Genomic DNA, 55,656 nt, shown 5'->3' on the forward strand with positions numbered 1-55,656 from the left:
TGCATCTGCAGCAGCCAGTACGACAGCGCCTTGCCGTGGCTGTCGAGGTTGAGCGCATCGTTGACGCCGCCGTCCAGCACCGCGTCCAGCACCCAGTTCATGGCCTGCAGGCGCTGCAGCACGAAGCGCTGCACGCGCGCAGGGCGCCGGGCGGCGAAGTGCGCGGCCACGCGCTCTTCGGTGATCTGCTCCACCAGCACGGGCCAGCAGGCGGCATTCCAGGCGATGAGGCTGATGTTGGAGCGGTTGCCCTTGTCCCCCGTGCGCCCGTGCGCCAGGCGGTACAACGGCACGGTGACGGGCATCGTGGTTGGCAGTGTGTTCATGCGGCGTGCTCCCCGGCTTCTTTCTCGACCCCTTTGTCGACCCCTTTGTCGATCTCTTCCTCGGCCCACTTCCACCCGGTGGCGATGCTCTGCTGCGCCAGCAGGCAGGACACCGTGCCCAGCCGCGCGCGCAGCGCCGTGCGCACGCCGCCGCCGCCGGCCGGCCCGCAGGTGTACAGCGCATTGACCTCGCGCGGCAGGCGCCGCGCCTGGGCCTGCGTGGGGCGCAGCCAGGCGGCGCGCAGGCGCACGTCCTGGGGGGCGGCTGCGCCGGCCGGCTGCGCGTCGCGCCAGCGGCCGGCGTCGTCGCCCAGCACGCTGGCCACGCCGATCCAGTCCAGGCGCAGGTCGCCGGCGGCCTCGCCGCCCAGGCGCTCGCGCAGCACCTCGCCAGCCAGCCGGGCGCGCTCCAGGGCGCGCGGGCCGGCATAGGAGATCTCGCCCTCGGCCAGCCAGCCCGAGGCATGGCAGACATTGACCTTGTAGTGGCCGTTGTGCGCATGGCCGCGCACGCCGCTCAGGCGCACGGCGTCAGGCCCCACCTGGTGCACCTCGGCCTCGGACAGGTCGGCCACCACGTCGGGCGTCAGGTAGGCGGCCGGGTCGTGCACCTCGTACAGCAGCTGTTCCTTGACCGTGCGTTCGCTGACCAGGCCGCCCGTGCCTTCGGGCTTGGTGATGGTGCAGTCGCCCGAGGGCTCGATGATGGCGATGGGATAGCCCAGCCGCGCCAGGCCCTGCACGTCCTTGAAGCCCGGGTCGGCAAAGTAGCCGCCCGTGACCTGGGCGCCGCATTCCAGCAGGTGGCCGGCCATGGTGGCGCGCGCCAGGCGGTCCCAGTCGTCCCAGGCCCAGCCGAAATGCGCCATGGCCGGCCCCAGGGTCAGCGAGGGGTCGGACACGCGGCCGGCCACCACGATCTCGGCGCCGGCCTGCAAGGCCTCGGCAATCGCGCGCGCGCCGATGTAGGCGTTGGCACTGACCAGCGAATCCTCGGGAAACTCCGCGCCCAGCGCGGCCCGCAGCGCCCCGCGGTACGCCGGGCCGCTGACATCGTCGCCATGCACGACGGCGATGCGCGGCACGCGCAGGCCCAGGCGCTGCGCCAGCCGCTGGATGCAGCGCGCCGCGCCTTCGGGGTTGGCGGCACCGAAGTTGCTGACGATGCGTATGCCATGCGCCAGGCAGTCGGCCAGCACGGGCTCCAGCAGGTCCTCCAGCAGGGGTTCGTAGCCCGCGTCGGGCTGCTCGCGCCGCGCGAGCTGGGCCAGCGCCAGCGTGCGCTCGGCCAGGGTCTCGAAGATCAGGCAGGCGCTCTGGCCGCTGGCCGCCAGGGCGCGCACCACGGGCGCGGCGGCATCGGTGCGGTCGCCCGAGAAGCCGGCTGCGCAGCCCACCCACAGCGGGGGCCTGTCCGGGGCAAGAGAGGGTTCCAGGTTGTCCATGAGAGCCAATGTAGGCAGCCGCTGCTAATCTGTGAAATCGATTGTTCGGATCGACTTATCCAAAAACCCGATGAATATCTCCTCCCGCCAGCTCGATGCCTTCATCGCCCTGGCCCAGCTCAGCAGCTTCACCCTGGCCGCGCAGCGCTGCCATCTGTCGCAGCCGGCCTTCAGTGCCCTGATCAAGGGGCTTGAAGACGGCGTGGGCGTGCGCCTGTTCGACCGCAGCACGCGCCACGTGGCGCTGACGCAGGAGGGGGCGCAGTTCCTCGATGCCGCGCAGCGCATACGCGCCGACCTGGGCGATGCCGTGCACGGCCTGCGCGAGGCGGCGGCGCTGCAGCGTGGGCGCGTGTCCATCGCCCTGCTGCCTTCGCTGGCGGCGGCCTGGCTGCCGCCCGTGCTGGCGCTGTTCCATGCGCGCCATCCGGGCATACAGCTGCAGGTGTCGGACCTGCTGTCCGAATCCTGCATCGCCCAGGTGGCCTCGGGCCAGGCCGACCTGGCGCTGGCCGCCATCCGCGCCGACACCGAGGAGCTGCAGGCCGAATGGTTCTGCGCCGACCGGCTGCACCTGGTCTGCCGCGCCGACCATGCGCTGGCGGCCCTGCCCGCGCCGGCCATGGCCGACCTGCGTGACCAGCCCTTCATCCAGCTCGCGCGCCACAGCAGCGTGCGCCAGTACCTGGAATCGCAGGAGCAGGCCCCGCCCCTCAACACCTTGCTGGAGGTGGAGCACCTGGCCACCGTGATGGGAATGGTGCGCGCGGGCCTGGGCATCAGCGTGGTGCCGGCCCTGGCGCTGTTCCACTTCGTGCAGCCTGGCCTGGTGACGCGCCCGCTGGCCGATGCCGACCGCCGGCGCGACCTGTACCTGGTGCGCAGGCGCCAGCGCAGCCTGTCGCCGGCCGCCCAGGCCTTCCACGCGCTGGCGCTGGAGCATCGGCCCGGTGCGGGCGAGACCACCTGATACGGGGCAGCACGAACCTCGCAGCACAATAGCCCGATCGCCAAACGCATCCGAAAGCCGCCACCGTGGGTGAATTCGACCTGATCCGCCGCTTCTTCCAGCGCCCCGTGCGCCGCGCCGCCCTGGGCGTGGGCGATGACTGCGCCCTGCTCGCCCCGGCGCCGGGCATGCAGCTGGCCGTCTCCAGCGACATGCTGGTCGAGGGCCGGCATTTCTTCGCCGACGTGGACCCGCGCCTGCTGGGCCACAAATCCCTGGCCGTGAACCTGTCCGACCTGGCGGCCTGCGGCGCACGCCCGCTGGCCTTCACCCTGGCCCTGTCCCTGCCGCGTGCCGATGCGGCCTGGACCGAGGCGTTTGCGGCCGGCCTGCTGGCCCTGGCCGACGCCCACGGCTGCGAGCTGGTCGGCGGCGACACCACCCAGGGGCCCTTGAACATCTGCATCACCGTCTTCGGCGAAGTGCCGCCCGGCCAGGCCCTGCTGCGCAGCGGCGCGCGCGCAGGCGACGACATCTGGGTCAGCGGCAGCCTGGGCGATGCCCGCCTGGCGCTGGAAGCCCTGCTGGGCCACACCACCCTGCCACCCGGCACGCTGGCCGCCGTGCGCCAGCGCCTGGAAGCGCCCACGCCGCGCGTGGCCCTGGGCCAGGCGCTGCGCGGCATTGCCAGCAGCGCGCTGGATGTGAGCGACGGCCTGCTGGGCGACCTGGGCCACATCCTGGAGCAATCCCGCGTGGGCGCCAGCCTGGATACGCGCCTGATCACGCCCCTGCTCGATGCCGGCAGGCACACGTCCCTGGCCATCGACCTGCTGCACCAGTGCACCCTGTCCGGCGGCGACGACTACGAGCTGTGCTTCACGGCCCCGGCCGACCGGCGCGATGCCGTGCAGGCCGCAGGCCGCGACAGCGCCACGCGCGTCACGCGCATCGGCTGCATCGAGGAGCAGCCCGGCCTGCGGCTGATCGGCCCGGACGGAGCGGCCATGGCACCCCGGTGGACCTCATTCGACCACTTCGCTGCGGCCTGAGGCCGCGCCCGACCACTTTCATCCGAGAAGGACTCCCCATGGTTCAACGCTCCGCCCTGCCCGCCCTGCCCGCCCTCTCGGCCCTGGCCGCCGCCTGCTTCCTGCTGGCAGGCACCCCGGTCCAGGCCCAGGCACAAGCCCAGGAAGCCACCATCGCCCGCGCCCCCATCGCGCGCGTCACCCTGTATGCGGGCGTGGCCTCGGTGGAGCGCACGGCGCGCATCACGGCCGCCACGCGCCAGCTGGTGTTCGAATGCCTGCCCGGCTCCATCGACCCGCAGAGCCTGCAGGTCAGCGCCGATGCCGGCGTGCGCCTGGGCGACTACAAGCTGCAGTCGCAGCCGCGCGAACTGGCCTCCAAGGCCTGCGCCAGCCCGCTGGAGCAGCAGATCCGCACGCTGGAAGACCAGCTGGCCGCGCTGGAGGCCGACGAGTCCGCCGCCAAGCTCGTGGGCGACTACCTGCAGGGCCTGGCCAAGCCCGGCGATGACGCCAAAGCCCCCGCCCTGCCCGCCGCCAGCCAGCTGGGTGCCGCCACCGAGGCGCTGCGCAGCACCAGCCGTGGCAACACGCTGCGCGCCCACCAGATCCTGCGGCAAAAGCAGGCGCTGCAGGAGCAGCTCAGGCCGCTGCAGCTCGAACGCGACCGCACGGGCGCAGGCAACGCCCAGGTGATGAAGGTCACCGTGCAACTGGCCAGCCCGGCCGATGCCAATGTGCAGCTCACCTACCAGGTGCGCGGCCCGAGCTGGCAGCCCACCTACCGCGCCCAGCTGGACCCGGCCAAGGGCACGGTGGCCATCGAACGCCTGGCCCTGGTGGCCCAGAACAGCGGCGAGGACTGGAGCCAGGTGCAGCTGCTGCTGTCCACCGGCCAGCCTTCGCGCAGCACGCAGGCGCGCCTGCCCAATCCCTGGACGCTGGATGTGGAACGGCCCCGCCCCGTGGCCGCCATGGCCCCTGCGCCAGCTCCGGCCCCGGCGGCCCCTGCGATGATGCTGGAGCGCGCCCGCAAGCCCGGGGCGGCCGGCGAGGCCGCCGAACTGCCGGTGCTCGATGTCGCCAGCCTCAACACCGCCTACGCCACGCAGTTCTCCGTGCCCTACCGCATCAGCGTGCCCTCCAGCAGCGAGCGCGTGACCCTGGCCCTGGGCTCGCACAACCTGCCGGCCACCCTGCTCACGCGCACGGCGCCCGCCGTGGAAGAGGCCGCCTACCTGGTGGCCCAGCTGGCCGTGCCGGCCGGTGTCTGGCCCGCAGGCCCCGTGGCCCTGTTCCGCGAAGGCGCCTTCGCCGGCCAGGGCCGGCTGGACTTCGGCAACGCCGCCGCGCTGGCCCAGGGCCTGTCCTTCGGCCGTGACGACAAGGTGGTGGTGCGCAACCTGCCCGTGGACTCGGCCACGGGCAGCGGCGGCCTGCTCAGCAGCAGCACCGAACGCCAGGTCACGCGGCGCTTCCAGGTGGACAACCGCCACGACCGCGCCATCGAGCTGCAGGTGGTGGACGCCGCACCCGTCTCGCGCAACGAGCAGATCCGCGTGCAGTCCCAATACAACCCGCAGCCGTCCACCACGCGCTGGAACGACCGCAACGGCATGATCGCCTGGCAGCAGCCGCTGGCCGCTGGCGCCAGCGCCAGCTTCGAGGCCCGCCACCAGATCCGACATCCGCAGGATCTGGCGGTCGAAGAGCGTCAGTGAAGCACCAGGGCCGCGCTTATGATCTCGCCCCATGAGTGACGCGCCGCTGCGGCCGGAGGTTTCCGGCGATCCTGCTACCCCCACCTTTGCCTCTGCGGCGCGCCCACCGGAAGGCCCGCCGCAGGGCGGCATGGCACGCCCCACGCTGGAATTCATGATGTCCCACCCGGCCCACTTCATCGCCATGGGGCTGGGCTCGGGGCTGGGGCGCATCGCGCCCGGCACCGTGGGCACGCTGTGGGCCTGGCTGTCCTTCCTGCTGCTGCAGCACTGGTTCACGCCCCAGCAGATCGGCCTGCTGATCGCGGGCAGCATTCCGCTGGGCTGGTGGGCCTGCACGGTCACGGCGCGCCACATGCGCGTGGCCGACCCGGGCAACCTGGTCTGGGACGAGATCGTGGCCTTCTGGCTGGTGCTGTGGCTGGTCATGCCCACGGGCTTCTGGGGCCAGCTCATCGCCTTTGCGCTGTTTCGCTTCTTCGACGCCGCCAAGCCCCAGCCCGTCAAATGGGCCGACCGGTGCTTCAAGGGCTTCGGCTGGCGCGGCGGCTGGGGGATCATGTTCGATGACTTGGTGGCCGCCTTCTGCACGCTGCTGGTCATCGCGCTATGGCGCCATTTCATCGGCTGAAGGAGCTGGCATGAACGCATCCAACGAACTCGTCGAAACCCTGGCAGGCCTGCTGCTGCAGCGCGGCTGGATGCTGGCCACGGCCGAGAGCTGCACGGGCGGCATGATCGCTGCGGCCTGCACGGACCGCGCCGGCTCCAGCGAATGGTTCGAGCGCGGCCTTGTCAGCTACTCCAACGCGGCCAAGCACGACCTGCTGGGCGTGCCCGAGCCGCTGATCGCCGAACACGGCGCCGTGAGCGAGCCCGTGGCGCGCGCCATGGCCGAAGGCGCCATCGCCCACTCACGCGCGCAGTGCAGCGTGGCCGTGACAGGCGTGGCCGGGCCGGGCGGCGGCAGCGCCGCCAAGCCCGTGGGCACGGTCTGGTTCGGCTGGAACGTGTACGGCACCACGCACAGCGAATGCCTGCGCTTTGACGGCGACCGCGCCGCCGTGCGCCAGGCCACCGTGGTCCATGCCCTGCAGCGCCTCAATGCGCTGATCAGCGCAAGGCTTTTATGAGCCGGTGCGCGATCTCCTGCAGCGGTGCAGGCAGGGCGCGGTAGCTTTCCAGCAGGCGCTGCTCGTCCACGGGCAGCGGCGCGTTGTCGTCTTCCAGGCCAGCCGTCAGCTCCAGCGCCGTGGTCTGCAACGCCAGGGCCACGCGGGCCAGGGTGTCGTTCTTGAGGGTGCGGATGGCCCCCGATTCGATCTGCGACACGGCCGAGGCCGTGATGCCTGCGGCCTCGGCCAGCCGGCCCTGGGTCATGCCCAGTTCGGCGCGGCGGGCGCGTATGCGTTCACCGATATGTCTCATGGCCCGTGCATCCAAAGCCTGTGGCGCGGGCGCTCAGGCGCCGTGGCACTTCTTGAACTTCTTGCCGCTGCCGCAGGGGCAGGGGTCGTTGCGGCCCGGCTGCTCGCCCTTGACGATGGTTTCCTGGCGCGGGCCCATGCTCTTCCAGATCTGGCGCAGGTCGTACAGCGCCCAGATGGCCTCGCCGAACTGCTCCACGCGCTCCTGGCTGGTGCTGGCGGGGCCGTCCTCGTCGTACATGCAGACTTCGGGCTTGCCGGTGTCATCCTCGGTCAGGGCCACGACGGCGTTGAGCGCCTCGTTGAGCCAGCCGGCGGCTTCCTTGTCGCGCGGCGCGGCCCATTCCTCGGCCCAGTTCTCGACCACGAACATGAAGCCCAGCGCCCAGATCTGGCCGAACGAGGGAATCTCGCCGTCATCGGGACGCTCTTCCTCAGGCAGCGACAGGATGGCGCCGCGCATGTCCATGGCCTCGGGCTGGAAGGTGCGGTCGTCTTCCAGCGTCTTCACGTCGGCGTCCAGCTGGGTGCGGATCTCGTCCATGCGCAGGCCCACCAGCTCCAGAAAGCGCGCCTGCTGCGCCGCGTCCTTGAACACTTCCATCAGCGGCAGCGGCTGGCCCTCGGCCGCCTCCAGCGTGCCGCCGTCGCCCAGCAGCATGGGCAGCCACTCGGCGGCCGGCACCTCGCGGCGCGTGCAGATCAGCGCCGTCAGGAAACCGTCGCAGAACTCCCACTGCGGAATCTCCTCGCCGCGCGTGCGCAGCTCGTCGAGCAGATCGTCAAGCTCCTCCAGCGCCTCGGGCGTCAGGGCAGGCTCGTCGGGCAGGGCGGTGGCTTCGTGGGCGTCGTTGGACATGGCGGAAATCTCTAGGGAAAACAGGGAGAAGGAACCGGCCACGGCCAGCCCCTCGAATGAATGGCCCGCAGTGTAGCCGCGCCGCCATGTCCGTGGCGCCCGGTCGGAACTGGCGCCCACGGGGCCCTATCGCCCCACATGGCCCACGTGGCCCACCCGCTACCCGGCTCCCTGCCAGGCCGGGAGCATGGAAAGCCCCACCCATTCCCCGACCCGGCTCATCGTCAAATTCTGCAAAGCACCGCTGGCGCCGCCAAAGACTGCCACCAGTGCCCATGTCTGCTCGTCGAAACCGCGGGTCGTGCAGCAGGCCATCTGGGGCAGGCACAGCGCCTCGGACTGGTCCTGGGCCAGCAGGCTGACGAATTCCTGCGCGGTCACGGTCTCCGGATCCAGGCCCATGGGCCAAGTCCCCTTCCAGCGCTGCGCATCCAGGGTCACGCTGTGCACGCCCCATGTCGGAGCGCCTGGCATGTCGCCCCAGGCCAGGCGTTGAAGGACCAGGCCCAGCCCCGTCTCCGCCCATGTCACCGGGTAAGGCGGGGCGTGATCAATCTTCAGCAGCTGCGTATCGCTCAATCCCGCCTGGCGCAGGGCCAGGCGCAGGTAGTCCTGCCGGCTGTGCCGTCCCAGCGTGCGCAACACGGCATCCATCAACGGGGCGATGGGCTGTGGCTTCATGGTGCTTTCCATTCAGAATTCATCAAAGCGACGCATATAGGCGTCGCATGCCAGCAGCCATGCATGCTCATCATTGGAGCCAGAAGGCGGCGGTCCGATGAAGCTGTTGAGGCGGGATCTGGCACGGACAGGCTTGAGCAGGCGCGCTGCCTCGCCAAAGGCGGGCAACGTCAGCCCCTGGTCCATGTCCCCCAGCCCCGGAGTGTCTCCTGCGCGAATTCCCAGGCAGTTGCCCACATCCCCGGCAGATAGATACTGGCTGGCCTGCACCTGCTTGCGCACCGCCTCCCGCCCGCCCAGTTTTTCCAGCAAGGCATCGCTGACAAAACTGAGCCAGTTAATGCTGTACATGGCGTTGTTGAAGTCATGGCTCTGCAAGGCGTGGCTACCCAATGCATTCAAGCCTGGAAACCGCTGAAGATAGGGATATAGCACTTGCTGGCCCTTGCCAACAGGTCCGATATTTCGTTCTTCCACTGCAGGCATGATGCCCCAGCCTGCAATGGCCCAGAAGGGCTGCATCAACTCCACTAGCTTGGTGGTAATTTTTCCCACATTGCGCTCGGGCGGTTGATCAAGAATCCACCAGATAGAAAATGCCATGCGAATGAAAGACATTGCAGGGCCTATGCCAGGTGATTGATAGCGATCCTTCATCCAAAGCCCTTCGTCGTTGTTGATACGGCAGTAAAGACGAAAGTCTTGTGCATTCTCCACCCAATCGTCTGGAGGTTTTGGATTGCCTGTTGCTAGATCAAACATCATTGCAAACCCCTTCGGATTATTGAGCGTACTGGGCTTACGCTTTTCCATTCTCGCCCTCCCTTTCTCGCTGGCCATGGCAACAGGAGCCATTCCCCACCATATTGCAAGCTTCTCAGCACCAACGGTTTCAATGAATAGATCTATCACCTTCCAAGCGCGCTCGCGTACAGCCAATGAATCCCCTTCATGGAATACCATCTCGATGGTCCAGCCAGCTCTTGCGCAAATATTGCCAAAATTATTCCGCAATACCAGTGCCTTGAGAATATTCAATGTCGCCGCCATGGCAGCATCCGCTTCCCGATTGCTTGAGAGCCAATTGAAATCATGTTCCGCAGCCATCGTCATCTCCCTATACCTTCAGAATCCCATAAATCAGAACAGATCAAACCGACTCATATAGGCATCGCATGCCAGCAGCCACGCATGTTCATCATTGGAGCCCGAAGGCGGTGGGCCGATGAAGTTGTTGAGCCGGGATCTGGCGCGAACAGGCTTGAGCAGGCGCGCCGCCTCGCCAAAGGCGGGCAGCGTCAGTCCTTGATCCATATCCCCCAGACCAGGAAAGTCTCCCGCACGGATTCCCAGGCAGTTGCCCACATCCCCGGCCGAAAGATACTGACTGGCCTCCACCTGCTTTCGCACGGCCTCTCGCCCGCCCAGTTTTTCCAGCAAGGCATCGCTGACAAAACTCAGCCAGTTGATGCTGTACATGGCGTTGTTGAAGTCATGGCTCATCAACGCAAGACTGCCCAGGGCATTCAAGCCCGGGAACCGCTGAAGATAGGGATACAACACTTGTTGTCCTTTGCCGTCGGGATCGATATTTCGCTCTTCCACTGCAGGCATGACACCCCATCCGGCAATAGCCCAGAAGGGTTGCATCAACTCCACCATCTGGGTGGTGAGGCGACCCACATTGTGCTCAGGCGGCTGGTCAAGAATCCACCATGCTGGAAATGCCATGCGAATGAAAGACATGGAAGGCCCTATGCCAGGTGTTGTATGGCGATCATGCAGCCAGATGCCTTCATTGTTTTTTATCCGGCAATAAAGTCGAAATTCTTGTGCATTTTCCACCCAATCATCTGGAGGTTTTGGACTTCCCGAGGCCAGATCAAACATCATTGCAAATCCCTTCGGATTATTGAGCGTACTCGGCTTGTGCTTTTCTATTCTCGCTTTCCCTTTCTCGCTGGCCATAGCAACAGGAGCCATCCCCCACCATATTGCAAGCTTCTCAGCACCAACGGCTTCAACGAATAGATCTATCACCTTCCAAGCTCGCTCACGCACAGCCAATGAATCCCCTTCATGGAATACCATCTCGATGGTCCAGCCAGCTCTTACGCAAATATTGCCAAATTGATTACGCAATACCAGCGCCTTGAGAATATCCATCGTCGCCACGGTGGCTTTTTGCAGCTCTCTGGTGCTCAAAGGTTTGTTGAAGTCTTTTGCCATATCCATCCTCCATATCTCACCGTACCGAAGCCGTCGCCTCAAAAGGACAACCCGAGGACTCTCGCCAGTGCGGTTCCTACCGCCCCAACACCTCGCAGCGCCCTCCCCAGTGCGGATGCACCGGCCGCAGCCCCGACCGCTGATGCCGTATCCGCATTCACCCGCTCCGCCAAAGAGATGGCCTTTTCCCTGTTGGCCTGCCATAGCGTTGCTTGGTTCAACACACTTTCGTTCACGTTTCTTCCATCGCTGTCGCAAGCACAGCTTCCGGTGTCTAAAGCCTTCTTAAGAAATTTCTCTCCAAATATTTCTTGATATGCCTGGAACTGATTCATGCCATCGGGCCCAAATTCTGAAGAAAATTTATCCCCCGGAAACTTCATCTCATAGACCCGCTGCACGTTGTTCAGCACAGGCGGAAGGCGCGGGTTCTTCACCACGACCACATCCGGAATGCGCGAGCCCGCAGGCCGGCTGCGCGTGGGGCGCACGGGCTCGTTGCGCGACATGACGGGGGCCTTGTTCAGGTACGGCACTTCCTGCTTGTAGTAGCCCCGGTAGCCTTCAAACCCGTCGGCCTGCATGACCACGCCGGCCACGCAGCGCTGGCCCAGGCCGCCGGTCATGCAGCAGCAAAACAGCTCGCACAGCGCCCTGCGGTCCAGTTCATTGTCGAAGTCCCGGGTGCCGCATACCTTGTTGAAGCCCACAAGCACGACGGCCTTGCACAGGTCCCTGGACCGCTTCAGGCGATTGAGGGCGATGAAGGCGGGGACCAGTTGTTCGCAGCTCATGCGCCAGGCCCGCCGAGGGGCGAGGAGGACTCGCCCACAGGCGTGCGCCGCCGCACCACGTCCCAGATGCCCATCGGCAGTTCAAGCATCATCAACTGGATGCGGCCGTCAGGCGGCAGGTCGGTGCGCGAGAGAAACTTGCGCACGGCGGGAAACTCGTCGAAGCGTTCGCCAAACTGGTGGCGCAAGGCCAGGAAGCCGATGACATCGTCCGGCGTCGACAGGCCCCAGCCCACCGCGCGGTCAAGGCCTCGCCGGGTATGGGCCAGCAGCCTGTCATGCGGCCAATCCTGCTCGCTGAGATGGCAGGTCTGCCGCACGATGGCGGCAATCCCTTCTTCGCTGGGCACGAGGTTGCGGCGCAGCGTGCGCTGCATTTCCAGGGTTGAAATTTCCATCATGGCGAAGACACCTCCCATTGCCTGCTGTCCAGGCGCGCCAGGCCTGTGACGTGGTCCAGAAACTTGCGTTGCGCCATGCCGACCCAGATCCCCTCGGGATGCGGTGCCAGGCAGGCGAGGATGCTGTGGCCGCGGAACCAGTCCCCCAGATGCGCCGGGTCGAACTGCGCCAGCAGGCGAGGCAGCACGCGCGGGTCGTAAAAGCGCAGCCACAGCCGCTGGCCGCCGTCTCCCCTGGCCTGCAGAAACCGCTTGAGATGGCGCTTGAGCGCAGGGGCCGGCAGCCGGCTGATCAGGAAAATGCCCCAGTGCGCCTGCCAGCCTTCATGCGGCCAGCGCTGGAACAGCGGACTGCCTGCATGCACCCGCATGAGATAGGGCGCGTAGCGCGCATAGCGGGCGGCGGGCATGCCGTCATACAGGCAGGTGATGCCGGACTGCGGCGGCTCGGCCAGGATGGCGTCATGCAGGTGCTCATCCGCCGCCGCGTCCACGATGGCGTAGAGCAGGCCGTCATAGGTCGCCGCCACCTTTTCGAGCACGGCCTGGCGTGCCATCTGGAGGTCGTCCGGCGTGCCGGGGCCTGGGGGGATCAAGGTGGACATGGCGATTCAGTCCTCCATGGCCGACACGAAGGCGGCCCCCGATTGCGCGGCTTCGGCCAGGCACCGGCCCGCATTCGCACCGATCCAGACGGTGGTGCAGCCCGAGACGACCACGCCGCCGTGCACGGTCCTGTCCCCCATGCGGGCTGCGGGCCTGCCGCCGATCAGTACCGTGGCTTCGCCTTCGGCAATGGCGTCGGGCGGCGAACGGGGGCACAGCGCCTGGTCCGTGACCCTGGCCGCCGGCATGCCGCCGATGAGCACATCGGCCTGGCCGGAGAGAATGGCCCCGCCCCCGTGGGCGGGACAGGCATGCATGTCGCCCACTCTTGCTGCAGGTTGTCCCATGCGAGTGTCCCGGGTTCAGCAGTTGATCTTCACCAGCGGCGACTTGATCTCGACCATGGCCGGAGAGATCTCGATGGAGCTCGCCCCCGATTGCAGCCGGATGCTTCGGGTGCCGGTGACGATGACCTGTTGCCCATCGACCGTCAGCGTGGTGCCCGCCGCCAGGGCCAGCTGTCCGCCCGCATCGACCAGGCTGTTGGCGCCCACCCGCAGCGCGTGGTCGTTGCCGACGTTGACCGCCTGGTCCTGCCCTACCTCGGTGCTGTCGTTGTTCTGGATGGTGCTGCTGCGGTTGTTGCCCACGATGAGGCCTTCATCGCTTCCAACCTGCGCGCTGCGGTTGCGCCCCACGGTCCGGCTCCAGTCCATCCCCACGCTGTCGCTTCGCAGGACACCCACGTTGCTCATCAGCACCGCGCCTACGTTGAGGTTGTAGGCACACCCCACGGTGACCATCTTGAACAGGCCCGTGCCCTGGGTGTAGCCGATGCCCACGGTTTCGGATTTCATGCGCCCCGTGGCCAGGGTCCAGTTGCGGCCGATGCTGTCGCGTCCATTGGCATCCACGGTTTTCGTGCGGTTCTTGCAGATGCGGATGCTTTCATCCAGGTCCACCGTGCGCGTGCGGTTCTGGTGGACGGTGAGGGTCTCGTCCAGGTCCACCACCTCCGTGCGCCAGCCGTGCACGTCGATCTTCTCGTTGCGGTCCACGGTCTCGGTGCGGTCGCGGTGGATGACGCTGGTCTCGTCCCGGTCGATGGTCTTGCGCCGGTCGTTGCCCACCCATTTGTCCTCGTCGTTCTCGACTTCGGTGAGCTGGTCCTTTTGCGCGTGCAGCCACAGCTGTTCGGCGCCCGCCTTGTCCTCGAAGCGGATGGCGTTGGCGTCGCCCTGGCCGTTCTTCATGCCTGACCCCGGGTTGCCATCCTTGCTCGATCGGGTCTTGATGCCCGATTGCGTGGCATTGGCCGGCAGCGCCCAGGGCGGCATGTTGGCCGCGTTGTAGACGCAGCCCGTGACCAGCGGATAGTCGGGGTCGCCATTGAGGAAGTCCACCACCACCTCATGCCCTATGCGGGGGATCGAGATGGCGCCAAAGCCCGGGCCTGCCCAGTTGGTGGCCACGCGGATCCAGCAGCTGGAGTTCTGGTCCTTCTTGCCCAGCCGGTCCCAGTGGAACTGCACCTTGATGCGGCCGTATTCGTCGGTCCAGATTTCCTGCCCGGCCGGGCCCACGACAATGGCCGTCTGCGGCCCCGTGGTGCGCGGCTTGGGCGTGGTGCGCGGTGGCTTGAAGGCAAGATCCGTGGGCTGGGCCTGCAGCTCGTAGCGCTGGAAGGAGCCTTCTTCCTTGGCGCCGTCCCGGGTACTCGGTGCGGATGGGACGCCACGTACGCTGGAGATCGCGCTGACGCGAGGGTTTTCTTTCAGGTGGTAGCTCAGGCCCGTGATCAGGTACTGCCGGTTCTGGTCCCCGCGCGGGTAGTTGTAGAGGCTGAAGGTGTAGCCCGTGGCCAGCGCCCGGTGGCAGGACTGGCCCCGCACCCGGCTGTGGCCCGTGAGGCCTTGCTTCAGGCGCACGCGGATGTAGGCATCTCCGTCGCCGTACTCCGTGTAGCCGCCCGGCCATTCGTAGGTTTCATGGCCGTCGTGCGCATGGCCCGGTGGATCGCGGCGCATGTGGGACAGTTCGGCCCGGGGCTTTTTGAAGTCGTAGTCGTCGATGTAATGGCGGCCCGGCTTGATTTCCTGCTCCAGCTGCCAGGCGTGGATGTTTTCCTGGTCGCCTGCGGCGGCTTTTTCCGGGGGATAGAAGGGAATGGATTCGCCGCCGGGCAATGCGCCGTGCGAGGCAATGATGTCGTCGCACAGCACCAGGGTGTGTTCTCCCATGGCATGCGCGAAGTGGTAGTAGATGCCTTCGTGCTCCATCAATCGCGAGACGAAGTCGCAATCGCTTTCGTTGTATTGCACGCAGTAATCCCAACTGCGATAGGCGCGGGTGAGTTTCCTTTGCATTGGATGGCCATAGACGCCCAATACCTGCTCGACGATGTCGGGCACGTTGAGGTTCTGGAAGATGCGAAAGTCGCTCTTGCGCGTGGCCAGCCACAGCCAGGGGCTCAGGCGGGCCTTGTAGGCGTAGTGGCGATGGTCCTGGCCCTGCATGCCGAAGCGGGTGACGATGCCGTCGATGAAGCGCCTGCCGCCGCCCTGGGTTTCTATTTCTATGGTGGCGTTTTTGCCCAATAGGGCCTTGGGATCGATGCTTTCGCTTTCGCTGAGCATTTCCACATCGAGGCTGAAGAGCTGGCTGATGTTTTCCTGGCCGCGCAATTCACGGAAATGCAGTTCATCGCCCAATGGCGTATGGATGGTGACTCGGCGTGTCATTGGTGCTCTCGCCCTGTGGGGGCGCCCTCCCGATCTTTCGATACGGAAAGATCATGGAAGAATGAGCCGCTCTATGGAAATTCCAATTTCTGCCAAAAAATAGGATTGCCAAAAGGAAAATTGCCGCTTCTCCCACTCGGATCGGGCTTGGGAAAAGCCTAGGACAAGCGGCCGGAGCAAGGGCCTTCATGATGTGCAGCCGCTACACATCGCCCCGCTTGGCCGTCCCCCGGATCAGGGCGCCGCACGCCCGCGCAGCCGCTCAGGGGTTCAAAGAGTCCTTCCGATGATCTCCTTCATGATCTCGTCGCTGCCCCCGTAGATCCGCCCTATGCGCGCATCGGTCCAGGCGCGGCCGATCTGGTATTCGGTCATGTAGCCGTAGCCGCCGTGCAGTTGCAGGAATTCGTCGAGCAGGCGGTTTTGCAGCGCCGTGGCATTGAGCTTGACCATGGCCGCCCGGTCGGGCGCGAGCGCGCGGCGCAGGTGCAGGGCGATGCAGTCGTCCACGAAGACGCGCAGCATGGTGGCCTGGGCCTTGGCCTCGGCCAGCTTGAAGCGCGTGTTCTGGAAGTCGAACACCGGCTGGCCGAAGGCCTTGCGCTCGCGCGTGTAGGCAATGGTCTTGTGCAAAAAGGCCTCGATGGAGGCGGCGGCGCGCACGGCCACCACCAGGCGCTCCTGGGCCAGTTCGTGCATCAGATACCTGAAGCCCGCGTTCTCCTCGCCCAGCAGGTGGTCGGCCGGCACGCGCACGTTGTCGAAGAACAGCTCCGAGGTGTCCTGCGCCATGAGGCCGATCTTCTCGAGCTTGCGGCCCTTGGAGAAGCCGGGCATGCCGTCCTCGACCACGATCAGGGACACGCCCTTGGCACCCATCTCGGACGCGGTCTTGGCGACGACGATGACCAGCTCCGAGTTGATGCCGTTGGTGATGAAAGTCTTCTGGCCGTTGAGCACGTAGTGGTCGCCCTCGCGCCGCGCCGTGGTGCGCACGGACTTGAGGTCGCTGCCCACGCCGGGCTCGGTCATGGCAATGGCGCCGATCAGCTCGCCTGCGGCCATGCGCGGCAGCCAGCGGTCCTTCTGCACCTTGCTGCCATAGGCATGGATGTAGGGCGCGACGATGTCCGAATGCAGCGGAAAGCCCAGCCCGCTGGCGCCCGTGCGCGCGATCTCCTCCAGCAGCACGGCCGCATGGCCGAAGTCGCCACCGCCGCCATAGGGCTCGGGCAGCATGGGGTTGAGCAGGCCTTCGCGCCCGGCCTTGCGCCAGACCTCCTTGGGCACGATGCCCTGGCGCTCCCATTCGGCATGGTGGGGGACGATCTCGCGCTCGAAGAAGCGGCGGGCCTGCTCGCGGAACTGTTCATGGTCTTCGCGGTAGACGGAGCGCTCGGTCAGGTCTTGCATGGGTCGGTATCCGGTGGTTGTCGGTGAGGAAAGACGGGGAAGGGCCGTTCAGGCGCTGCGCAGGTTGAAGCCCGCGTGGGGCTGCTCGCGCAGCCTGTCCTTGAGCACGCGGCGCAGCAGCTTGCCCGTGGGCAGGCGCGGCAGCTCGTCCACGAACTGCAGGCGCTGCGGGCGCTTGAGGCGCGACAGCGTGGCGCCGGCCTCGGCGACGATGGCGTGCGCCATCTCTGCACTGGCCGCATGGCCCTGGCGCAGCACGACCACGGCCATGGGCTGCTCGCCGAAGTCGGGCTCGGGCACGCCGACCACGGCCACCTCCTGCACGGCCGGGTGCGTGGCCAGCGCGTTCTCTATTTCCTGCGGATAGAGGTTGACGCCGCCCGACAGGATGAGGTCGGCCCGCCGGTCGCTGAGAAAGAGGTAGCCCTCCTCGTCCACATGGCCCAGGTCGCCATAGGTGGCCCAGCCACGCTCGTCGATGGCCTCGCGGGTCTTGGCGGGGTCGTTGAGGTAGGCGAAGGGCGCCACGTCCGAGAAGAACACGCGGCCGATCTGGCCCGCAGGCAGCTCCTGCCCGTCGTCGCCCACGATGCGCAGCCGACCGTAGCTGGCGCGGCCCACGGAGCCTGGGCGCCGGCGCCATTCGGCGGAGTTGATCAGGGTGATGCCGCAGCCTTCGGAGCCTGCGTAGTACTCCAGCAGGATGTCGCCCCACCAGTCCAGCAGCGCCTGCTTGACGGCCACCGGGCAGGGCGCGGCCGCATGGATGGCGCAGCGGTGGCTGGACAGGTCATAGCCGTGCCGCACCTCCTCGGGCAGCTGCAGCAGGCGGCCCAGCATGGTCGGCACCCACTGGCTGTGGGTGATGCGGTAGCGCTCGATCATCGCCAGCGCCTGCTGGGCGTCGAAGCGCGCCGTGATCACCACCGCGCCGCCGCCGTCCAGCGTGCGCAGGCAGTAGCGCAGCGGTGCTGCGTGGTACAACGGCGCGGGCGAGAGGTAGACCGCGTCGGCATCAAAGCCCATGTTGCGCTGCCAGGCCAGGAATTCGGGATCGGCCTGCGTGCGGTAGAGCGCCGCCGGCAGCGCCTTCTTGATGCCCTTGGGCCGGCCCGTGGTGCCCGAGGAGTACAGCAGGTCGCGCCCCAGCGGACGGCTGGACAGGTCGATGGGCGCGGGCGCCTGCGCACGCCAGGCGGCCAGGGCATCGGCCAGCGACGGCAGGCCCGTGGATGCGCAGTCTCCGTCCACCGAATGCACGGTGGCCGCCAGCGTAGCCGGCAGCTGCGCCGCCGTGGCGGCCGAGGCAAAGACATGGCGCGCCCCGCTGTCGCCCAGGATGTAGGCCACCTCGGGCGCCGTCAGGTGGGTGCTGATGACCACCGCGTACAGGCCCGCCAGGCGAGCGGCCAGCACCAGCTCCAGGATCTCCACGCGGTTTTCCATCAGCACGGCCACCGTATCGCCGGCCGCCAGGCCTTGCCCGGCCATCCACTGCGCCACCTCGCGCGAGCGCTGCGCCAGCGCGCCCGCCGTGTGCTGCTGGCCGCTGTCGCCCATGGTCAGCGCAACGCGGTCGGGCCGGGCATCGGCCCAGCTGTGAAAGTCATGCACGCCTGTCTCCTTTGCTTTTTTGAATCCACCGTCTCGAATTCATCGGGTTTCAGCAAGTATTTTTGTTTGCGCGCGGTTTTTCATCCGGGAAAACGCTTTGTTCAATGCAAATTTCGAGACTTATCATTCATTTCATGAACCTCCAGTCTCATTAAATCCGCATGAACACACCCGTCATCGTCGATGCCATCCGCAGTCCCATGGCCCGGGCCAAGCCCGATGGCGCCCTGGCCCAGCTCCACCCCGTCGATCTGCTCAGCCAGGTGCTGGAGCAGCTCGTGCAGCGCAACCGCATCGACCCCGGCGCGGTGGACGATGTGATCACCGGCTGCGTGAGCCAGGCCGGCGAGCAGGCCGGCACGCCGGGCCGTCTGGCCTGGTTGGCCGCAGGCCTGCCGGCCCATGTGCCGTCCACCACCATCGACCGCAAGTGCGGCTCCAGCCAGCAGGCGGTGCACTTTGCCGTGCAGGCCATCATGTCGGGCACGCAGGACATGGTGATCGCCTGCGGCGTGGAGTCCATGAGCCGCGTGCCCATGGGCAGCTCGCGCATGGGGCAGAACACCACGGGCGCACGCTTCGATGCGCGCTTTGCACCGGGGCTGGTGGGCCAGGGCGTGTCGGCCGACCTCGTGGCCGCGCGCTGGGGCCTGGGCCGCGAGGAACTGGATGCCTATGCCGCGCGGTCGCACCAGCGCGCCCATGCGGCCCAGTCGGCCGGGCACTTCGAGCGCGAGATCGTGGGCATCACCACGCCTGCCGGCCTCGTCACGGCCGACGAGACCATCCGCCCGGGCACCACGGCGCAGAAGCTAGGCGCGCTCAAGGCCGTGTTCCAGAACGACGAGCTGTCGGCGCGCTTTCCGCAGATCCGCTGGCACACCACGGCGGGCAATGCCTCGCAGATGACCGACGGCGCCAGCGCCATGCTGCTGATGAGCGAGAAGCGCGCCCAGCAGCTGGGCCTGCGCCCGCGTGCGCGCTTCGTGGCGCTGGACGTGGTGGGCGACGATCCGCTGTACATGCTCACGGCCCCCATTCCCGCCACGCGGCGCGTGCTGGCCAAGGCCGGCATGCGGCTGGAGCAGATGGACCACTGCGAGATCAACGAGGCCTTCGCCTCCGTGCCCCTGGCCTGGCTGAAAGAGCTGAGGGAACTGGGCGCCGACCCCGAGCGGCTGAACCCGCGCGGCGGCGCCATCGCCCTGGGCCATCCGCTGGGGGCCTCGGGCATCCGCCTGATGACCACCATGCTGCACGCGCTGGAGGACAGCGGCGCGCGCTACGGCCTGCAATCCATGTGCGAGGCCGGCGGCATGGCCAACGCCACCATCATCGAACGCCTGTGAGCCAGGCACGGGAGACACATCCATGCAACTGCAAGAGAACATGACGGCCCTGGTGACGGGCGGCGTATCGGGTCTGGGCGAGGCATCGGCCCAGGCGCTGCTGGAACGCGGCCTGAACGTGGTGGTGGTGGACCTGAACGAGGACCGCGGCGCGGCCATGGTGGACGCCGCCCGCCAGCGCCACGGCAGCCGCCTGCGCTTCGTGAAGGCCGACGTGGCCGACGCCGACCAGATGGCCGCCGCCATTGCGGCCGCCGAGGACTTCGGCGAGTTCCGCGCCCTGGTGCACTGCGCGGGCGTGGGCGGGCCGCTGCGGCTGGTGGAAAAGGACGGCAGCCCGGGCTCGCTGGACAAGTACACGGGCATCGTGCGCGTGAACCTGATCGGCACCTTCAACACGCTGCGCCTGGCCGCCGCCAGCATGGCGCGCAACGAGCCCGTGCAAGGCGAGCGCGGCGCCTGCGTGCTCACGGCCTCGGTGGCGGGCTACGAGGGGCAGATCGGCCAGATTCCCTATGCCTCGGCCAAGGCCGGCATCATCGGCATGACCATCGTCGCCGCGCGCGACCTGGCCACGCGCATGATCCGCGTGTGCACCATTGCGCCGGGCCTGTTCGACACGCCCATCCTGGCCAAGCTGCCCGACAACATCCGCCAGTCGCTGGCCGCCTCCGTGCCCAACCCCGCACGCCTGGGCCACCCGTCCGAGTACGCGCTGACCGCGCTGCACATTCTTGAAAATCCCATGCTCAATGGCGAGACGATTCGCCTGGACGGTGCCATTCGGATGAGTCCTCGCTGAGAAGCGCCCCGGCCCAGCACACGCGCGGAGAAGAAACACCATGTTCAAACGTCTCACGCTGGCGGCGGCTGCCTTGCTGTGCGCCACGGCAGCCATTGCAGCCGACGCCTGGCCCACGCGGCCCATCACCCTGGTCGTGCCGGGCGCGGCCGGGGGCTCCACCGACATTCCCGCGCGGCTGCTGGCGCTCAAGCTGGGCGAGCGGCTGGGCCAGCCCGTCATCGTGGACAACAAGCCGGGCGCGGGCGGCTCCATCGGTGCCAGCCAGGTGGCACGCGCGCAGCCGGACGGCTATACGGTGCTGGTGGGCAACACGGGCTCCAACGCCATCAACTACACGGCCTACAAGAAGCTGCCCTACAGGCCCGAGGACTTCGTGGCGCTGACGGACATGATCTCGTTCTCCAACGTGCTGGTCGTGCCCCAGGCATCGCCGGTGCGCTCGCTGGACGACCTGCTCAAGGCCGCGCGGCAGGCGCCGGGCAAGCTGTCGTTCTCCTCGGCCGGCGTGGGCCAGACCACGCACCTCATGGGCGAGCTGCTGCGCGAGCGCACGGGCGTGGACGTGGTGCATGTGCCCTACCGCGGCTCGGCACCGGCCACGGCGGCCATCGTCTCGGGAGAGACGCAGTTCATGTTCGACAACCTCACGGCCTCGCTGGTGCACATCAAGGCGGGCAAGCTGCATCCCATCGCCGTGACGGGCGCGCAGCGCGAGCCCGAGCTGCCCAACGTGCCCACCACCACCGAGCTGGGCCTGCAGGACTTCGACAAGGTCGGCTGGATGGGTTTCTTCCTGCCCGCGCAGACGCCGCCCGCCGTGGTGCGCAAGCTCACCGACGGCCTGGTCGCCGTGCTCCGGGACCCCGAGGTGGCGCGCCGCTACCGCGAGCTCGGCGGCCGCCCGGGCGGCATGCCGCAGGCGCAGTTCACCCAGCTGGTGGACAACGACCGCAAGAGCTGGGGCGCGCTGATCACCAGCCGCCAACTGCAACTCGACTGAACCGATTTCGACGGAGACGCCATGAAGGTGCTGGACAGCGTGCGCGTGCTGGAGATTGGCGGCATCGGCCCGGGGCCGTTCTGCGCCATGCATCTGGCGGACCTGGGAGCCGATGTGGTGTCCATCGTGCGGCCCGAGGCGGAACCCGCCGCCACCTCAGCCGCCTCAGCCACCTCGGCGCTGTCGCGCGGCAAGCGCTCGGTGTTCGCCGATCTCAAGTCACCCGAAGGGCGTGACCTGGTGCTGGCCCTGGTGCGCGATGCCGATGCGCTGATCGAGGGCATGCGGCCCGGCGCCATGGAGCGCCTGGGCCTGGGACCCGAGGCCTGCCAGGCCCTCAACCCGCGCCTGGTCTATGGCCGCATGACGGGCTGGGGCCAGGACGGCCCGCTGGCCCATGCAGCCGGCCACGACAACAACTATGCGGCCGTCTCAGGCGCGCTGTGGGGATGCGCGCCGGCCGATGCCCGGCCGGTCTCGCCGTTTGCCACGCTGGGCGACATCGGCGGCGGCGCCATGTACCTGATGACGGGGCTGCTGGCCGGCATCGTGCAGGCGCGCGCCACGGGGCGCGGCACGGTGGTGGACGCGGCCATCGTCGATGGTGCGGCGCACATGCTCAACCTCATGCTGCACGCGCGCCAGCGCGGTCTGGTGGCCGACGAGCGCGGCCACAGCATCCACGACAGTGCACCGTTCTACGAAACCTATGCCTGTGCCGATGGCGGCTTCATCACCGTGGGAGCCATCGAGCCGCAGTTCCATGCCCTGCTGCTGGACAGGCTGGGCCTGGCCGGTGCCGCAGCGTTCCAGGGCCCCCAGTGGGACCGCGCCGCCTGGCCGGCGCGGCGCGCGCAGCTGCAGACGCTGTTCGCCTCCCGGCCCCGCGCGCACTGGCAGCAATTGCTGGAGGGCAGCGATGCCTGCTTCGGCGCGGTGCTCAGTCCCGTGGAAGCCGCCAGCCATCCGCACCTGCAGGCGCGTGGCGTCTATCTGCAGCCCGAAGGCGGCGCCCTGCAGGCCAGCCCCGCGCCACGCTTTGACGGCCAGGCCTATGCGCCGGGTCCTGCAAATGCCGCAGGCTCCGACACCGCCAGCGTGCGGGAGAAGGTGAGAGCAGGCCGCGCGCAGGAAGTCTGGCGCAGCGCCCGCTGATTCACGAGAGGCTGGAGGCGCCCAGCATGCCTTCGACCAGGCGCACCAGCGTGATCAGGCGCGGCCCGGCATCGCTTTCCAGCGCGCGGCTTTGCGGGCTGTAGATGGGCAGGGAGACCGAGAACACCCAGTACTCGCCGTCCTGGGCCGTGGACATGGGCACGGCAATGGACTGGATCTCGCGGTGCAGGTCGCCGTGGCTGCGGCAAAAGCCGTGCTCGGCCAGGTCGCGCCGCGCATCGTCGAGCCGCTCGCGCAGTTGTTGGGCGCGTGCGGGATCGTCGGCCTGCAGTTCCGCGATGAAGGCCTCGCGCTCGGCCTCGGGCAGGCTCAGCAGGTAGGCGCGGCCCGTGGCGGTGCGCGACAGCGAGATGTGCACCCCGATCTCGGGCAGGAAGACCTTGTTGGTCAGGCCGTTGGCCAGCTCCACCAGGCACAGCTGGCGGCCGTGGCCCACGGCCAGCTGGATCTGGCCCTCCAGGTGATTGGCCAGCTCCTGCATGTGCGGCCGCGCGAACTGGCGCATGTGCATGCGCGCCAGCACGGGCGAGGACAGGTTCAGCAGCCCCACGCCCGGCACGTACTTGGACAGGCGCTCGGAGTAGCGCATCAGGTTCAGTTCGCACAGGGTGTCGATCAGGCGGAACAGCGTGGGCTTGGGCAGGCCCGTCATGTCCATCAGTTCACGGGCGCTGAGTTCCTGGTGCTTGTTGGAAAAGCACTGCAGTACGGAGATGCCGCGCACCAGGGCGGCCACCAGCTTGCCACTGTCTTCGGAATTCATGGATTGATGAGGGCTGAAAAGATGAAACGATTGTCTCAATTTTCAGGGTGCCGCCGCACAGATTTCCAGGGCCATGCGCAGTGCAAACCCGTAAACAGGCCTTGCCCCGCGCAACGGACATGACACGGCACAATCGGTCCATGCTTGGCGCCCTGCGCCTCCCACCAGAAAAGCCTGCCGTGTCCGAACCGTTTGCCGCCGTCCCGCCTTCCGAATCGCCAGACTACGACGCCTTCCTGCGCGCCCATGTGCTGAGCCAGCCTTTGAGCATCCAGCGCTATGACCGCGGCGACGAAACCATCTGGGTCAAGCGCGCGGGCGCCAGCAACCCGGCATGGCGCTATCGCGCGCTGGCCCTGCTCGCCTTGTGCCTGCGCCTGCCCGTGCTGCGGCCCGTGCCCAATCCCGGCGGACACGAAGCCATCCGCACCGAGGTACGCCGCCTGCGCCAGCTCGCGCAGCGCGGCCTGCGCGTGCCTGCCGTGCTGGCCGAGTGCGAGGACGGCTTTGCCATGCGCCACCTGGGCAGCCCCGGCGTGGAGGCGCCCTCGCTGGGCAATGCCATGGAAGCCGCCCTGCCCCGGGGGGATGGCAGCACGCTGGCGCTGTGGCTGCAGGGCCTGCAGACCCTGCAGCAGGTGCATGGCAGCGGCGACTGCCTGAGCCAGGCCTTTGCGCGCAACATGGTCTGCTGTGCCGATGGCGTGATCGGCTTCATCGACTTCGAGGACGACCCCGCCGCCCACCTGCCCCTGGCGCTGTGCCGCGTGCGCGATGCCCTGTGCTACGCCCACTCCACGGCCTGGATACTGGAGCAGGCCGGCGCCATGCCGGCCGCACGCGCGGCCTGGCGGGACTTCGTGCAGTCCATGGAACCCGAGACCCGCGCCCTGATGGCGCGCACCGTGAAACAGCTGGCCTGGGTGCGCCGCCTGCCTGAGAGCCGCCGCCTGGGCCGCGACATGCAGCGCGTGCGCATGGCCTACACGCTGGTGACGCCGTAGCGGCAGCGGGCTGCACGCCTCAACCGGGCCTCAGCCGGGCTTCAGCCGGGCCTCACCGGGCAGATGGCCCAGCGAGGCGCTGACGCGCGCCGCTTCGGCGCGCAGGGCCCGGGCCACAGCGCCCTGCGGGTCCGGGTCGAAGCCGCCGCTGGCGCCCAGCGCGCACAGCACGCCCACCACATGGCCCGTGTAGTCGTGCAGCGGCGCCGCCACGGCGCTGATGCCCGGCAGGTTGACGTCGCGCACCGAGGCGCAGCCCGCAGCGCGGATCTCGCGGCGCAGCGTGCCCAGCGGGTCCGCGCCATCGAGCAGCGCGCGCCGCGCGGCCGGCGCCTCGGCCAGCTCCCGGGCCAGCAGCGCATCCACGCGGGCATCGTCGTCCATGAAGGCGAAGAAGGCGCGCCCCGTGGCCGACCACAGCAGCGACATCACCGAGCCCACGCGCACATTGACGGTGACCGGCAGGCCCGGCTCCTCGAAGCGCACGATGGTCGGCCCCAGGTTGCCCATCACGGCCACGAAGCTGGTGACCTGCAAGGCCTCGCGCAGGTGCAGCAGGGCCGGCTCGGCCAGGCGGATGGGGTCGGACTGCCGCATGGCGGCCAGGCCCACGCGCATGGCCTCGGCCGCCAGCGCGTACTGCGTGCCGCCACGGTCCTGCTCCACCAGCCCCTCGGCCATCAGGCTGGCCAGGTAGCGGTGGACCTTGGCCGGGCTTTCCTCCACCGCGCCCGCGATGGCCGTGAGGCTGGCGCGTCCGCCCAGCGTGGCCAGGGCCTTGAGCACGGCCAGGCAGGTCTCGGCGGCCTGCACGCGCTGGCGCCTTTCGCGCGGCGGCGCGGGCTCGTCAATCTCGGAGGCAACAGTGGAAGTCATGGCGGCAGGGCGGGGCTGGAAAGGCCTGTTTTAAGGGCTGGCGGGGCATTGTGCCGCAGCTTGCGGGTAATCCCGGGCGGTATTTTTACGCAATGCGTAGAAAAATTACGCAAAACAAGATTCCATGGATTCCACCCAGGCCTCACCGGAGACAAGCCCCATGCACAAGCGCCTTTTCCTCACCACACTGGCCGCAGGCCTGCTATCGGCCACCGCCCTGCCCGGCGCGCTGGCCCAGGACGGATTCCCCAGCAGGAACGTGCGCTGGATCGTTCCCTACGCGGCCGGCGGCGGCTCGGACTTCCTGGCCCGCACCATAGGCCAGGCCTGGGGCGGCCAGGTGCACCAGCCCATCGTGGTGGACAACCGCCCGGGCGGCAACACGGCCATAGGCGCCTCGGAAACCGCGCGTGCTGCCGCCGATGGCTACACCGTGCTGTCGGCCGACAACGGCACCCTGGTCTTCAATCCCGTGCTCTACAAGAGCCTCAGCTACAACCCCGCCAGGGACCTCGCGCCGGTCACGCTGATGGGCCGCTTCCCGATGATCCTGGTGGCCGGCCCCGGCATGGCAGCGGCCACGGCCAAAGACTTCCTGGCCCAGGCGCGCACCAGCAAGGACGGCGTGAACTACGCCTCGGCCGGCGCCGGCAGCCCGCACCACCTGGCCATGGAACTGCTCAGGGTGGAGGCCGGCCTGAAGCTGGTGCACGCGCCCTACAAGGGCGCGGCGCCGGCCCTGGGCGACGTGGCGGGCGGCCAGGTTCCCGTGATGATGGTGGACCTGGCCGCGGGCGCAGGCTTCATCAAGGGCGGCAAGGTCCGCCCGCTGGCCGTGGCCAACGCCACGCGCCTGCCCCAGTTGCCCGACGTGCCCACCTTCGCCGAGCTGGGCCTGCCCAAGGTGCAGGCCGCCGCCCTGGTGGGACTGGTGGCGCCCGCCAGGACGCCGGCCCCGGTCATCGCGGCCCTGCACCGGCAGGTCGTGGCCGCGATCAACGAGCCCGCCGTGCGCCAGAAGCTCGTGGATTTCGGCGTGGAGCCCGTGGGCAACACGCCCGAGCAGTTCGCCGCGCTGCTGGCCAGCGAAAGCACGCGCTGGCACCAGCTGATCCGCGACCAGAACATCACTTTGGATTGACCCTCCGCGCCTCCTGCCTGCGAACCTGCCATGACTGCCTCCGCCGCCCCCGACACCGCCCCGTCCGCCTTTGCGTCCGCTTTTGCGTCCGGCTCTGCGCCCGCCTCCGCGCGCTGCCCCTTCGACCACCGCCAGCCCAGCGGCCAGACCGGCCCCACGGGCTGCCCCGTCAGCGCAGGTGCCGCGGCCTTCGACCCGTTCAGCGACGGCTACCAGCAGGACCCGCCCGAATATGTGCGCTGGGCGCGCGAGCAGGAGCCGGTGTTCTACAGCCCGCAACTGGGCTACTGGGTGGTCACGCGCTTCGACGACATCAAGGCGGTGTTCCGCGACAACATCGCCTTCAGTCCCTCGATCGCGCTGGAGAAGATCACGCCCACGGGCGAGGAGGCCAATGCCGTGCTGGCCTCCTACGGCTTCGCGCTGAACCGCACCCTGGTCAACGAGGACGAGCCCGCGCACATGCCGCGCCGCCGCGCGCTGATGGACCCGTTCACGCCCGAGGAATTGCGCCACCACGAGCCCATGGTGCGCGAGCTGGCGCGCGCCTATGTGGACCGCTTCATCGACGACGGCCGCGCCGACCTTGTGGACCAGATGCTGTGGGAGGTGCCGCTGACCGTGGCCCTGCACTTCCTCGGCGTGCCCGAGGAGGACATGGACCGGCTGCGCGAGTACTCCATCGCCCACACCGTCAACACCTGGGGCCGGCCCCGGCCCGAGCAGCAGGTGGCCGTGGCCCATGCGGTGGGCAACTTCTGGCAGCTGGCCGGCAAGGTGCTGGCCAAGATGCGCGAGAACCCCGATGCGCCGGGCTGGATGCAATACGGCATACGCAAGCAAAAGGAGCTTCCCGAGGTCGTCACCGACTCCTACCTGCACTCCATGATGATGGCCGGCATCGTGGCCGCGCACGAGACCACGGCCAATGCCACGGCCAACGCCGTCAAGCTGCTGCTGCAGCATCCCGGCGCCTGGAAGCAGATCTGCGAGAACCCCGCGCTGATCCCCAATGCCGTGGAGGAATGCCTGCGCCACAACGGCTCGGTGGCCGCCTGGCGGCGCCTGGCCACGCGCGACGTGGTGATCGGCGGCGTGGCCGTGCCGGCGGGCTCGAAGCTGCTCATCGTGACCTCGTCGGCCAACCATGACGAGCGGCATTTCGCCGATGCCGACTTCTTCGACATCCACCGCGACAACGCCGGCGACCACCTGACCTTCGGCTATGGCTCGCACCAGTGCATGGGCAAGAACCTGGCGCGCATGGAGATGCAGATCTTCCTGGAGGAGTTCACGCGCCGCCTTCCCCACATGCGGCTGGCCGAGCAGCGGTTCACCTACGTGCCCAACACCTCGTTCCGGGGCCCCGAACACCTGTGGGTGGAGTGGGACCCGGCCCTCAACCCCGAGCGCGCCCGTCCCGCCCTGCTGCAGGCGCGCCAGCCCGTGCGCATCGGCGAAGCCCTGCAGGGCGGCGCCAGCCGGCCCATGGTCGTGGCCGAGGCCGAGGCTGCCGCCGAAGGCGTGCTGCGCCTGCGCCTGAAGGCCGCCGATGGACACGCCCTGCCGCGCTGGACGCCGGGCTCGCACATCGACCTGCAATGCGGCGACACGGGCCTGTCGCGCCAGTATTCGCTGTGCGGCGACCCGCAGGACACCGGCAGCTACGAGATTGCCGTGCTGCGCGAGACCAACGGCCGTGGCGGCTCGGCCTGGGTGCATGAGCATCTGCACCGCGGCGCCACCGTACAGGTGCGGGGCCCGCGCAACCATTTCCCGCTGGACGAAGGCGCCAGCCACCTGATCCTGGTGGCCGGCGGCATCGGCATCACGCCCATCTCGGCCATGGCACGGCGCGCCAGGGCGCTGGGCATGTCCTATGAAATCCACTACAGCGGCCGGCGCCGCACGGGCATGGCGCTGCTGGCGCCGCTGCAGGCCGAGCATGGCGCCCGGCTGCATCTGTACGTGGCGGAGGAAGGCCGGCGCGCCGACTACGCCGCCCTACTGGCCACGCCGCGCGCCGGAGCCCGCATCCATGCCTGCGGACCGGCGCGCCTGCTGCACGGCCTGGAGGCCGCCAGCCGCCACTGGCCCGAGGACAGCCTGCGCGTGGAGCACTTCGTCTCCACCGTGGGGGCGCTGGACCCTGCCAGGGAGCAGGGCTTCGAGGTGGAACTGCGCGCCTCGGGCCTTGTGCTGCAGGTGCGCAACGACCAGACGCTGCTGGACGCCCTGCGCAGCGCGAAGATCGAAGTGCAAAGCGACTGCCGGGAAGGGCTGTGCGGGTCCTGCGAAGTGCCCGTGCTCGACGGCGAGGTGGACCACCGCGACATGGTGCTCACGCGCGGCGAGCGCGCGGCCTGCACCAAGATGATGAGCTGCTGCTCGCGCGCCAGGAGCGGCAGGCTGGTGCTGGGCCTGTAGCCAGGGCTACAGGGCAGCCCGGCGCCCGCAAGCCCGGCGCCCAGAAACACAAAAGCCCCAAGGCCATCATCGGCAATGGGGCGATCGCATCGGTGGGCGCGCTTCAGGGCGCACCTGCCTCCAACCGGATTACTGGTTGGCGATTTCGAGCTCGGCGTTGCGGGCTTGCTGGATGAAATCGATCAGGGAATAGATTGCTTGGCGCATGGTGAACTTCCTTACTGAGACGCTCAACAATCACTGGCGGCATGCATCTCAAGTGCCGCGAATGCCGGGAAAACCCTCTAAGCGTTTACCCTAGGAATAAGTATAAACCACTAGATCCCGGCGTGCAAACGCACAGTTGTAAGCGCACGTCAAGATTCCGCAGAGGTGCCCAACTGCGTCCCAATGTCAGGCATGGGATGATTCAGGCTTATGACCGCGCCTTCCGTTTCCCTCGCACCCTGGCACATAGAGCCGCTGAACCCGGCCGAGGCGCCGTGGCCGCTGCTGCTGTCGGCGGACCCGTCGCGGGAAAAGGTGCGCGGCTATCTGGCGGGCTCCACCTGTTTTGCCGCGCGCGAGTCCTTCCAGCGCGAAGGCCAGCCGCCGCGTCCCGGCGGGCGCGGCGAGGTATTGGGCATGTGCGTGCTGGTGCCGCTGCGCGCCAGCGGCGACGAAGCCTCAGGCCCACCCGCCTGGGAGCTGATGAACATCGCGGTCGCGGAATCGCTGCACCACCGGGGCCTGGGCACCGCCCTGCTGCGGCGTGCCATCGAATGGGCGCGCTCCCAGCGAGCGCCGCGCATCGAGGTCGGCACGGGCAGCTTCGGCGACCAGCTGGTCTTCTACCAGCGCGCGGGTTTTCGCGTGACGGGCATAGACCGGGATTTCTTCCTCAGGCACTACACCACCCAGCTGTGGGAGCGCGGCGTACAGCACCGCGACATGCTGCGCCTGACGCTGGAGCTGGGCACGGGCCGCTGAACGGCCGCCCCGCTCAGTCCGAAGACATCTTCATCAGCACCAGGCCCGAGACGATGAGCACGGCCGCGCCGATGCGCATGGCGCTGACCTGCTCGCCCAGGACCGTGATGCCGACCAGGAAGGCGCCCACGGCGCCGATGCCGGTCCAGATCGTGTAGGCCGTGCCCAGCGGCAGGCTGCGCATGGCCACGGCCAGCAGGCCGAAGCTGGCGATCATGGTGACGATGGTGATGGCGCTGGGCACCAGCCGCGTGAAGCCGTGCGATTGCTTCATCGAGAACGCCCAGACCACTTCGAGCAGCCCCGCCACCAACAGATAGACCCATGCCATGGAAAACTCCTTGTGAAGCCGGGTCGTCCCGGCGCATGCATGTCCCGATGTGGGGGAGGCCGTCCTCCTGGCAGAAGGGCTTGTGCCTCCTGCATGGCCGCCAGTTTAGGAGAAAGCCTTCAAGCCGGCCGCACCCAGCCTGTTGCCCCATTGCCGCCTGGGTGGTTGCTGCACAACAGCATCCAGGGCGTCAGGCGGCCAGTGCCTCTTCCTGTTCAGCCAGCAGGATGTTGCCCACGGTGGCGCCCAGGCCGGCCACGCGCTTGCGCAGCTTGAGCACGGCCTTGTCCTTGCTGATCAGCAGCGCCTGGTGCTGGCTGGCCAGGTCCAGGAAATGCTGGTCGTCGGGGTCGGTGCAGGCAAAGCGGATGCGCGGCGCATCGGCCACGTACTCGACCGCTCCGTCAAAGGCCGAGAGCACGCCCTCGACCGTCTTGCCGTAGAAGGCCACGCGCGGCGCGATCTGGCTGTAGTGCAGCACGCGTTCGAGCTCGATGCGCTGGGCCTGGTCGGCGATCCAGCGCATCTGCCCCTGCTCCACCAGCTCGCGGATCGGCGGAACATGCGGATCGTCGAAGATCAGCATGTCAAGGACCACATTGGTATCGAGCACCACGGGCCGGGGCAGGGGACCTTCGTAGCCGTCGTTGCACTGCGGCCAGCGCAGCACGATCTTCATGGCGCGGCGCCCTCTGCCGGGCCTTCGGCGGCCTTTCTGGGCTTGACAGCGCCACGGACCATGTCGAAGCGGAACAGCCGGCACTCGATGGGGCCGTTCCACATGGGCGTGCGCCGCGCTTCCTTCAGGCGCATCTTGCCGGGCAGCTTGAGGTCGGGCGTGAGCATCCAGGCGCTCCAGCCGCTGTAGTTCTTCTTCCAGTGGGTGGCCAGCTGGCTGAAGAATTCCACGCCGTCCTCGGTCTGGGCCGTCTCGCGGCCCGCGCGCTCGACCACGGCCATGCGCTCGCCGGCGCTGCGGCCGGCCGAGCCGGCTGCGGCAATGCGCTCGCCATAGGGCGGATTCAGCAGCATCAGGCCGGGCTGCTCGCAAGGCGGCATGCGCTGCAGCGCGTCACCGCCGCGCAACTGCACGGTCTGGCCCACGCCCGCGCGCTCGGCGTTGCGCTGGGCGAAGTCCACCATGCGGTGGGACACGTCGGAGCCATAGATGCCCACGGGGCTGTCGGGCAGGATGGCGGCCTCAGCCTCGTCCAGCATGGCTTCCCACACATGCCTCTGGAAGGGCACGAGCTTTTCGAACGCGAAGCGCCGCAGGATGCCTGCCGGAATGCGCCGGGCGATCTGCGCGGCCTCGATCAGCACCGTGCCGCTGCCGCAGCAGGGGTCGTACAGCGGCTGGGGATCGTCGCCGTGCGGGTCCCAGCCCGTGGCGGCGATCATGGCCGCGGCCAGGGTTTCCTTGAGCGGCGCATCGCCCTTGTCCTCGCGCCAGCCGCGCTTGAACAGCGCCTCGCCCGAGGTGTCGATGTAGATGGTGGCCTCGTCGGTCGTCAGGTGCAGGTGCACGCGCACGTCGGGGTGGCGCGTTTCCACGTCGGGGCGCACGCCCTTCCTGTCGCGGAAGCGGTCGGCAATGGCGTCCTTGACGCGCAGCGCCGCAAAGTTGAGGCTGGTCAGCGGGCTGTGCTGGGCCGTGACTTCGATCTTGAAGCTCTCGCGCGGGGAGAACCAGATCTCCCAGGCCACTTCGCTGGCGGCGCGGTACAGGTCGTTTTCGTTGCGGTACAGGGTCTGCGACAGCTGCACCAGCACGCGCTGGGCCAGACGGCTGTGCAGGTTCAGCAGCATGGCGTCGCGCCACAGGCCGCGCACCATCACGCCGCCACGGCCGACCAGGAGGTCGTGGCCGCTCAGGCCGGTGATCGCGTGGACCTCGTCGGCCAGAAATCCCTCGACGCCGGCGGCGCAGGGCAAAAACAGATGCAGTTGGTTCATAGCTTGGGTGCCGAGCATACGCGCACCGCGATTCCCCGCGCAGGCGCCAGCCGAAACCCGCTTGCCTGCGCTTCGGCCCGGGCCTACAGTGGAAGCAACCGCGAGGGAGAGCACCATGAAGACTCGAACCACGCCCGTCCACACGGATTTCCTCGGCGCCACGCAGGCCGCACGCCTGGTGGCGCAGGTCGGCGTCGCCGCCTGCCTGGCCGGCCTGGCCGATGCCATCGAGCAAGACTTCGCGCGCTGGCCCGATTTCGAGAAATCGGCCCGCCTCGCCCACCATTCGCCCGGCGGCGTGATCGAGCTCATGCCCGTGTCCGATGCGCTGGACTACGCCTTCAAGTACGTCAATGGCCATCCAGACAACGCCGACCGGGACCTGCCCACGGTGATGGCCTTCGGCGCCCTGGCCGACGTGGCCACGGGCCTGCCGGTCTTCCTGTCCGACCTGACGCTGGCCACGGCGCTGCGCACCGCGGCCACCTCGGCGCTGGCCGCGCGCCGGCTGGCGCGGCAGGGCTGCCGCAGCATGGCGCTGATCGGCGCAGGATCGCAGTCCGAATTCCAGGCCCTGGCCTTCACCCACCTGCTGGGCGTGGAGCGGCTGCGCATCTTCGACATCGATGTCCAGGCCATGCGCAAGCTGGTGGACAACCTGGGCCATGCAGGCATTGCCGCCCAGCGCATCACCTGCTGCACCAGCAGCGCCCAGGCGCTGGAAGGCGCCGACATCGTCACCACGGTCACGGCCGCCAAGCGCCGCGCCTGCGTGATCGCCGATGCCGATGTGCGCCCCGGCACCCACATCAATGCCGTCGGCGGCGATTGCCCCGGCAAGACCGAACTGCCCGTGGAGTTGCTGCGGCGCGCGCGCATCTTCGTGGAGTTCACGCCCCAGACGCGCGTGGAAGGCGAGATACAGCAGTTGCCCGCCGACGCGCCCGTGACCGAGCTGTGGCAGGTCATCAATGGCCTGGCGCCGGGACGCGGGCACGACACCGAGATCACGCTGTTCGACTCCGTGGGCTTTGCGCTGGAAGACTATTCGGCCCTGCGCTGGTTGCGCGCGCTGGCCCACGACACCGGGCTGATGCAGTCGATCGACCTGGTGCCTTCGCTGGCCGACCCCCGCGACCTGTACCGGCTGGTGCGCGAGGCCGGGCAGGCAGAACGCGGCTTTGGCTGACACGGGGACTGCATACCATGGGTCCCATGAGCATGAACACCCATACGACCCCGCAGACCGCACGCGCCCTGAGACTCATAGGCGTGCCCACCGACATCGGCGCCAGCCGCCTGGGCAGCGCCATGGGCCCCGACGCGCTGCGCGTGGCCGGCCTGGCCCCGGCGCTGCGCCAGCTGGGCTGCCAGGTGCGCGACATCGGCAACCTGGCCGGTCCGCCCAATCCCCAGACACCGCCCGAGCAGGGGCTGCGCCACCTCGCACCGGCCCGCGCCTGGATGGACGCCGTGCACCAGGCCGTGGGCCAGGCGCTGGACGATGGCGAGCTGCCGCTGATGCTGGGCGGCGACCACAGCCTGGCCATGGGCTCGATCAGTGCCGTGGCCGCCCACTGCCGCCGCCTGGGCCGCGCGCTGCGCGTGATCTGGCTGGACGCCCACGCCGACTGCAACACGCCCGATATCTCGCCCAGCGGCAACCTGCACGGCATGCCCGTGGCCAGCCTCTGCGGCCTGGGGCCCGAGCCGCTGACCGCGCTGTCCCAGGGCGGCGATCCGGCGCTGGATGCCGCCTCGCTGTGCCAGATCGGCCTGCGCAGCGTGGATGACCAGGAAAAGCGCCTGCTGCATTCGCTGGACATCGAGGTGTACGACATGCGCGCCATCGACGAGTTGGGCATGCGCGAGGTCATGCGCCGCGCGCTCGACGGCCTCGCCGGCAGCGACACCCACCTGCACCTGAGCTTCGACGTGGACTACCTCGATCCCGACATCGCGCCCGGCACGGGCACGCCCGTGCGCGGCGGCCCCAGCTACCGCGAGGCCCAGCTGTGCATGGAGATGCTGGCCGATACCGGACGCCTGGGCTCGATGGACCTGGTGGAACTGAACCCGGCGCTGGACCTGCGCAACCAGACGGCCGAGCTGGTGGTGGACCTGCTGGAGAGCCTGTTCGGCAAGAGCACGCTGGTGCGGGCCGATCGCTGAGGCCGCTCAGGCTGGCGAGAGCGAAATACGCCAGCCGTCGCCCGTTGCGTCCGTAGCGAAGCGCACAGGCACAAAGCGCTCGATCACCTCGAAATTGCTGCGCGCATGCGGCGTCAGTTCCGTGCAGGTGTAGCTGGCACCGCGCCCGCTGCGCCAGACGGCCAGCGCCAGCGGCAGGGCCCATTGGTCGGCCAGGTACGGGCCCAGCGCGGCCCGGCTGCCCTGGTGGCGGCGCACCTCGCGCGCCAGGTCATGCGCCACCTTTTCGGCGCTGACGCCCTTCATGCCGAACTGCGTGAACACTTCGCTCAGGTGCTCATAGGCCAGCGTGGCCAGCAGCGCGTTGCCCGGCCCCTCGTTCTGGCGCACGGCAGCCACCTGCAGTTGCTCGCCAGACCAGCCCAGGGCCTGGCCCAGATGGTCCAGTTCGCGCTGGGCCACCGCGCGTGGCAGCGCGGGCGCAAAGCATTCGGCATGGCTGGCCACGGGAGCGCCGCGTTCGGTGATATCGAAAGGCACCAGCCCATTGGTTGCCGGCGTGATCGTCACATCCATCTCACCGCCACCGGCCGGATAAAAGCCCAGCCGGCGCAGCCGCAGTTCGCAGCGCGCGCCCAGCCTGTGCAGCAGCGGCGCATAGCTGCGCTCCAGGAAATGGAAGGGCGGCGCGGCCGGGTTGTGGGTGCCGCCGCCCAGGGTCAGGCGGCTTTCGCCATTGGCCAGCATCAGCGCGGGCCACAGCGTCTGCAGCAGCAGGGTGCAACTGCCAGCCGAGGCGATCACGAAGCGGTACTCGCCCGCACGCACCGGCCCCGGTGTGAATTGCAGCGCCTGCGAATTCATCTCGGCGCCCTGCATCTGCGCGCCGCAGATTTCGGCGGCGGCATTGACGCAGGCCAGGTGCTGGCGCATCAGGCCCGGCTTGGCGCGCCCGGCACGGATGCGCTGCATGGCAAAGGGTTGGCCCGTGCACATGGACAGCGCCAGCGCGCTGCGCAGCATCTGGCCTCCGCCCTCCCCGGCGGAGCCGTCGATCTCGATCACTTTCATTTTTCTCTTTCATTCATTGCCGCCAAAGCGCGCCACGGCATCCCGCAGATAGCGGTCCAGCGGCGCCGCATCGGCCTGGTCCCCCGGATAGGGCGCATGGGCCATGGCATGGGCCAGCTCGCGCTCCAGGAAATCATGGACCCGCACCCGGCGCGGCCCCTTGGCGGCCTCGCCCAGGCGCATCTTGAGCTCCAGCAGCTCGTTGAGCTCGGCCAGCAGGACTGCATCCTCCAGCGTGCCCGCCGCCAGCTGCGCAAAGCGCATGGGCGGCGCACCACGCCCCTCGCGTATCCAGCGCGCGGCCAGCAAGGGGCGCAGCACGTAGAAGTACTTCTTGTAGCGCACCACATCACCCTGCAGGTGGGCGCGCAGGTTCTTGCGCGCCATGGCCACGTAGTGGTGGTAGCCGCGCACCGGCGAAAAGCCCTGCTCGGCCAGCAGATGCAGGCGCTCGGCCCAGGGCTGCTCCTGCCGGTAGACCACGGGCGAGCGCAGCCATTCGAGCAGCGTGGGGTTGGAGGCGCGCAGCAGCCCCAGCGCCTTGCGCAGCTCCCAGCCGCTGACATCGAGCTCGCCGCTGAGCGGCTGCTCTATGACATCGCGGCCCGGCGCCACCGTCAGATACCAGGGCAGGCGGTGGACGTAGATGAAGCGCACGTCATAGTCGCTGTCGGGCGAGGCAAAGCCCCAGCCGCGGCTGCCCGACTCGCAGGCAAACAGCACCGTGACCTCGTGCCTGCACTCCACCTCGGCCAGGTTGGCCAGCACCGTGGCGCGCATGGCGTCGGAGACCGGATGCGCGCTCAATACCTTCTCTTCCCTCATGCTCTCATCCTGCTTTCTGTTCCGGAGGATGAGAGCCCGGGGCCCTCATCCACTCACCCTTTCACACACACCACTTGCTTCAGGGTGTGCACCACCTCCACCAGATCCTGCTGCGCGGCCATGACCGCATCGATGTCCTTGTAGGCCATGGGAATCTCGTCCACCACATTGGCATCCTTGCGGCATTCCACGCCCTCGGTGGCCTTGATGTGGTCCGCCACGCTGAACATCTTCTTGGCCTTGGTCCGGCTCATCACGCGGCCCGCACCGTGGCTGCAGCTCTCGAAGCTCTCCGGGTTGCCCAGGCCGCGCACGATATAGCTGCGCGCGCCCATGCTGCCCGGGATGATGCCCAGCTCGCCGCGCCGCGCGCTCACCGCGCCCTTGCGGGTGATGAACACATCCTGGCCGAAATGGCGCTCCTGCTGCACGTAGTTGTGGTGGCAGTTCACCGCCTCCACATGCGACTCGAAGGGCTTGGCGATCACCTTGCGCACCGTGGCGATGAGGTTGGCCATCATCACCTCGCGGTTGCGCATGGCGAACTTCTGCGCCCAGGACACGCCGCGCACATAGTCGCCAAAGTAGCGGGCCCCTTCCTCGAAGTAGGCCAGGTCCTTGTCGGGCAGGTTGCGCTGATGCAGTTCTGCGTCCTTCTTGGCCAGCTCGATGAAATGGGTGCCGATGGCATTGCCCACGCCGCGCGAGCCCGAGTGCAGCATGAACCACACGAAGCCCGCCTCGTCCAGGCAGATCTCGATGAAGTGGTTGCCGCTGCCCAGCGTTCCCAGGTGCTTGCGGTTGTTGGTGTTGGCCAGGCGCGGATGCAGCTCGCACAGCAGGTCGAACTCATCGGCCAGCGTGGCCCAGACCTGGTCCACCGACACGGGCGGGTTCTCCCAGCTGCCTGGATCACGGCCCCGGTGGCGCGGCACCGAGCCATGCGGCACGGCCTGCTCTATCGCCGAGCGCAGCGGGCCCAGGTTGTCGGGCAGGTCCTCGGCGCGCAGCGTGGTCTTGGCAGCCATCATTCCGCAGCCGATGTCCACGCCCACGGCCGCCGGGATGATGGCCTTGATGGTCGGGATCACCGAGCCCACGGTGGCGCCTATGCCCAGGTGCACGTCGGGCATGGCTGCGACATGCTTGAACACCACGGGCAGGCGCGCGGCGTTCTCCAGCTGCTTGCGCGCCTCGTCCTCGACGGGCACGCCCTTGGTCCACATCTTGATGGGGACGCCGCCCTCGACATCATGCTGTTGGTAGTTGTTCATGGTGCTGTTCTCTTTCATATCTTTGTTCTTGGTTGAATCGTGTTTTCGCCTCAAGTGGCCATGGCGTCGAATACCGCGCCTATGCGCTCATCCAGCGGGTAGCACTGGTGGTCGCGCTTGCCTGAAGGCAGCCAGGTGCTGGCCGGGCCACGCTCGGCCAGTTGCAGCAGCTTTTCTGCCCAATGCTTCTTGTTGCCTGTCTGCGAGAGCCACTGCTCCATCGTTGCACGGTAGCCATTGCGATCGGATGCGAAGGCATTGCTGATGCAGTGCCCACCCCAGATGAATTCGTAGAAGCATGCATCGACAAAATGCAGCGTGGCGCTCTCGCTGTCACAGGTCAGCCAGTGATCCAGCAGGGGCTGGAGCGGCACACCGGCGTAGTCCCACATGAGCAAAAAGGAGAAGGCCTCTTCGCCCTGGAAGACGCTGGTGTCCGGCTCAGCCCACTGCTCCAGCCCCAAGGCAAAGAAGGCACGAGCAAAGGCTTGCAACGCCGCGCTTTCCTGCGATGAAAAGGAGCCGGGCTCGCAGCGACCAAGGCGGTCCAGATACAACTCGGTGGAGTGGTGCAGCCTTGCGCCCTGCGCCAGCAGCTCCAACATTCTTGGCGCCAGGTACTTGATCTCATCCGCAGGCTGGACCACGCTTTTGGCAGCGTCGTTGTATTGGTAGAAATGGTGCTCGGTCAGGCTGCGCAGGGGCAGTCGACGCATCTCGCGCTCCAGGTCTGCATCCATGCAGCATGTGACGCAAGCGTCCAGCGCTACCGACGGCGACCTGTATCCAGCAAAGCTCTGGTAGAGCGCCTGTGATGCAGCAGCCAGGGCGTCTGTACGCTCCTGTATTTGCGCTGCAGGCGATTGCATCCTTTTCGATGTCATCTTCTTGTCCATGGTGTCTCTCCTTCAAGGGCAGGCATGAAGCAACCGGCACCGCCGGCGACTCCACGCCCGCCTCATCGCGTGATCAACGCATCTTCACCAGCCCGTTGAGCACCTGGTCCAGCCCGCCGAACACGGAGATCTTGTCGATGCGCTCGGCCACACGTTCCAGCGTCTCCAGCTCCTTCATGCGCAGGGCCACGGGGTTGTCCTCCATGACCTTGGCGGTGTTGAGCAGCGAGCGCGTGGCCGCCGTTTCCTCGCGGCGGCGGATCACGTTGGCCTGGGCCTGCTTTTCGGCCTGCACCACCTGGGTCAGGATGGCCTTCATCTCGCCGGGCAGCACGATGTCCTTCACGCCCACGCTCTCCACCACCATGCCGAAGGGCTGCAGCTTGGCCGCCATGTGCGCGGTCACCACGTCGTCGATCACCGTCTTGTTCTCCAGCAGCTCATCGAGCGTGCGGGTGCCCACGGCGGCGCGCAGCGCGAACTGCAGCTCCCGGTACAGGTGCTCGGCGGGCTTTTGCAGCTGGGCAAAGGCGCGCAGAACGTCGGTGTGGCGATAGGTGGCGCTCAGGTTCAGGCGCAGGCTGACCTTGTCGCGGGTCATGATGTCCTGGCCCGAGACCTCGACGGCCTGCAGGCGCAGGTCCACCAGCTCCACGGCAATGCTGCGGCCGAACTTCCAGAACGCATGGCTGCCGGCCTGCAGCAGGCGGTCCACCTTGCCGTCGATGGTCAGCAGCGCGCACTGGCCTGCGGGCACCTGCACCTGCAGCACACCGTTGAGGCCGGACACGCTGCGCTGGCGCAGCTGCGTCTGGGTCAGGCGCGCCGCCAGGGCGGCGGGCAGCTCGGCGCCGGCCTGCAGGTCGACCACCTGCACGCTCACATCCACCAGTCCCTTCCAGTACAGGCGGCGCGTGCCGGGCGGCAGGATCTCGACCAGCACGCCGTTTTCGCTGCGCAGGCCCGCCTCGGTCTCGGACAGTTCCACGCGCAGGAACTCGGCGGCCACCAGGGCGGGCTCCTGCGCCATCAGGTAGTCGGCCAGGCCGTGCGTGAAGGCGGGCTGCTCCAGGGCAAAGGTTTCCACGCGCAGCTGGTCGGTGCCGGCAAACAGCCAGTGCCGGCCGCTGTGCAGCACGCGCTCGAAATCGCCATTGCGCAGCAGCAGGGCGCGTTCGTTCTTCTTGACGGTGATGCGTTGGATCTTCAGCATTTCTTCTTCTCCTCGTTCGGCGTCTTCGCCGCAATCAATAGGGGTGCCGTTACAGCAGCGGCGGGGTTCCAGGGGGCACGGCCCGGGCCTTGCAGTGCGCCGTGGCGGCAACCCTGGAAACAGGTTGCAGCGTGGCTGGCTGCGGGCGCGGACCGTGCCGGGACCTGGCACAGCCGCCGCCGCTGACGGGGGGCGGCCTGGGGCTGCATCGCAACCCGGCGGCCACCTCCCGCGTTCGGCGGGTGGTCTTTCGACCGTTTCAATAGCCCGGCCTTGCGGCCGGAAGAGTGGACAGGAATCGAACCTGCGACAGTCCTCTTGCGAGGGTGCTCTACCAGACTGAGCTACCAGTGGCTGGCAAGCCTGGAGTCGAACCAGACGTCCCTTGCGGGACGGTTTCCACAACCTTGCCGTCACCCAGCGCTTGCGGCGTGCGGCATGCGGGAAATCGACAGGCCCCTGGGGGCCCGGACTTCCGGCACCGGCGGGACGGGCGTTTGCCCCAACCCCGGCCTGTGAGCGGTCACCGCCTGCACTGGATGCCTTGCTTATTGCGAGATGCGTGCCAGCCTGGCATCCGGTGCCAAACAAATTCTTCAACCCCTTGATTTATTTGGATAAATCTCAAATCACACTTTTCTTGATTTCTTCTTTAATCCAAAGAAACTAGAATTTCAGCTATCCAACTAGACAAAAACATGGAAAAGAAAAAGGTCGTCATCGGCTTTCTGGGTACGCAGCTGGACTCCGGCAGGGGCGCGGGGCGCTGGGAAAAATGGCGGCCGACCCTCTCCCTCATGCAGCACGAGGATCTGGTGGTGGAGCGGCTGGAGCTGCTCTACACGCCGCCCCATCTGGCCCTGGCGCAGCTGCTGCAGGGCGACATCGCCACGGCATCGCCCGAGACCCAGGTGAACCTCGTGCCCATGGACATTGCCGATCCCTGGGATTTCGGCGAGGTCTATGCGCGGCTGTTCGACTGGACGCAGGCCTATCGCTTCGACCCCGAGCGCGAGGAGTACTGGACCCACATCACCACGGGCACGCACGTGGCACAGATCTGCCTGTTCCTGCTGGTGGAGTCGCGCCGCATTCCCGGCGTGCTGGCCCAGACTTCGCCGCCCCGGCGCCAGCGCATGGGCGACCCGGGCAGCTATGCGCTGATCGACCTGGACCTGTCGCGCTACGACGTGATCGCCCAGCGCTTCGGCGCCGAGCAGAGCGAGGCCGTGCAATTTCTCAAGAGCGGTATCGCCACGCGCAATGCCGGGTTCAACGCGCTGATCGACGAGATCGAGCGCGTGGCCGTGCGCTCGCGCGCGCCCATCCTGCTCACGGGTCCCACGGGTGCGGGCAAATCGCATCTGGCGCGGCGCATGTACGAGTTGAAGAAGGCCAGGCACCAGGTGCAGGGCGAGTTCGTCGAGGTCAATTGCGCCACGCTGCGCGGCGATGGTGCAGCCTCGGTGCTGTTCGGCCACAAGAAGGGCGCGTTCACGGGCGCTGCGGCCGACCGCGCCGGCCTGCTGCGCAGCGCGCACCAGGGCGTGCTGTTCCTGGACGAAATCGGCGAGCTGGGCCTGGACGAACAGGCCATGCTGCTCAAGGCGGTGGAGGAAAAGCGCTTCTATCCCATGGGCAGCGACCGCGAGGTCAGCAGCGACTTCCAGCTGGTCGCCGGCACGCACCGCGACCTGCGCATCGACGTGGCGCAGGGGCGCTTTCGCGAGGATCTGTTCGCGCGCATCAACCTGTGGTCCTACGCGCTGCCGGGCCTGGCCGGGCGCCCCGAGGACATCGAACCCAACATGGACCACCTGCTCGCGCGCTCGGCCGACGAGACCGGCCAGATGGTGCGCTTCAACGTAGAGGCCCGCGAGCGCTATCTGCGCTTTGCGCGCTCGCCCGAGGCGCTGTGGAGCGGCAACTTCCGCGACCTGTCGGCCAGCATGACGCGCCTGGCCACGCTGGCCGACGGGGGGCGCATCTCCACGGCCCTGGTCGATGCCGAGATACAGCGCCTGAAGTGGCTGTGGCAACGAGGCGATGCCGTGCAACCGGCCGGCGCCAGCCTGCAAAGCCTGCTGTCTGCCGAAGTGCTGGAGCCGCTGGATCTGTTCGACCGCATGCAGCTCGAAGCGGTGCTGCGCGTGTGCCGGGAGTCGCCCTCGCTGTCCGATGCGGGGCGCCGCCTGTTCGACCAGTCACGCACCCAGCGCAGCGTGGTCAACGATGCCGACCGCCTGCGCAAGTACCTGCTGAAATTCGGCCTCAAATGGGATGACGTGGCCGGCCGCGCGCCTGCGGCCTGAGAGCGTGCGCGCCCTGCGCGGCTACAGCGCCTTGCGCAGCGTGGTCGGCGGGATCTTGAGCAGCTCGCGGTACTTGGCCACGGTGCGCCGTGCGCATTCGATGCCCTGCTCCTTGAGCATGTCGGCCAGCTGGTTGTCCGACAGCGGCTTCCTGGGGTCCTCGGCTGCGACGAACTGCTTGATGAGCGCGCGCACGGCCGTGCTCGACGCGTTGCCGCCCGCCTCGGTGCCCAGGCCCGAGCCGAAGAAATACTTGAGTTCGTAGGTGCCCTGCGGCGTGGCCATGTACTTGGCCGTGGTCACGCGGCTGATGGTGGACTCATGCAGGCCCAGCGCATCGGCAATGTCGCGCAGCACCAGCGGGCGCATGGCCAGCTCGCCATGCACGAAGAAGTTCTTCTGGCGCTCCACGATGGCCTGCGACACGCGCAGGATGGTGTCGAAGCGCTGCTGGATGTTCTTGATGAACCAGCGCGCCTCCTGCAGCCGCTGCTGCAGCGCCGCATGGCCTTCGCTGCCCCGGTGGCTGCGCAGCGCGCTGGCATAGATGTCGTGCACGCGCAGCTTGGGCATGACATCGGGGTTGAGTTGCACGCTGAACTCCATGCGTCCCGCACCCATGCGCACCGGGCGCACGATGACATCGGGCACGACGATCTGGCGCTGCACGTCGGCAAAGCGCCGGCCAGGGCGTGGCTCCAGCCGGGTGATCAGCACCAGCGCCTCGCGCAGCCGCTCCTCGCGCGCACCGCACAGGCTGGCGAGCTTGCGCAGGTCGCGCCGCGCCAGCAGGTCCATGGGCTGGGCGCAGATGTCCAGCGCGGTGCGCAGCACGGCCTGGCGGTCTTCGTCCTCGGCACTGCCGTTGCCTTCGCGCTCGGCATCGGCCAGCTGGTCGCGCAGTTGCAGCGTCAGGCATTCGGCCAGGTCGCGCGCGCCCACGCCCACCGGCTCCAGGCTTTGCAACAGGCGCAGCGCCACGGTGAAGCGGTGCACCAGTTCCTCGCACTCCTCCAGGTTGTCGCCCGCCAGGCCCTGTGCCAGCTCGTCGAGCGGGTCTTCCAGGTAGCCGTCGTCGTTGAGGTTCTCGATCAGAAAGCGCAGCGCGGCACGATCCACCTCGCCCAGGCGCAGGCTCAGGGCCTGGCGGTGCAGATGGTCGGTCAGGCTTTCTGCGCTGCGTGCCAGCTCGGTGGCATCGGTCTCGTCATCGTCACCCTGGCCGCGCGTGCGGCTGGAAGGCGCATCGCTGCCCCAGTCGCGGTCGTCGTTGCCCGAGTTGGTCTGGCCATCGCCTTCCCAGCTCAGGGATTCGGCCGTGCCGGAGGTCTCGACGGCATCGCCGGAGGATGTGTCCGACGGCGCCTCCCATTCCACCGCAGCCGATGGCTGGTCCGCACGGCTTTCCTGGAAGGAGTCCGCGGCGTCGGCGCCGGGCGCCGCAGGCTCCGGGGCGCTGCTTGCCGCTTCGTGGTCGCCGTCGTCGTTCGCCAGCTCCAGGAAGGGGTTGTCGCCCAGCATCTGCTCCACTTCCTGCGCCAGCTCCAGCGTGGACAGCTGCAGCAGCTGTATCGACTGCTGCAGTTGCGGGGTGAGCGAAAGATGCTGGGAGACGCGCAGCGACAGTCCGGGCTTCAAGCGGCAGCTCCTTCGCGCAGGCAATCTCGCAGACGGGCCAGGCAGGGCATGGCGCTACATCCGGAAGTGTTCGCCGAGGTAGACGCGCCGCACTTCGGCGTTGTCCACGATCTCCTCGGGTGTGCCTTGGGCCAGCACATGGCCGTCGCTGATGATGAAGGCATGGTCGCAGATGCCCAGCGTCTCGCGCACGTTGTGGTCGGTGATGAGCACGCCGATGCCGCGCGCCTTGAGAAAGCCGATGATGCGCTGGATCTCGATCACGGCGATGGGGTCGATGCCGGCGAAGGGCTCGTCCAGCAGGATGAAACGCGGCTGCGTGGCCAGGGCACGTGCAATCTCGACGCGGCGGCGTTCGCCACCCGACAGCGCCAGCGCGGGCGATGCGCGCAGATGGTCCACGCGCAGTTCCTGCAGCAGCGCCGTCAGGCGCTCCTCGATGACGCTGCGCGCCAGCGGCCGGCCCTGCTCGTCCCTTTGCAGCTCCAGCACGGCGCGCACGTTGTCCTCGACGCTGAGCTTGCGGAAGATCGATGCCTCTTGCGGCAGGTAGGACAGGCCCAGGCGCGAGCGCTGGTGGATGGGCATGTTGCCCACGGCCTGGCCGTCGATGAAGATGTCGCCGCCGTCGCTGCGCACCAAGCCCACGATCATGTAGAACGAGGTGGTCTTGCCCGCGCCGTTGGGGCCCAGCAGGCCCACGACCTCGCCCTTCTTCACGGACAGCGACACGTCCTTGACCACCTTGCGGCTGCCGTAGGACTTGGCCAGATGGCGCGCCTGCAGGCTGCTGCCCTGTTCGGCGCGTGGGGAGGAAGCGTGGGCAGCGGGGGCTGAGGCCTCGGTACTCATCGCTTGGTACCACCAAGGCTGTCCAGGGTGTTGCTGGGCTGCAGGGATGTGCCCGGCGCGCCTGCGGCGGGAGCGCGCGGCTGCGAGCCCGGTGTGCCCTCCTTGGGCGCCAGCACGGCGCGCACGCGCCCGCCCTGGCCGGCCGTGGAGCTGGGCTGGCCACCGCTGGTCTTTTGCCCGTCGACGGTGAACACGTCGGTGAGGTTGTTGTAGACGATGATGGAGCCGGTGATCTCGTCGCTGAGCTGGCCGCCGCGATAGCGCCGCAGTTCGCCGCGGCGGATGAACTTCACGAGGTCGGCCTTGCCGTCGTATTCGATGACCTCGCCCTCGCCTTCCACGAATTCCTCGGGCTGGCCGGGAACGGTGTCGCGCTTTTGGCGGAAGAAGGCGCGCTTGCCCGCTTCGGCCGTGACCACGCCGTACTGAAAGCCTTCGGGGTCCTGGCGCACATCGAGCTGGGCACCGCGCAGCACGATGGTGCCCTTGGTCATCACCACGTTGCCGGTGAAGACGCTGGTCTGCTTGAGTTCGTCATGGCGCAGCGCGTCAGCCTCGATGTTCATGGGCTTGGTGCTGTCGGCCTTTTCGGCCTGGGCCAAACCGGCGAAAGCCGCCAGGGCGGCTGCGAGCAGGAGGGGGGAAAGTCGTTGTTTCATGGAGGGCACGCTTCTTGCATCCATTGTAGGGGGTGTCACGCGCAACCGTTCCTGGCGTCTTTCAAGCCGGGGGGCAAAGCGCTGACACGAAGGCACAAAAAGAGGTTTCCAAAAGCGACAGGCCCGCTCAATGGCGGGCCTGTCACGGGTGGTCTGGGCCGAGGCCCGGACCTCAGCCCTTGCGGCTGGTGGCGATCAGCTGATCGACCACGCGCAGCACATTGGTCATGTTCCCGGCCTTGGTGCCATCGGTGTAGTAGCGGCCCGCCACGCCCATGGCCGGCACGCCTTCCACGTCATAGTCCTGCTGCAGCTGGGTGGCCTTGCGCACCTGGTTGGAGACCGTGAAGGAGTTGTAGACCTCCTTGAACTTGGCCACGTCCACGCCCTGCTTGCCCACCCAGGCGAAGATCTCGTCGTCCTTGGCCAGGCGGTTGCGTTCCACATGGATGGCGTGGAAGGCGCGCGCATGCATGGTGTCCAGCAGGTTCATGCCTTCAAAGGCGTAGTACAGCTTTTGCTGGGGCACGAAGCTGGCGTTGAATGCCACGGGCACGCGGTGCACGACCACGTCGGCCGGCGCCTGGTTCTTCCAGGCGGCAAAGGTGGGCTCGAATGCATTGCAGTGCGGGCAGCTGTACCAGAAGAACTCGACCACCTCGACCTTGCCGGCGCTGGCGCTGGTGGGTGCGGGCTTGGCCAGCTTGATGTAGTCCTTGCCCTCCTTGGGCGCTGCCGCCTGGGCCTGTGCGGCGGAGGTGCCCAGCGTCAGCGCGCTGGCAGCGGCTGCCGAGGCAGCCAGGGAAAAGTCGCGGCGATTCATCAAAACAAACTCCTCGTTCAATGCTGCAGATTAGGAGGCTGGGGTTTGCCAAAAAGTTCAGCGCTCTTGCTCAACGCTGTTTCAGCGAGCGGCGCGCACCAGCGTGGACTCGACCCCGGCGCCATCGAGCTTTTGCTTGAGTTGCTCGGCATCGTCGCGCTTGGTGAACGGACCCACGCGCACGCGGAAGATGGTGATGCCGTTTTGCTCTCGCTCGCTTACGCGCGCCTCCCATCCCAGCATGGCCAGCTTGGCCCGCTGCGCATCGGCATCGCCCTGGCTGCGGAAGGCGCCGGCCTGCACGAAGTAGTTGAAGGCAGCCTCGGCCTTTTCGGCTTTTTCCGTCTTCTCGGCAGCGGCGGAACGCGCCTTCACCAGATCACCCAGCGGGTCGGCGGAGGTCTTGCCATCGGCCTTGGTGTCGGGCTTGGCGGGCGACTTGGCCGGGTCCACGGGCGCGGGCGGCGGCGTCACGCCGCCGGCCACGGCGGGCGGGGTGGGCGCTGCTGGCGTGGTGCTGCCGGGGAGGCTGGGCGTGACGGCAGCCGGTGGTGGCGGCGCCGGGTTCTTGCCCTGCAGCGGTGCGTTGGGGTCCCAGTTCTTGTTGCGCTGGGCCTCTGCCGCGTCCTGGTCGGCCGTCTTGCCGCCCTTGGAGAGAAAGGGCACGGGCACCTTGGTCACATAGACGGCGACGGCCAGGGCTGCTGCCAGCCCGACGATCATGCCGATGATGAGACCGATGACGGTGCCCCCACGTTGCTGTGTCTTCATAGATGGCTTGTCGCTCGAAGTTACATGCGTTGCGGGGCCGAGACGCCCAGCACTGCCAGGCCATTGTGCAATACCTGGCGCGTGGCCGAGATCAGCGCCAGGCGGGCGAGCTTGACCTTTTCATCGTCCACCAGGATGCGTTCCGCGTCGTAGTAGCTGTGGTACAGCGAGGCCAGTTCACGCAGGTAGAAGGTCACGTCGTGGGGCGCATTGCCTTCTGCGGCCGAAGTCAGCATGGCCGGGTACTTGGCCAGCTGCAGCATCAGCGCCTGGGCCTGCGGGCCTTCCAGCGCCGACAGGTCCACGTCCTTGAGCGTGTCCGCATCGCCGCCCCAGGCTGCCAGCACCGAGCAGATGCGCGCATGGGCGTACTGCACGTAGTACACGGGGTTGTCATTGTTCTGGGCCACGGCCAGGTCCACGTCGAAGGTGTACTCGGTGTCGGGCTTGCGGGACAGCAGGAAGAAGCGCACCGCATCCTTGCTGGTCCACTCGATCAGGTCGCGCAGCGTGACGTAGGAGCCGGCGCGCTTGCTGATCTTGACTTCCTCGCCGCCGCGCACCACGCGCACCATGGTGTGCAGCACATAGTCGGGATAGCCGGCCGGAATGCCCACGTCGGCGGCCTGCAGGCCGGCGCGCACGCGTGCGATGGTGCCGTGGTGGTCCGTGCCCTGGATGTTGACGACCTTGGAGTAGCCACGCTTGAACTTCTGGATGTGGTAGGCGACATCGGGCACGAAGTACGTGTAGTTGCCGTCCTGCTTGCGCATCACGCGGTCCTTGTCGTCACCGTAGTCGGTGGACTTGAGCCAGAGCGCGCCGTCGAGTTCGTAGGTGTGCCCGCCCGCGATCAGGCGCTGCACCGCGTCCTCGACATGGCCGTTGGTGTAGAGGCTGGATTCGAGGTAGTACTCGTCAAAGTGCAGGTTGAAGGCCTGCAGGTCCTTGTCCTGCTCGTTGCGCAGATAGGCGACGGCGAACTGGCGGATGTTGTCGTAGTCCTCGACATCGCCGTTGGCCGTGAATTCGCGGTCATCGGCCTTGACGGTCTTGCAGGCCTTGAAATCGTCTGCGATGTCCTGGATGTAGGAGCCGTTGTAGAAGGCCTTGCTTTCCGGATTCTCGGGATCGATGGGCCAGCATTCGTCGCCGGGCTTGAAGCCCTTGGCGCGCAGCTGCGTGCTCTTGGTCAGCGTGTCGATCTGCACGCCCGCATCGTTGTAGTAGAACTCGCGGTGCACGCCCCAGCCCTGGGTGGCATAGAGGTTGCAGATGGCATCGCCCAGCGCGGCCTGGCGGCCATGGCCCACGTGCAGCGGGCCGGTGGGGTTGGCGGAGACGAACTCGACCAGCATCTTGGCGCCACGGTCGGCCTGCCAGCCGAATTTCTCGGCCTGTCCCAGCACTTCGCGGATGATCTGCTGCTTGGCGGCTGGCTTGAGACGGATGTTCAGAAAGCCGGGGCCGGCGATCTCGATGGCATCGACCCAGCGCTGGAAAGCCGGCGTGGCCTCCAGCGCAGCCTTGAGCTGTTCACCGAGCGCGCGCGGATTGAGCTTGAGTGGCTTGGCCAGCTGCATGGCGGCCGTGCAGGCGAAATCGCCATGGGCAGCCACCTTGGGGGATTCGAAAGCGGCACGGGCACCGGCGCCGGGCGACAAAGTTTCAAGCTCGCCGGCCAGAGCCGCGAGCAGTTCCTGTTTGACGGAGAGCATCGACGGATTCTACGTGGCAGGCCCGCCCCATGCCGCCAGACAGGAAAACCGGGCCTACATGCCCCGCGCCCAGAACACCGCCACCACCGCGATCACAGGCACCACATGCGCCTGCCACATCACCCAGCGGCGCGTGCTGGCCACCTCGGCAGGCTGGGGCAGGCCCTGGCCGGCATCCAGCGCGCGGCGCCAGCGGCGGAAGGCCAGCGTGGGCTTGATCGACAACACGGCGCCGACCACGAACAAAGTCATCTTCAGATGAAACAGTGGCTGCGAGACGTACCAGGACATGCCCTTGACGCCCCACACCAGGCGCGCAATGCCGGTGAGCACCAGGAACACCACCGCCAGCCCGTAGATCATGTCCAGCCGCGCCAGGCGCTGGACCACGGCGGCACTCATCCACTCGCTGCGGCACAGCGCTGCCTGGCTGGACAGGAACACCACGAAGGTGAGGATGGCCAGCAGGTGGAGGCTGGCCAGAATGGCTTCTATCGTCATGGGGAATCCGTATAGAAATTGAGCCTCTTGGGCCATGCTGCATTACGCCAGAAACGGCGACCGCCATCGGGATGCCCGAGGCAATCGGTAGACCACTGCGGTCCTCCCGTCGCGCCGGCTCTTGCGTCGTTACTTCGGCAGTTCCGCGCGCAACCAGTCATCCAGCAGCGTCTTCTCGTAGCGCAGGGGATCGTTGGGATACAGGTCGGGGCGCATCATGAAGGTCGCATCGCGCAGTTGGCGGCTGCCCTCGCGCAGCAGCTTTCCGTCGGCATCCAGCAGCTTGAAACGCAGGTCGATGCGCGGCGGGTAGATATCGCGGACGATGCGCACATCGGCGGCCTGGGGTCCGCGCCAGGGCTCGAAACTGCCGGCACGCTGCACATCGGTGAGGTGGACTTCCAGCCGCTGGCCCTGGGGCAGCCTGGGCGCGGCACGCTCGGCCAGGAACTGGGCCAGCGCATCGACCCAGGCGCGGCGCGCCTTCTCGGACTCCTGGGGTCCATTGCGCCCGGCATCGAACCGCGAGGGATCGTCAAAGGTCACGCTCACGATGCCGGCAGGCACCGCGCCCTGCCGCATCCCGTCCGGCCGGCCCTGCCCCGGCCCCTGGACGGCGCAGCCTGCCAACATGCCCAGGCAGGCGGCGCCCAGCGCCATGCGCATCCAGCGCCGCCGTCCTGGGGCCGCGCCCTGCGTTGCGGATACCGCTTCCGTCGCGATCGACACTGCCATGCTCATTCCTCCTTGCTGGGCGGCCCGCTCAGGCCGCGTGGGTTCGACGCCAGAATTCCGGCTGCTCGTAATGGTGCTTGAGATAGTCGATCCACAGCCGCACGCGCAGCGGCATGTGCTTGCGCTGGGGAAAGACCACGAAGATGCCGTTCGGTGGGGCCGCAAATTCCTCCAGCACCGCCACCAGGCGCCCGGCGGCGATCTCGGCCTCCACCTCCCAGGTGCTGCGCCAGGCAATGCCCCAGCCGCCCAGGCACCAGTCGTGCAGCACCTGGCCGTCGGAGCAGTCCAGCGGACCGCCCGGCTTGAAATGCACGACTTCGCTGGTTCCGCTGTCCGGGTGCGGAATGCGGAAGGCCCAGCCGCGCGTCTGCGAGGCATCGCTGGACAGCGTCAGGCAGTCATGCTGGGTCAGCTCACTGGGGTGGCGCGGCGTGCCGCGGCGCTCCAGATAGGAGGGCGTGGCCACGCACTGGCGCCGGTTGTCGGCGATGCGCACGCTGACCAGGGCCGAGTCGGGCAGGTCGCCTACCCGCACCGCGCAGTCAAAGCCCTCACCGGCCAGATCGACCACGCGGTCGCTCAGATTCAGGGAAATCGTCACATCGGGGTGCAGGTCCCGAAAACGCGGCACCAGAGGCGCCACATGCCGCCGACCAAAGCCTGCCGGCGCCGTGATGCGCAGATGTCCTGTGGCCTTGACCCCGCCCGCACTGACGCTGGCCTCGGCGTTGGACACATCGGACAAGAGGCGCTGGCAATCCTCGAGAAAAGCGCTGCCCTCGTGCGTGAGCGAGATGCGGCGTGTGGTCCGCACCATGAGCTTGACGCCCAGGTGCTCTTCCAAGGCATCCAGTCGCCGCCCCATGATGGCTGGCGCCACGCCTTCCGCCTTGGCCGCTGCCGTGAGGCTGCCGCGCGTGGCCACCGATACGAATGACTCGAATGCCTTGAGCTTGTCCATGACTGCTGTCCGTTTCTTTTCCGTGTTCTTGTGGGGCATGCGCATGCATGCCTGTCTCCTGGGGTCCGCCTTTTTGCGCAGTAGGCACTGGCTGTCTGCCATTTGCCCTTCGCACCGGGCTGCATGCCAATTTCCGATGGTTTTGGCAGGCGCATAACCTTCCCACATTTTTGCGTAAAAGTCACGAGTTTTAAGATTTATGGTCTATTTATGTACGCAAATAAATCTAATAAAGTATTCCTTATAGTCAGGCCCGTAAAGGGTCCAGGCCAGTCTTTCCATCCATCCAACCGGGGTTCCCACCATGACCGATCGCACCCAAGCCCACAGCCTGCAGGTGGCCACAGAGCTGCACCGCTTCATCAATGAACAAGTGCTCCCGGGCACGGGTGTCGCGCCCGAGGCATTCTGGAAAGGCTTCGACGAGATCGTCAACGACCTCGCCCCCCGCAATGCCGCCCTGCTGGCCGAACGCGACCGCCTGCAGGCCGAGCTGGACACCTGGCACAAGGCCCATCCCGGCCCCATCACCGACATGGCCGGCTACCAGCAGTTCCTGACGCAGATCGGCTATCTGGTCGAGCAGCCCAAGGATGCCAAGGCGACCACCACCAATGTGGATGCGGAACTGGCCATCCAGGCCGGCCCCCAGCTGGTCGTGCCCATTCTCAATGCCCGCTATGCGCTCAACGCCGCCAACGCGCGCTGGGGTTCGCTGTATGACGCGCTGTACGGCACGGATGCCATCGGCGAGGACGGCGGCGCGGAAAAGGGCAAGGGCTACAACCCCGTTCGCGGCGCCAAGGTCATCGCCTTCGCACGTGATTTCCTGGACCAGGCCGCCCCGCTGGCCTCGGGCTCGCACAAGGATTCCGCCGGCTACCGCGTGGAAGGCGGCCAGCTGGTCGTCGCGCTCAAGAACGGCGGCACCACGGGCCTGAAGAACACCGCCCAGTTTGTGGGCTACCAGGGTGATGCCGCAGCGCCCTCTTCCATGCTGCTGCTCAACAACGGCCTGCATATCGACATCCGCATCGACAAGACCACGGCCATCGGCCAGACCGATGCCGCCGGCGTGGCCGACGTGGTGGTCGAGGCGGCCCTGTCCACCATCCTGGACCTGGAAGACTCCGTGGCGGCCGTGGATGCCGAGGACAAGGTGGTGGGCTATGCCAACTGGCTGGGCATCCTCAAGGGCACGCTGACCGAAACCTTCGACAAGGGCGGCAAGAGCATGACGCGCGGCCTGAATGCAGACCGCGAGTACACCGGCGCCGACGGCAAGCCCGTCAGGCTGCATGGCCGTTCGCTGATGTTCGTTCGCAACGTCGGCCACCTGATGACCAACCCGGCCATCCTCTGGGGCAACGGCAAGGAAATCCCCGAAGGTATCCTGGACGCCATGGTCACCACGGCCATCGCCGTCCATGACATCAAGGGTCTGGGCGCCAACGGCATCCGCAACTCGCGCACGGGCAGCGTCTACATCGTCAAGCCCAAGATGCACGGCCCTGCGGAAGCCGCCTTCGCCAGCGAGCTGTTCGGCCGCGTGGAAAAGGTGCTCGGCCTGCCCGAGAACACCGTCAAGCTGGGCATCATGGACGAGGAGCGCCGCACCAGCGTCAACCTCAAGGCCTGCATCGCCGCCGCCGCATCGCGCGTGGCCTTCATCAACACCGGCTTCCTGGACCGCACGGGCGACGAAATGCACACCGCCATGTATGCCGGCCCCATGGTCCGCAAGGCCGACATGAAGGGAAGCGCCTGGCTGGCCGCCTATGAGCGCAGCAACGTGCTCGTGGGCCTGGGCCTGGGCCTGCGCGGCAAGGCGCAGATCGGCAAGGGCATGTGGGCCATGCCCGACCTGATGAAGGCCATGCTGGAGCAAAAGATCGGCCACCCCAAGGCCGGCGCCAATACCGCCTGGGTGCCCTCGCCCACGGCCGCCACGCTGCACGCCCTGCACTACCACCAGGTCAACGTGGCCGAAGTGCAAAAGCAGCTGGAGCAGACCAATGCCGACGCCGAGCGCGCCAACATCCTGGCCGACCTGCTGCAGGTGCCCGTGGTCAAGGAAGACAAGTGGAGCGCGGCTGAAAAGCAGCAGGAGCTGGACAACAACGTCCAGGGTATCCTCGGCTATGTGGTGCGCTGGGTGGACCAGGGCGTGGGCTGCTCCAAGGTGCCCGACATCCACAACGTGGGCCTGATGGAAGACCGCGCCACGCTGCGCATCTCCAGCCAGCACATCGCCAACTGGCTGCAGCACGGCATCGTGACCGAGGCGCAGGTGCGCGAGACCTTCGAGCGCATGGCCGCCGTGGTCGACCAGCAGAACGCGGGCGATGCGCTGTACAAGCCCATGGCCGGCCACTTCGACACCTCGATGGCCTACCAGGCCGCCTGTGACCTGGTCTTCAAGGGCAAGGAGCAACCCAGCGGCTACACCGAGCCCCTGCTACATGCCTGGCGCCTGAAGGTCAAGGCCGCCGCCTGACGCGGGCGGCGCCCGGCGCTTGAAAAAGCACCCAGGCTTGCCTGAGGTGCTTTTTTCATGGATCTACACTCAGAACCACGATGAGTGCCCCTCCCCCCGATGCCAGCCTGTGTCCGCTGTGCGGCCGCAGCAATCAGTGCGCCATTCTTGCGGGCGTTGATCCGCTGAACTGCTGGTGCATGGACACGCCGGTGGCACCCGATGCATTGGCCCGTATTCCGGAGCCCCTGCGCAACAAGGCATGCCTGTGTCCCGCCTGCGCACTTGGCACCGACAAGCCTCGACCGCCCGCGTCGGCCGATATGATGTCGCCGACCCAACCCCCTAGAACTTGATCCCTGAGGAGATTGCATGCCCACGTACCACGTCGAAATGATGGAAGGCCGCACCGTCGAACAAAAGCGCAAGCTGGTCGAAGAGATCACGCGCGTCTCGGTCGAAGTCCTCGGCGGCTCGCCCGAATCGGTGGACATCCTGATCACCGACATCAAGCGCGAAAACTGGGCCACGGGCGGCAAGCTCTGGTCCGAACGCAGCTGAGGACTTTTCCTCCAACGCATGCAAAAGGCAGCTTCGGCTGCCTTTTTCCATGAAGCTGCAGCTTTACTTGCGCATTTCTCCAAGTGCCTGCAGCGCACTGGCAGCCACGGTCCACGGCACAGGATGGGAGTCTCTGGCCTGCCAGTACCTGGCAACCCCATCCATGGAAACCTGGGTCAAAACCACCTGGGCGGCGCCGGCCGCATAGGCTTGAAAAGCGGCATCGGTCATCCGTGCCTGGTAGCCAGAGAGATCGCCTCTACGGAAAAGCGCCCATGCGCCTTCGACACACTGCAGCTGCAGGCGCAGATGTGCATCGCCAGGCAGCAACGCTTGCATGAACAGATCGCGCGTGGCTTCATACGTTGTGGGAGCAGCACACAGCAGTGCAATGCGTGACTGGGGATCTCTCTGCAAGGCAGCGGCCACCTTGCGGGCCAGCATGCCATCGGCACGCCAGACCTTGCCACTGCGGCAATCCGCCACGGCCGGGCCCAGGGTCGAGCAGGTCAGCAGCACGGCATCGATATCGGCAGGGTCTGCCAGCGCATCAAGCTGCCCCGCCGTTTTCTGCCGAAGCGACGCATTCATGCCACCTGCAGCCTCCGCCTCCAACAGCAGTTCCTCATGCACCTGATGAACGATTGAGTGGGCCGGCCAGCCCAGTTCGGCAGCAGCCTGCTCGAAGATCACGGCGTTACTGTGCGCCGTATGCAGACAGAGGATGGGCATAGGTGTGTTCCGTTTTTTTGCCGTTGCCCCGCATTGTGCTTGCAGCTGCCGCGCCAGGCGTTAGGCTATGGCTTGAACTACGCAAACAACGATACCGCCATGTGCCAGCTGCTTGGAATGAACTGCAACACGCCCACCGACGTGCGCTTCAGCTTTTCGGGGTTCACCCAGCGCGCGGGCAATACCGGCGACCATACGGACGGCTGGGGCATCGCCTTCTTCGAGGACAAGGGCCTGCGCCACTTCGTGGGCTATGAGCGCGCCATCGACTCACCCATCGCCAAGCTGATACGCGAGTACCCGATCAAGAGCCGCAACGTCATCGCCCACATCCGCAAGGCCACGCAGGGCGCGGTAAGCCTGCAGAACTGCCACCCCTTCGTGCGTGAACTGTGGGGTCGCAACTGGGTCTTTGCCCACAACGGGGATCTCAAGGGCTTTGCACCCAAGCTGCATGCCCACTTCCACCCGGTGGGAAACACCGACAGCGAACAGGCCTTCTGCTGGATTCTCCAGGAGCTGTGGAAGTCGCATGCCGGCCTGCCCAGCGTGCAGGAACTCACCCACACGCTGCGCGAGCTGGCCAAGCGAATCTCGCCGCATGGAACCTTCAATTTCCTGCTGTCCAACGGCGAGGCGCTGTGGGCCCATGCCACCACGCACCTGTGCTATATCGAACGACGCCACCCCTTTGCCCAGGCCCATCTGTCGGATGAAGACCTGGCCGTGGACTTCGCCCGGGAAACCACACCCCAGGACCGCGTGGCCATCATCGTCACGGCGCCATTGACCAAGAATGAGACCTGGACCTCGATCCAGTCGGGCGAACTCAAGGTCTTTGTACAGGGCGAATGCCTGCCGCTTTGAACCATTGCGTATTCAGGAATAAAAAGAGAGCGCGTCAGCGCTCTCTTTTTTTGGGTTGTCCGTTTTGGCGGTTCAGCCTGTTTCCCCGTTTTTCCTGCAGCCCAATGCAAAAAACCCCGTAGCTTTGGGCTACGGGGTTTCTTGGGCTGTAAGAGCCTGACGATGACCTACTTTCACACGGGAACCCGCACTATCATCGGCGCAAAGTCGTTTCACTGTCCTGTTCGGGATGGGAAGGAGTGGTACCAACTTGCTATGGTCATCAGGCATAACTTGTTGTCATGCTGCTCTTGTGAGCAGCACAACGAATTCATAGAGTCTGTAATCAGCTTTGTATTTTGACTGCGCCTTACTTGGCATAACCACCTTGATGATCAACGTCATCAAAGTTATAGGGTCAAGCCTCACGAGCAATTAGTACTGGTTAGCTTAACGCATTACTGCGCTTCCACACCCAGCCTATCAACGTCCTGGTCTTGAACGACTCTTCAGGGGGCTCAAGGCCCCGGCAGATCTCATCTTGAAACGAGTTTCCCGCTTAGATGCTTTCAGCGGTTATCTCTTCCACACTTAGCTACTCGGC

54 protein-coding genes and 2 rRNA genes (2 of these 56 running past the window's edge) are annotated in these 55,656 nt (G+C 67.3%); 20 read left to right on the top strand and 36 right to left on the bottom strand.

Annotation, left to right across the window (positions count from 1 at the left end; translation table 11 throughout):
• Positions 1-326 carry the 5' portion of a hypothetical protein gene (locus tag AAN986_RS27655; protein WP_013804720.1) on the bottom strand. The gene continues 46 nt to the left of window position 1, outside the view, so 326 of the gene's 372 nt are visible here — the first part of the coding sequence; it begins with the start codon at positions 324-326; its stop codon lies off the left edge, out of view.
• Positions 323-1,771 carry an acyclic terpene utilization AtuA family protein gene (locus tag AAN986_RS27660; RefSeq protein WP_349335539.1) on the bottom strand — a complete coding sequence of 483 codons (1,449 nt, stop codon included), beginning with the start codon at positions 1,769-1,771 and terminating at the stop codon, positions 323-325. The genes AAN986_RS27655 and AAN986_RS27660 overlap by 4 nt, the downstream gene beginning before the upstream one ends.
• A gap of 70 nt (positions 1,772-1,841) precedes the next feature.
• Between AAN986_RS27660 and AAN986_RS27665 the strand changes: the two genes are divergently transcribed.
• From AAN986_RS27665 to AAN986_RS27685, 5 genes are all read left to right on the top strand, one after another.
• Complete coding sequence (locus AAN986_RS27665; RefSeq protein WP_047219821.1) at positions 1,842-2,741, top strand: LysR family transcriptional regulator; 900 nt, start codon at positions 1,842-1,844, stop codon at positions 2,739-2,741.
• Between the two features lie 65 nt (positions 2,742-2,806).
• Positions 2,807-3,772 (top strand): thiamine-phosphate kinase, encoded by a 966-nt coding sequence (gene thiL / locus AAN986_RS27670; RefSeq protein WP_047219822.1) that lies wholly within the window; start codon positions 2,807-2,809, stop codon positions 3,770-3,772.
• A gap of 38 nt (positions 3,773-3,810) precedes the next feature.
• Positions 3,811-5,472, top strand: coding sequence for a DUF4139 domain-containing protein (locus AAN986_RS27675; protein ID WP_047219823.1), 1,662 nt, complete (start codon positions 3,811-3,813; stop codon positions 5,470-5,472).
• A gap of 130 nt (positions 5,473-5,602) precedes the next feature.
• On the top strand, positions 5,603-6,103 hold the full coding sequence (locus AAN986_RS27680; protein WP_012202641.1) for a phosphatidylglycerophosphatase A: 501 nt from the start codon (positions 5,603-5,605) through the stop codon (positions 6,101-6,103).
• Positions 6,104-6,113: 10 nt separating this feature from the next.
• Positions 6,114-6,605: a CinA family protein gene (locus AAN986_RS27685; protein WP_047219825.1), complete on the top strand. Its 492-nt coding sequence runs from the start codon at positions 6,114-6,116 to the stop codon at positions 6,603-6,605.
• Here AAN986_RS27685 and AAN986_RS27690 read toward each other — a convergent pair.
• From AAN986_RS27690 to AAN986_RS27745, 12 genes are all read right to left on the bottom strand, one after another.
• Positions 6,586-6,900 carry a helix-turn-helix domain-containing protein gene (locus tag AAN986_RS27690; protein ID WP_012202639.1) on the bottom strand — a complete coding sequence of 105 codons (315 nt, stop codon included), beginning with the start codon at positions 6,898-6,900 and terminating at the stop codon, positions 6,586-6,588. The genes AAN986_RS27685 and AAN986_RS27690 overlap by 20 nt on opposite strands.
• Positions 6,901-6,933: 33 nt before the next feature.
• Entirely contained in the window at positions 6,934-7,758 is an 825-nt protein-coding gene (locus tag AAN986_RS27695; RefSeq protein ID WP_016450524.1) for a UPF0149 family protein, read from the bottom strand.
• 159 nt (positions 7,759-7,917) lie between these two features.
• Complete coding sequence (locus AAN986_RS27700) at positions 7,918-8,439, bottom strand: hypothetical protein (RefSeq protein WP_227740864.1); 522 nt, start codon at positions 8,437-8,439, stop codon at positions 7,918-7,920.
• 12 nt (positions 8,440-8,451) lie between these two features.
• Positions 8,452-9,546, bottom strand: coding sequence for a type VI immunity family protein (locus tag AAN986_RS27705; RefSeq protein ID WP_047219833.1), 1,095 nt, complete (start codon positions 9,544-9,546; stop codon positions 8,452-8,454).
• A 33-nt stretch (positions 9,547-9,579) separates the two neighbouring features.
• A complete protein-coding gene (locus tag AAN986_RS27710; RefSeq protein WP_241150466.1) occupies positions 9,580-10,668 on the bottom strand; it encodes a type VI immunity family protein in 1,089 nt (362 codons plus the stop codon).
• Positions 10,669-10,706: 38 nt separating this feature from the next.
• Entirely contained in the window at positions 10,707-11,462 is a 756-nt protein-coding gene (locus tag AAN986_RS27715; RefSeq protein WP_047219828.1) for a hypothetical protein, read from the bottom strand.
• Positions 11,459-11,863 (bottom strand): hypothetical protein, encoded by a 405-nt coding sequence (locus AAN986_RS27720; RefSeq protein ID WP_047219829.1) that lies wholly within the window; start codon positions 11,861-11,863, stop codon positions 11,459-11,461. The genes AAN986_RS27715 and AAN986_RS27720 overlap by 4 nt, the downstream gene beginning before the upstream one ends.
• On the bottom strand, positions 11,860-12,468 hold the full coding sequence (locus AAN986_RS27725) for a DUF4123 domain-containing protein (protein ID WP_047219830.1): 609 nt from the start codon (positions 12,466-12,468) through the stop codon (positions 11,860-11,862). The genes AAN986_RS27720 and AAN986_RS27725 overlap by 4 nt, the downstream gene beginning before the upstream one ends.
• 6 nt (positions 12,469-12,474) lie before the next feature.
• The gene (locus AAN986_RS27730; RefSeq protein ID WP_016453939.1) at positions 12,475-12,786 is read right to left on the bottom strand and encodes a PAAR domain-containing protein; all 312 of its coding nucleotides are present in this window, start codon (positions 12,784-12,786) and stop codon (positions 12,475-12,477) included.
• Positions 12,787-12,831: 45 nt separating this feature from the next.
• The gene (gene tssI, locus AAN986_RS27735; RefSeq protein WP_349335540.1) at positions 12,832-15,210 is read right to left on the bottom strand and encodes a type VI secretion system tip protein TssI/VgrG; all 2,379 of its coding nucleotides are present in this window, start codon (positions 15,208-15,210) and stop codon (positions 12,832-12,834) included.
• Positions 15,211-15,480: 270 nt separating this feature from the next.
• Entirely contained in the window at positions 15,481-16,623 is a 1,143-nt protein-coding gene (locus tag AAN986_RS27740; RefSeq protein WP_047219502.1) for an acyl-CoA dehydrogenase family protein, read from the bottom strand.
• A gap of 48 nt (positions 16,624-16,671) precedes the next feature.
• Positions 16,672-18,237, bottom strand: a complete 1,566-nt coding sequence (locus AAN986_RS27745; protein ID WP_047219503.1) for an AMP-binding protein — start codon at positions 18,235-18,237, stop codon at positions 16,672-16,674.
• A 161-nt stretch (positions 18,238-18,398) separates the two neighbouring features.
• On the opposite strand from AAN986_RS27745, the gene AAN986_RS27750 reads away from it, so the two are divergent.
• Genes AAN986_RS27750 through AAN986_RS27765 form a run of 4 tightly spaced genes read left to right on the top strand, consistent with a single transcriptional unit; the run spans position 18,399 to position 22,546 of the window.
• Positions 18,399-19,586: a thiolase family protein gene (locus tag AAN986_RS27750; protein ID WP_017406998.1), complete on the top strand. Its 1,188-nt coding sequence runs from the start codon at positions 18,399-18,401 to the stop codon at positions 19,584-19,586.
• A 22-nt stretch (positions 19,587-19,608) separates the two neighbouring features.
• Positions 19,609-20,388 (top strand): SDR family NAD(P)-dependent oxidoreductase, encoded by a 780-nt coding sequence (locus AAN986_RS27755; protein WP_046988290.1) that lies wholly within the window; start codon positions 19,609-19,611, stop codon positions 20,386-20,388.
• A 40-nt stretch (positions 20,389-20,428) separates the two neighbouring features.
• Positions 20,429-21,391, top strand: coding sequence for a tripartite tricarboxylate transporter substrate binding protein (locus AAN986_RS27760; protein ID WP_034367696.1), 963 nt, complete (start codon positions 20,429-20,431; stop codon positions 21,389-21,391).
• Positions 21,392-21,412: 21 nt separating this feature from the next.
• Complete coding sequence (locus tag AAN986_RS27765; protein ID WP_047219504.1) at positions 21,413-22,546, top strand: CaiB/BaiF CoA-transferase family protein; 1,134 nt, start codon at positions 21,413-21,415, stop codon at positions 22,544-22,546.
• A gap of 1 nt (position 22,547) precedes the next feature.
• Here AAN986_RS27765 and AAN986_RS27770 read toward each other — a convergent pair whose 3' ends face one another.
• Positions 22,548-23,330: a helix-turn-helix domain-containing protein gene (locus AAN986_RS27770; protein ID WP_016450517.1), complete on the bottom strand. Its 783-nt coding sequence runs from the start codon at positions 23,328-23,330 to the stop codon at positions 22,548-22,550.
• A 140-nt stretch (positions 23,331-23,470) separates the two neighbouring features.
• Between AAN986_RS27770 and AAN986_RS27775 the strand changes: the two genes are divergently transcribed.
• The gene (locus AAN986_RS27775) at positions 23,471-24,334 is read left to right on the top strand and encodes a hypothetical protein (protein WP_046240314.1); all 864 of its coding nucleotides are present in this window, start codon (positions 23,471-23,473) and stop codon (positions 24,332-24,334) included.
• Positions 24,335-24,364: 30 nt separating this feature from the next.
• Here the strand turns inward: AAN986_RS27775 and AAN986_RS27780 are convergent, their stop codons facing one another.
• Positions 24,365-25,210 (bottom strand): IclR family transcriptional regulator, encoded by an 846-nt coding sequence (locus tag AAN986_RS27780; RefSeq protein WP_016450515.1) that lies wholly within the window; start codon positions 25,208-25,210, stop codon positions 24,365-24,367.
• 160 nt (positions 25,211-25,370) lie between these two features.
• Between AAN986_RS27780 and AAN986_RS27785 the strand changes: the two genes are divergently transcribed.
• The 3 genes from AAN986_RS27785 (at position 25,371) to AAN986_RS27795 (ending at position 29,747) form a co-directional block, all read left to right on the top strand.
• On the top strand, positions 25,371-26,351 hold the full coding sequence (locus AAN986_RS27785) for a tripartite tricarboxylate transporter substrate binding protein (RefSeq protein ID WP_034389537.1): 981 nt from the start codon (positions 25,371-25,373) through the stop codon (positions 26,349-26,351).
• Between the two features lie 30 nt (positions 26,352-26,381).
• A complete protein-coding gene (locus tag AAN986_RS27790; RefSeq protein ID WP_047219505.1) occupies positions 26,382-28,778 on the top strand; it encodes a cytochrome P450/oxidoreductase in 2,397 nt (798 codons plus the stop codon).
• A gap of 417 nt (positions 28,779-29,195) precedes the next feature.
• Positions 29,196-29,747 (top strand): GNAT family N-acetyltransferase, encoded by a 552-nt coding sequence (locus AAN986_RS27795; protein ID WP_012202618.1) that lies wholly within the window; start codon positions 29,196-29,198, stop codon positions 29,745-29,747.
• A 13-nt stretch (positions 29,748-29,760) separates the two neighbouring features.
• Here the strand turns inward: AAN986_RS27795 and sugE are convergent, their stop codons facing one another.
• From sugE to AAN986_RS27810, 3 genes are all read right to left on the bottom strand, one after another.
• Positions 29,761-30,078, bottom strand: coding sequence for a quaternary ammonium compound efflux SMR transporter SugE (gene sugE / locus AAN986_RS27800; RefSeq protein WP_013804742.1), 318 nt, complete (start codon positions 30,076-30,078; stop codon positions 29,761-29,763).
• A gap of 190 nt (positions 30,079-30,268) precedes the next feature.
• Positions 30,269-30,757: a putative toxin-antitoxin system toxin component, PIN family gene (locus AAN986_RS27805; protein ID WP_016450511.1), complete on the bottom strand. Its 489-nt coding sequence runs from the start codon at positions 30,755-30,757 to the stop codon at positions 30,269-30,271.
• Complete coding sequence (locus AAN986_RS27810) at positions 30,754-32,034, bottom strand: THUMP domain-containing protein (protein WP_017406989.1); 1,281 nt, start codon at positions 32,032-32,034, stop codon at positions 30,754-30,756. The genes AAN986_RS27805 and AAN986_RS27810 overlap by 4 nt, the downstream gene beginning before the upstream one ends.
• A gap of 115 nt (positions 32,035-32,149) precedes the next feature.
• Here AAN986_RS27810 and AAN986_RS27815 point away from each other — a divergent pair, with 115 nt between their 5' ends.
• Both AAN986_RS27815 and rocF read left to right on the top strand, forming a co-directional pair.
• On the top strand, positions 32,150-33,223 hold the full coding sequence (locus tag AAN986_RS27815; protein ID WP_047219506.1) for an ornithine cyclodeaminase: 1,074 nt from the start codon (positions 32,150-32,152) through the stop codon (positions 33,221-33,223).
• A 17-nt stretch (positions 33,224-33,240) separates the two neighbouring features.
• Positions 33,241-34,206 (top strand): arginase, encoded by a 966-nt coding sequence (rocF, locus tag AAN986_RS27820; protein WP_026062796.1) that lies wholly within the window; start codon positions 33,241-33,243, stop codon positions 34,204-34,206.
• Positions 34,207-34,212: 6 nt separating this feature from the next.
• Here rocF and rtcA read toward each other — a convergent pair whose 3' ends face one another.
• The 5 genes from rtcA to AAN986_RS27845 all read right to left on the bottom strand — a co-directional run bounded on the left by rtcA (position 34,213) and on the right by AAN986_RS27845 (position 39,464).
• The gene (gene rtcA, locus AAN986_RS27825; protein ID WP_047219507.1) at positions 34,213-35,256 is read right to left on the bottom strand and encodes an RNA 3'-terminal phosphate cyclase; all 1,044 of its coding nucleotides are present in this window, start codon (positions 35,254-35,256) and stop codon (positions 34,213-34,215) included.
• Positions 35,257-35,265: 9 nt separating this feature from the next.
• Positions 35,266-36,081, bottom strand: coding sequence for a nucleotidyltransferase domain-containing protein (locus AAN986_RS27830; RefSeq protein WP_047219508.1), 816 nt, complete (start codon positions 36,079-36,081; stop codon positions 35,266-35,268).
• A 53-nt stretch (positions 36,082-36,134) separates the two neighbouring features.
• Positions 36,135-37,373 (bottom strand): RtcB family protein, encoded by a 1,239-nt coding sequence (locus AAN986_RS27835; protein WP_047219509.1) that lies wholly within the window; start codon positions 37,371-37,373, stop codon positions 36,135-36,137.
• Between the two features lie 32 nt (positions 37,374-37,405).
• A complete protein-coding gene (locus tag AAN986_RS27840; RefSeq protein ID WP_047219510.1) occupies positions 37,406-38,251 on the bottom strand; it encodes a hypothetical protein in 846 nt (281 codons plus the stop codon).
• Between the two features lie 73 nt (positions 38,252-38,324).
• The gene (locus tag AAN986_RS27845; RefSeq protein ID WP_047219511.1) at positions 38,325-39,464 is read right to left on the bottom strand and encodes a slipin family protein; all 1,140 of its coding nucleotides are present in this window, start codon (positions 39,462-39,464) and stop codon (positions 38,325-38,327) included.
• 698 nt (positions 39,465-40,162) lie between these two features.
• Here AAN986_RS27845 and rtcR point away from each other — a divergent pair.
• Positions 40,163-41,776: an RNA repair transcriptional activator RtcR gene (gene rtcR, locus AAN986_RS27850; RefSeq protein ID WP_047219512.1), complete on the top strand. Its 1,614-nt coding sequence runs from the start codon at positions 40,163-40,165 to the stop codon at positions 41,774-41,776.
• A gap of 21 nt (positions 41,777-41,797) precedes the next feature.
• Here the strand turns inward: rtcR and AAN986_RS27855 are convergent, their stop codons facing one another.
• The 9 genes from AAN986_RS27855 to AAN986_RS27895 form a co-directional block, all read right to left on the bottom strand.
• A complete protein-coding gene (locus AAN986_RS27855; protein ID WP_047219513.1) occupies positions 41,798-43,414 on the bottom strand; it encodes an RNA polymerase factor sigma-54 in 1,617 nt (538 codons plus the stop codon).
• Between the two features lie 54 nt (positions 43,415-43,468).
• The gene (gene lptB / locus AAN986_RS27860) at positions 43,469-44,266 is read right to left on the bottom strand and encodes an LPS export ABC transporter ATP-binding protein (protein ID WP_016450697.1); all 798 of its coding nucleotides are present in this window, start codon (positions 44,264-44,266) and stop codon (positions 43,469-43,471) included.
• Positions 44,263-44,925 (bottom strand): lipopolysaccharide transport periplasmic protein LptA, encoded by a 663-nt coding sequence (gene lptA / locus AAN986_RS27865; protein WP_016454602.1) that lies wholly within the window; start codon positions 44,923-44,925, stop codon positions 44,263-44,265. Before lptA ends, lptB begins: the two co-directional genes overlap by 4 nt.
• A 172-nt stretch (positions 44,926-45,097) precedes the next feature.
• Entirely contained in the window at positions 45,098-45,748 is a 651-nt protein-coding gene (locus AAN986_RS27870) for a thiol:disulfide interchange protein DsbA/DsbL (protein ID WP_047219514.1), read from the bottom strand.
• 81 nt (positions 45,749-45,829) lie between these two features.
• A complete protein-coding gene (locus AAN986_RS27875; protein ID WP_047219515.1) occupies positions 45,830-46,519 on the bottom strand; it encodes an SPOR domain-containing protein in 690 nt (229 codons plus the stop codon).
• Positions 46,520-46,539: 20 nt separating this feature from the next.
• Positions 46,540-48,237, bottom strand: a complete 1,698-nt coding sequence (argS, locus tag AAN986_RS27880; RefSeq protein WP_016450693.1) for an arginine--tRNA ligase — start codon at positions 48,235-48,237, stop codon at positions 46,540-46,542.
• Between the two features lie 54 nt (positions 48,238-48,291).
• Complete coding sequence (locus AAN986_RS27885) at positions 48,292-48,738, bottom strand: DUF2214 family protein (RefSeq protein WP_016450692.1); 447 nt, start codon at positions 48,736-48,738, stop codon at positions 48,292-48,294.
• Positions 48,739-48,867: 129 nt separating this feature from the next.
• Entirely contained in the window at positions 48,868-49,473 is a 606-nt protein-coding gene (locus AAN986_RS27890; protein WP_026062475.1) for a DUF3016 domain-containing protein, read from the bottom strand.
• A gap of 28 nt (positions 49,474-49,501) precedes the next feature.
• The gene (locus tag AAN986_RS27895) at positions 49,502-50,437 is read right to left on the bottom strand and encodes a LysR family transcriptional regulator (protein WP_026062476.1); all 936 of its coding nucleotides are present in this window, start codon (positions 50,435-50,437) and stop codon (positions 49,502-49,504) included.
• 304 nt (positions 50,438-50,741) lie between these two features.
• Here AAN986_RS27895 and AAN986_RS27900 point away from each other — a divergent pair, with 304 nt between their 5' ends.
• From AAN986_RS27900 to AAN986_RS27910, 3 genes are all read left to right on the top strand, one after another.
• The gene (locus AAN986_RS27900) at positions 50,742-52,934 is read left to right on the top strand and encodes a malate synthase G (RefSeq protein ID WP_047219516.1); all 2,193 of its coding nucleotides are present in this window, start codon (positions 50,742-50,744) and stop codon (positions 52,932-52,934) included.
• Between the two features lie 80 nt (positions 52,935-53,014).
• Positions 53,015-53,269 (top strand): cysteine-rich CWC family protein, encoded by a 255-nt coding sequence (locus AAN986_RS27905; RefSeq protein WP_013804760.1) that lies wholly within the window; start codon positions 53,015-53,017, stop codon positions 53,267-53,269.
• Between the two features lie 16 nt (positions 53,270-53,285).
• The gene (locus tag AAN986_RS27910; protein ID WP_012202595.1) at positions 53,286-53,474 is read left to right on the top strand and encodes a 4-oxalocrotonate tautomerase; all 189 of its coding nucleotides are present in this window, start codon (positions 53,286-53,288) and stop codon (positions 53,472-53,474) included.
• Between the two features lie 63 nt (positions 53,475-53,537).
• Here the strand turns inward: AAN986_RS27910 and AAN986_RS27915 are convergent, their stop codons facing one another.
• A complete protein-coding gene (locus AAN986_RS27915; RefSeq protein WP_047219517.1) occupies positions 53,538-54,206 on the bottom strand; it encodes a hypothetical protein in 669 nt (222 codons plus the stop codon).
• A gap of 99 nt (positions 54,207-54,305) precedes the next feature.
• Here AAN986_RS27915 and AAN986_RS27920 point away from each other — a divergent pair, with 99 nt between their 5' ends.
• On the top strand, positions 54,306-55,073 hold the full coding sequence (locus tag AAN986_RS27920; RefSeq protein WP_034400144.1) for a class II glutamine amidotransferase: 768 nt from the start codon (positions 54,306-54,308) through the stop codon (positions 55,071-55,073).
• Between the two features lie 154 nt (positions 55,074-55,227).
• Here AAN986_RS27920 and rrf read toward each other — a convergent pair.
• Together rrf and AAN986_RS27930 are read right to left on the bottom strand one after the other, a co-directional pair.
• Positions 55,228-55,340 (bottom strand): 5S ribosomal RNA (gene rrf / locus AAN986_RS27925).
• A 126-nt stretch (positions 55,341-55,466) separates the two neighbouring features.
• Positions 55,467-55,656 (bottom strand): 23S ribosomal RNA (locus tag AAN986_RS27930) (it continues 2,686 nt past the right edge of the window).

Origin of the sequence: Delftia sp. DS1230, from assembly GCF_040112715.1 — a bacterium.
GTDB lineage: Bacteria > Pseudomonadota > Gammaproteobacteria > Burkholderiales > Burkholderiaceae_C > Comamonas > Comamonas tsuruhatensis.

Coding starts and splice junctions, on each gene's coding strand:
- AAN986_RS27660 (WP_349335539.1), bottom strand. CDS start 1,771: ATGGACAACCTGGAACCCTCTCTTGCCCCGGACAGGCCCCCGCTGTGG.
- AAN986_RS27665 (WP_047219821.1), top strand. CDS start 1,842: ATGAATATCTCCTCCCGCCAGCTCGATGCCTTCATCGCCCTGGCCCAG.
- AAN986_RS27675 (WP_047219823.1), top strand. CDS start 3,811: ATGGTTCAACGCTCCGCCCTGCCCGCCCTGCCCGCCCTCTCGGCCCTG.
- AAN986_RS27680 (WP_012202641.1), top strand. CDS start 5,603: ATGGCACGCCCCACGCTGGAATTCATGATGTCCCACCCGGCCCACTTC.
- AAN986_RS27685 (WP_047219825.1), top strand. CDS start 6,114: ATGAACGCATCCAACGAACTCGTCGAAACCCTGGCAGGCCTGCTGCTG.
- AAN986_RS27690 (WP_012202639.1), bottom strand. CDS start 6,900: ATGAGACATATCGGTGAACGCATACGCGCCCGCCGCGCCGAACTGGGC.
- AAN986_RS27695 (WP_016450524.1), bottom strand. CDS start 7,758: ATGTCCAACGACGCCCACGAAGCCACCGCCCTGCCCGACGAGCCTGCC.
- AAN986_RS27700 (WP_227740864.1), bottom strand. CDS start 8,439: ATGAAGCCACAGCCCATCGCCCCGTTGATGGATGCCGTGTTGCGCACG.
- AAN986_RS27705 (WP_047219833.1), bottom strand. CDS start 9,546: ATGGCTGCGGAACATGATTTCAATTGGCTCTCAAGCAATCGGGAAGCG.
- AAN986_RS27710 (WP_241150466.1), bottom strand. CDS start 10,668: ATGGCAAAAGACTTCAACAAACCTTTGAGCACCAGAGAGCTGCAAAAA.
- AAN986_RS27715 (WP_047219828.1), bottom strand. CDS start 11,462: ATGAGCTGCGAACAACTGGTCCCCGCCTTCATCGCCCTCAATCGCCTG.
- AAN986_RS27720 (WP_047219829.1), bottom strand. CDS start 11,863: ATGATGGAAATTTCAACCCTGGAAATGCAGCGCACGCTGCGCCGCAAC.
- AAN986_RS27725 (WP_047219830.1), bottom strand. CDS start 12,468: ATGTCCACCTTGATCCCCCCAGGCCCCGGCACGCCGGACGACCTCCAG.
- AAN986_RS27730 (WP_016453939.1), bottom strand. CDS start 12,786: ATGCATGCCTGTCCCGCCCACGGGGGCGGGGCCATTCTCTCCGGCCAG.
- tssI (WP_349335540.1), bottom strand. CDS start 15,210: ATGACACGCCGAGTCACCATCCATACGCCATTGGGCGATGAACTGCAT.
- AAN986_RS27740 (WP_047219502.1), bottom strand. CDS start 16,623: ATGCAAGACCTGACCGAGCGCTCCGTCTACCGCGAAGACCATGAACAG.
- AAN986_RS27750 (WP_017406998.1), top strand. CDS start 18,399: ATGAACACACCCGTCATCGTCGATGCCATCCGCAGTCCCATGGCCCGG.
- AAN986_RS27755 (WP_046988290.1), top strand. CDS start 19,609: ATGCAACTGCAAGAGAACATGACGGCCCTGGTGACGGGCGGCGTATCG.
- AAN986_RS27760 (WP_034367696.1), top strand. CDS start 20,429: ATGTTCAAACGTCTCACGCTGGCGGCGGCTGCCTTGCTGTGCGCCACG.
- AAN986_RS27765 (WP_047219504.1), top strand. CDS start 21,413: ATGAAGGTGCTGGACAGCGTGCGCGTGCTGGAGATTGGCGGCATCGGC.
- AAN986_RS27770 (WP_016450517.1), bottom strand. CDS start 23,330: ATGAATTCCGAAGACAGTGGCAAGCTGGTGGCCGCCCTGGTGCGCGGC.
- AAN986_RS27775 (WP_046240314.1), top strand. CDS start 23,471: ATGCTTGGCGCCCTGCGCCTCCCACCAGAAAAGCCTGCCGTGTCCGAA.
- AAN986_RS27780 (WP_016450515.1), bottom strand. CDS start 25,210: ATGACTTCCACTGTTGCCTCCGAGATTGACGAGCCCGCGCCGCCGCGC.
- AAN986_RS27785 (WP_034389537.1), top strand. CDS start 25,371: ATGCACAAGCGCCTTTTCCTCACCACACTGGCCGCAGGCCTGCTATCG.
- AAN986_RS27790 (WP_047219505.1), top strand. CDS start 26,382: ATGACTGCCTCCGCCGCCCCCGACACCGCCCCGTCCGCCTTTGCGTCC.
- AAN986_RS27795 (WP_012202618.1), top strand. CDS start 29,196: ATGACCGCGCCTTCCGTTTCCCTCGCACCCTGGCACATAGAGCCGCTG.
- sugE (WP_013804742.1), bottom strand. CDS start 30,078: ATGGCATGGGTCTATCTGTTGGTGGCGGGGCTGCTCGAAGTGGTCTGG.
- AAN986_RS27805 (WP_016450511.1), bottom strand. CDS start 30,757: ATGAAGATCGTGCTGCGCTGGCCGCAGTGCAACGACGGCTACGAAGGT.
- AAN986_RS27810 (WP_017406989.1), bottom strand. CDS start 32,034: ATGAACCAACTGCATCTGTTTTTGCCCTGCGCCGCCGGCGTCGAGGGA.
- AAN986_RS27815 (WP_047219506.1), top strand. CDS start 32,150: ATGAAGACTCGAACCACGCCCGTCCACACGGATTTCCTCGGCGCCACG.
- rocF (WP_026062796.1), top strand. CDS start 33,241: ATGGGTCCCATGAGCATGAACACCCATACGACCCCGCAGACCGCACGC.
- rtcA (WP_047219507.1), bottom strand. CDS start 35,256: ATGAAAGTGATCGAGATCGACGGCTCCGCCGGGGAGGGCGGAGGCCAG.
- AAN986_RS27830 (WP_047219508.1), bottom strand. CDS start 36,081: ATGAGGGAAGAGAAGGTATTGAGCGCGCATCCGGTCTCCGACGCCATG.
- AAN986_RS27835 (WP_047219509.1), bottom strand. CDS start 37,373: ATGAAAGAGAACAGCACCATGAACAACTACCAACAGCATGATGTCGAG.
- AAN986_RS27840 (WP_047219510.1), bottom strand. CDS start 38,251: ATGGACAAGAAGATGACATCGAAAAGGATGCAATCGCCTGCAGCGCAA.
- AAN986_RS27845 (WP_047219511.1), bottom strand. CDS start 39,464: ATGCTGAAGATCCAACGCATCACCGTCAAGAAGAACGAACGCGCCCTG.
- rtcR (WP_047219512.1), top strand. CDS start 40,163: ATGGAAAAGAAAAAGGTCGTCATCGGCTTTCTGGGTACGCAGCTGGAC.
- lptB (WP_016450697.1), bottom strand. CDS start 44,266: ATGAGTACCGAGGCCTCAGCCCCCGCTGCCCACGCTTCCTCCCCACGC.
- lptA (WP_016454602.1), bottom strand. CDS start 44,925: ATGAAACAACGACTTTCCCCCCTCCTGCTCGCAGCCGCCCTGGCGGCT.
- AAN986_RS27870 (WP_047219514.1), bottom strand. CDS start 45,748: ATGAATCGCCGCGACTTTTCCCTGGCTGCCTCGGCAGCCGCTGCCAGC.
- AAN986_RS27875 (WP_047219515.1), bottom strand. CDS start 46,519: ATGAAGACACAGCAACGTGGGGGCACCGTCATCGGTCTCATCATCGGC.
- argS (WP_016450693.1), bottom strand. CDS start 48,237: ATGCTCTCCGTCAAACAGGAACTGCTCGCGGCTCTGGCCGGCGAGCTT.
- AAN986_RS27885 (WP_016450692.1), bottom strand. CDS start 48,738: ATGACGATAGAAGCCATTCTGGCCAGCCTCCACCTGCTGGCCATCCTC.
- AAN986_RS27890 (WP_026062475.1), bottom strand. CDS start 49,473: ATGGCAGTGTCGATCGCGACGGAAGCGGTATCCGCAACGCAGGGCGCG.
- AAN986_RS27895 (WP_026062476.1), bottom strand. CDS start 50,437: ATGGACAAGCTCAAGGCATTCGAGTCATTCGTATCGGTGGCCACGCGC.
- AAN986_RS27900 (WP_047219516.1), top strand. CDS start 50,742: ATGACCGATCGCACCCAAGCCCACAGCCTGCAGGTGGCCACAGAGCTG.
- AAN986_RS27905 (WP_013804760.1), top strand. CDS start 53,015: ATGAGTGCCCCTCCCCCCGATGCCAGCCTGTGTCCGCTGTGCGGCCGC.
- AAN986_RS27910 (WP_012202595.1), top strand. CDS start 53,286: ATGCCCACGTACCACGTCGAAATGATGGAAGGCCGCACCGTCGAACAA.
- AAN986_RS27915 (WP_047219517.1), bottom strand. CDS start 54,206: ATGCCCATCCTCTGTCTGCATACGGCGCACAGTAACGCCGTGATCTTC.
- AAN986_RS27920 (WP_034400144.1), top strand. CDS start 54,306: ATGTGCCAGCTGCTTGGAATGAACTGCAACACGCCCACCGACGTGCGC.